The sequence below is a fragment of the Centipeda flueggei ATCC 43531 genome (genome assembly GCF_000160695.1).
GTDB lineage: Bacteria > Bacillota > Negativicutes > Selenomonadales > Selenomonadaceae > Centipeda > Centipeda flueggei.
Window position 1 is genome coordinate 381277 of record NZ_GG694006.1, and the last position, 44959, is coordinate 426235.

Consider the following 44959-nt stretch of genomic DNA (forward strand, 5'->3'; position numbering starts at 1 on the left):
GCGCCCCTCCACAAGACGGTGCACATCATAGCCGATGCCGACTCTGGTCATACGCCATCCCCCTTGCGCCGGCGGACAACACCGCCGAGCAGCCGCTTTGCCTCATGCACAGCGGTCTTCATCAGTTCCCCCGCACCCATATCATTGCGCAGGATCGCCTCTGCGACCACCATGTCCTCAGGTGTTGTCACCTTGATGTTGCTGTATTCACCTTGAACGATGTGAACAGGAACGCCGATGCGCTCGACAAGGCTCGCATCATCCGTCCCGAGAAAACCGTCCGCATCGGCACGCCGATTGGCTTCAAGCAGGATCTCCTTGTGAAATCCCTGTGGTGTCTGCACCTGCCAGAGCGCTCTTCGCGGCGGCGTCGCAGAGACAGTGCCATCCTCAGCAGCAATCTTGATCGTATTCTTCTCTGGAACAGCAACAATCGCTGCTCCCTCTGCACGTACGACACGGATCAGCTTCTCGATGGTCTCGCGGCGGATGAGCGGTCGTGCTGCATCGTGGACGAGAACAAGATCCGCTTCCTCCGAGACAACCGCAAGTCCGTTGCGGATAGAGTATTGACGCTCCGTGCCGCCCTCGACGACACGCCAGGGAGCAAGTCCCTTGACGTGACTGAGAAGCCCTTTGACCGCCTCTACCTCATCGGCACCGACGGCAATAATCAGTTCACCGACAGCCGGAACCTTGGAAAAAGTCAGCAGCGTCCGCAGCAGCATCGGCTTTCCCGCAAGGGTTAAAAATACCTTGTTGAGACCGACCTGCATCCGATGCGCTTGCCCTGCCGCCGGAAAAACTACACTTACCATACATGCCTCCCAAGGTGCATCCATCACCGCACCATTTTTGCAAAAATCATTCGCCCGGCTGCGGTTTGAAGCGCCGATGTCACCTCGACAGGGACCACTTCATTCATACAGCGGAAGCCGCCGTCCACAACGATCATCGTACCGTCGTCCAGATAAGCGAGTCCCTGCCCATGTTCCTTGCCCGGTCGGACAATCTGCACGGACATCAGATCACCGGGAATTGCCACGGGCTTGACTGCGTTCGACAGTGCATTGATGTTAAGCACAGAGACGCCGCGCAGCTGTGCCACTTTGTTGAGGTTAAAGTCGTTCGTGATGATCTTCCCGCTTACCTCCTGTGCAAGCTGAAGGAGCTTGGAGTCCACCTCTGCGATGTCCTCAAAGTCCACCTCAGTGATCTCCACCTTCATGCGCGACTCCTTGCGGATCTTCTGAAGGATGTCCAGACCGCGCCGTCCGCGTACGCGTTTCAGCGAATCCGGCGAGTCGGCAATATGCTGCAGCTCTTCAAGCACAAAGACCGGAATGAGCAGCGTTCCTTCAAGAAACCCCGTCTCGCAGATGTCAGCGATACGCCCATCGATGATGACGCTCGTATCGAGCAGCTTGTACTGCCGGCTCTCCTGCCCATCCCGTACCACCAAAGGAACGGGGGAGCGCCCCTCCGGGCGCATACGGATCACCTCCCGCAGGAAACGCGGAACAAAGTCAAAGACCTCGGCCAGATCCTGCTGCTTCTGCACCATAATATGAACGCCAAGATACCCGAGCACTATGCTGAACACGATAGGAATGTAATCGCCGACGATGGGAATCGTAGAAAATGCATCACCCAAGAGGCGTGCAATGATAAGTCCGATAAAAAGCCCAATCGCCCCAGCAATCACGTCGCGTGTCGGCATCTTCGCGAGCTGTCCCTCGACCCAAATCGAAAGACTTCTCAGCCGCTCCGTAAAAAATGGTGCGAGCGGATAACCGATCAAGCCGCCGAGCATTGTACCGCACAGGATGCAGAGCAGTCCTGCAAGTGAAAGATCAAAGATGCCGAGATCCATCCGCCACAATGGCGCAGAAAAGTAGGAATTTGCCGTTGGAACAGCCAGCTCAAACAAGGTTGCACCAACGACTGCTGTGATGAGCACGATGAAGAACCGTAAAATTCGTTCAAATAACAAAAATTCACCTCCCTTCTCAGCCAAAAGGTCAAGAATCGGGCTTGAATACACCCCTTCTCAACATATCCAGTATAATAAAAAAAAATACCATTGTCAAAACAGACATGACAAGATAAAAGTGAATTTTCCTATTGACATATACATTTTTATCCGTATAATGATAATCTTATTCAAAAAAGACAAGAAGGAGAAATAAGCAAACAGTGGCTTTTCACGGCAAACTACGCCATACAGGATATGCAGCGGCAGCAGTGACAATACTGACCTGTCTGTACTCCTCCATCGCATACGCTTCGGAGGACGTTGCCGAAACATCGAGGGAATCCACCGATGACATTTACGTGACTGCGAATGTCGATAAGGAAATGCTCAAGGAAGAACCAGAGGCGAAGACCATCATCTCCCGTGCCGATCTCGACCGCAAGGGGGCACGAACCCTCTCCGATGCACTTGCAGCAGAACAGGACATCCAAATGGCACGGACAATATGGGACGCAAGACCGTCAGCATCCGCGGCGCCGACCCGCGCCACACGCTCATCCTCGTCGACGGGCGCAGGCTCGCAGGTGGTCTCAGCAAGTTCTACGGCGCGACGGACGAGGTAAACCGCCTTGGTCTCGATGACGTAGATCATATTGAGGTCATACGCGGCGCGGGCACGACACTCTATGGATCGGATGCCATCGGCGGTGTCATCAATATCGTCACGAAAATCTCACATAAGAAGCGCATCCGTCTGACGACTGAAGGCTCCTTAATTGAGGCAGGCGGGAGTCAGTACAACCACAGTATCGGCTACTCCACAGGTAACCTTGGCAATGGTACATACGTAGACTTTTCTTACGGATGGAGCAGAACCGCGCCCTTTCTCTATGACAGCGACGGCACATCTATGCAGTATTACGGCAAGCGTAATCCGATGAGCCTGCGTGCTGAATTTACACTGGGCAAAGACAAAACGCTCACACTCTCAGATGCTGCTCTCGCTGATTACCATCGCAATTGCGGTGGAACGGTTCTACTACTACCGCATCAACCGTAAGGGCTCGCGGGTATTCTTCCAGGGAGTTTATCACGCCGCCATGCAAAAGGACTGGAGCACCATCACCAAGCTCGTCCAGGAGTTCCCCTCCGCCATCAGCCGTATCGTCGAGAGCGGCATGGAGAATGCAGGAACGGAGGCATCAATGAAGGGTGCATTCGCTGACCGCATGTCCATGGAGGCGATCAACTTCCGCCGCTATCTCGACTATCTGAGTGCGATTGTTACGATTGCCCCGCTGCTCGGCCTCCTCGGCACGGTCACAGGAATGATTCAGACGTTCAGCGTTCTGGATGCGGGCGGCGGTGCGGCTGCCATTACGGGCGGTGTCGGGGAGGCACTGGTCGCGACAGCAACCGGTCTTTGCGTGGCGATCATCGCCTTCTGCGTCTACACCTATTTCAGCCATCAGCTCGATGCGATTGTCACGGACACGGAGCGTCTCTGCACCACGATTGTCACGGCGAAGAAAGAAAGTTGGGCGGCACAATGAATTTCAACAATTATCGGCTCAAAAAGAAGCCTGAGTTCATGATCATCCCGATGATTGACATCATCTTCTTCCTGCTCGTCTTCTTCATGATGAACAGTCTGCAGACGGTCGCCCAGAAGGCACTTGCTGTGCAGCTCCCGCAGGCGCAGACGGCGACGGCACCGGCACAGCTTCCCATCATCATGACGATCGACGAAGAGGGACATATTACCGTTGACAATCATCCCGTAAGCATCACAGAGTCCGCAGCCATCATGAAGCAGCACATGGAGGAAAACCCGAATGCGGCGGTCGTCCTTCAGGCGGACAAGCGCACGGCACACGGTCAGGTGGTCGCTGTAATGGATATGCTCAAAGGGGCAGGCGTAAAACGTCTCTCGATCGCCGCACAGCAGAAGGGATAGGTCTATGGAGCAGCATCTCTCATGGAGAAGAGCCTATATTACCTCTGCCGTCATCCACTTCGTCATCTTCCTCCTGCTTGCCATTGGTCTTGGTGCCGTTGTCGCGAAACAGGAACAGCAGGTCTATGAGATCGATCTGCAGGCCTCGGATTTCAGCCAGGGCAGCGGGCATGAGGGCGGCGGCAGTGCAGAAAGTCTCTTCCCCGAGCCACTAAAAGCAGAGGAGGTTGCAAAACGCGTCGAGACGGTACAGCAGATGCCGGTGCCCATAACGCCGTCCACAGCTGCCGTCCCATCCCCGGATGCAGTGACCATACCGGATGCGGCATCACCTGCTGCATCAGCGACAGATTCCTCCGCTGCATCATCCTCCCCAAGCGGTTCTGTCTCAGGCACCAGCGGCGGCGGAGAAAGCGGCACAGGTGCGGGGTTAGGAAACGGCAGCGGCAACAGCACGGGTGATGGACAAGGCGCCGGTGCCGGAGCGGGGGCAAGTCAGGGATCAGGGGACAGTACGGCACCTGGTACAGGCACCGCACCATTTGATGTGGCAGGATTCCGTGCAGCGGTCGATGCGAACAAGCAATATCCCTACATGGCAATGAAACGTCACCTTGAGGGCACGACAGGGATCACCACAACGATCAGTGCCTCAGGGGCAATTACGAGTGTCGTCGTCAGCTCCTCCTCCGGACACAGCGAACTGGACGAGGCGGCAGTCGCAGCAGCGTATGCCGTCGGCAGCTATCCGAATCCCACTGGCGCGACAAAGATCATAGACAGCAACGTCAGGTTTTATCTTCAATAAAGAAAGATGAGCTATGGGAAACCATTCCCCATAGCTCGTCTTTTTTTATTTTTCTTCCAGAAGCTGCACGAGCTCATCGTAGTCGCGCCGCAGCTGCTCATGCTCGTCCAACAGCTGCAGGACGGTGAGTACAGCAATGCGCTGGACGTCGAAGCTGCGTGCTTTTTTAGCCATCTCCTTGATGCGTCGGTCACATTCTGCCGCGAGATGCTTTAGGCGGTCGGGTTCGTCGGTCTTGAGCTGATAGGTCTGCCCGAACATCTCAACGACGACCCTTTGTGTCGTCTTTTTTTCCTCTGTCATGGCCCTTCACCGCCTTTATCCACGAAGCTGTGCATGAAGCTGTTCCTCAACCGCCTGCAGGATCGCGGCGAATGCAGCATCCACTTCCTCATCGGTCAACGTCTTGTCATCGGACTGGAAGTGCAGATGGAACGCCATGCTCTTCTTACCTTCCCCGACCTGTTTCCCTGCGTAGATATCAAAGAGTGTTGCATGACGGAAGTACTTTCCGCCCTTCTTCGCAATGACGCGCTCGATCTCTGCCGTCGTAAGATCAGCATCCACGATAATGGCAAGATCACGTGCCGATGCCGGATACTTCGGCAGTGGCTTGATCGTGCTCTTTTTCCTGCGATAGCGCAGCAGTGTCTCCGCATCCATCTCAAAGACATAAACGTTCTGTCCAATACCGAAGTTTGCTGCGACCGTCGGATGAATTTCACCAAGAACCGCAATCACGTCGCGCCCCTTCTTGAAAAAAGCGGTCTTGCCGGGGTGCATGGCAAAATGCTCACCGCGTTCCACAGTATATTTCTGTACACCGATGACGGTAAGGAAGCGTTCCAGGACTCCCTTGGCATCGTAGAAATCTACCACAGTATTATCTGTATCCCATGCAATGGGACTGCGCCGCCCCGTGAGAAGACCTGCCGCCTTCAGCTTTTCCTCCGCGAGTTCCGTCAGGGGCAATGCCTTTGGGAAGAAGACAGGGGCAATGTCAAAGAGGCGCAAATCAAGATTCTTTCGGGCAACGTTGCGTGCCGCATTTTCAAGAATGCTCGTCAGGAGTGTTGTACGGACAAGCGGATACTCATCGGTCAGCGGGTTCATGATAGGAATTGCCCGACGAAGAGGGCTGTCCATCGGTACGCAGAGTTTATCCAGAGCCGTTTCACTCGTAAAGCTGAACGAAAGTTCCTCGGTCATGCCGAGGGAGGCAAAGGTCTCGCGCATGGTATCGACAAACGCCTGCATCTCACTGACCGATCCCTGCAGAACTGCCCCCGACGGCATCTTCGATGCGATGTTGTCAAAGCCGTAGAGCCGCGCAACCTCCTCCGAGATGTCCTCCATCAGCGTCACGTCTCCGCGCCATGAGGGAACGACGACGCGATAGGTCTCACCCCCCTGCTCCTCGATGGTAAAACCGAGGGAGCGCAGTGCCGATGCCATCCACTCGCCCGGGATGTGCGCGCCGATGCGCTCCGCGACGGCGCGCACACTGAACGTGAGCACGGTCGGGACGCGCGGTGCCGGATATATGTCAATCGTCCCCTCTGCTGCTGTACACGCCCCCATCTCTGCGAGGAGCTGTGCGGCACGCGTCACAGCACGAATGGTCTCCGTCTCATCTACGCCGCGCTCAAAGCGTCCAGAAGCCTCAGAGTGCAGCCCAATGCGCCGCGCCGTACGTCGAATGGTCGCTCCATGAAAGGACGCCGCCTCGAGGACGACAGCCGTGGTGGCATCTGTGACCTCGGAAATGAGTCCGCCCATGATGCCGGCGAGCCCTGTGGGCTTCTCACTGTCGGCAATGACGAGCTCATCCCCGACGGCGATGCGGTTTGAATCATCCAGCGTATGGAGCTGCTCCCCTGCGTGTGCGCGCCGCGCCGTCAGCGTATGTCCTGCGATACGGTCGTAGTCGTACGCGTGGAGGGGCTGTCCCAGCTCCAGCATGACAAAGTTCGTCACGTCGACGACATTGTTGATCGAGCGGATGCCCGCACCGCGCAGACGATCCACCATCCATGCGGGCGTGGGTGCGACCTTCACATCGCGCAGGACACGCGCGGAGAAACGGCGGCACAGCTCCTTGTCGTCGATGTGAATGGAGACGAGATCCGCAGCGCGTACGCCCGCCGATTCCTGCACCTCAATCGACGGCATACGCAGCTTCCTGCCAGTCAGCGCGGCGACTTCCCGTGCAATGCCGATCACACTGAAGCAGTCCGCACGGTTGGCCGTCAGCTCAAACTCGAGCACCACATCGTCAAGGCCGAGCACCTGCGCCGCAGGAATCCCCACAGGCGTATCGGGCGGCAGAATGTAGATGCCGTGCACCTGTTCATCAGGCAGTCCCTCGATATCCATCGCGAGCTCCCCCGCAGAGCACATCATTCCGTTGGATACGACACCGCGAAGCTTCCCCTTTGAGATCTTCTTCCCGTCGGGAAGGACAGCACCGACCATGGCAACGGGAACCACATTTCCCTCACGCACATTCTGTGCACCTGTTACAATCTGGAGGAGGGCATCGCCCCCCATGTTCAGCTGGCAGACGAGCAGATGATCCGAGTCAGGATGCGGCGTAATTTTCTCAATACGCCCCGTAATGACCTTCTCCAGTCCCTTATCCGCACGCACAATATGCTCCACAGGAACACCAGCCATCGTCAGACGGTCAGCGATTTCCTCTGCCGTCTCATCAATATCCACATAGTCCTTCAGCCATTTAATGGAAACCTGCATAGTCCCGCCTCCTTAGAATTGATGTAAGAAACGCACGTCGTTGTCGTAGAACAGACGCAGATCATCCACGCCGTACGCGAGCATTGCGATGCGCTCTACGCCCATGCCAAATGCGAAGCCCGAAACTACATCGGGATCGTAGCCGCTCATGCGCAGGACGTTCGGGTGCACCATGCCCGCGCCGAGGATCTCAAGCCAGCCTGTGCCCTTGCACACGCGGCAGCCCGCACCATGGCAGGCGGAGCAGGATATATCGACCTCGGTGGACGGCTCAGTGAACGGGAAGAAGCTCGGGCGAAAACGCACCTTGGCATCGGCGTCAAAGAGCTCATGCAGGCACAGCTCAAGCGTTCCTTTGAGATCGGCAAAGGAGATTCCCTTGTCGATGACGAGCCCCTCCACCTGCGTGAACATCGGCGAATGCGTCGCATCGTAGGAGTCGCGGCGATAGACGCGTCCAGGTGCAATCATGCGGATTGGCGTATTCGGCTCATTCTTCTGCATCGTACGTGCCTGTACCGGCGATGTCTGCGAACGCAGGAGTATATCTTCGGTGATATAGAATGAGTCCTGCATATCGCGCGCAGGGTGATCTTTCGGCAGATTCAGTGCCTCGAAGTTATAGTAATCCGTCTCGATCTCCGGGCCTTCCTCCACCGTAAAGCCCATTCGCAGGAAGATCTGCTTGATATGGTTCAGCGTAATCGTGAGCGGATGAAGATGCCCGACCTCTCCCGTGCGTCCGGGAAGGGTAACATCAATCTGCTCGGCTGCGATCTTTGCGGCAAGTTCACGGTCTGCCAGCTCAGCGGATTTCTTTGCGAGCAGTTCCTCCAGCTCGGCTCGTGCCTCATTGACGATCTTGCCGATGCGCGGCCGCTCTTCCTGTGCAATCGCCCCCATGCTGCGCATAAGGGTCGTCAGCTCTCCCTTCTTGCCAAGAATTTTGACGCGAATATCGTTGAGCTCGCTCAGCGAGCCCGCCGTCTCTGCAATCGCAGCTCGGGCACGCGCCTTGAGTTCTCTGATCTTTTCGTCCATAACATCCTCCTATATGCACACGAAGTCACGGTCCGAGCCGCTCCGTCGATTCGATGAAAAAACAATTCTCAGTGTACCATATTTAGGTAAAAAAATCCATGAGAGGCGGATAATTTGACATATCTGTGGTGCCCGTGAACAGCACGCCTCACGATCACAAAAATTTTACAGGCAGCAACAGACCAAATGATTGAACAAGCGATTCTTTTATAGTATGCTATAGGAATCGACGGTACATTCAGTCCGTTTTCTCGGTACAGTACTACGGTACAACGACCACGATACATTCCCTCATCCATCAAGGAGGTTCTCATGGACGCACTGATCAGGAGTTCTGCGGAGCTGCTTGCAAAGCCAACCAGTCTCTTTGCGCTGCTGGCTGTTCTGATCTTGATCCTCGGCTATCTGCAGACGCGCCGCATTCACTTCACTACCCATATGCTCATCAACGTCGCGCTCATGTTGGCACTCACAATCGTACTGCATCAGCTGCGCATCTTTCATATGCCGCAGGGCGGGAGCGTCACCATCGGCGGAATGATTCCCCTCCTCTTTCTCACTTACCGCTATGGAGCGGGCATTGGCTGCCTCGCAGGCTTCCTTTACGGGATGATTAACCTCATGCAGGATGCGTTCATCCTGCACCCCCTGCAGGTGCTCTTCGACTATCCGCTGCCCTATATGGCACTCGCGATTGCTGCTGCCCTACCGGGACGGATCTTCGCGGGAGCTGCTCTCGCCTTTGCGGCACGCTTCGCCTGCCACTTTATCTCGGGGGCAGTGTTCTTCGGTTCATACGCGCCGGAGGGAATGTCGCCTTATCTGTATTCCCTCGTGTTCAATGCGACCTACCTCGTCCCCGAGGCGGTGATCTGCTTTATCCTGCTGCGCGTACTCCCCGTGCCGCGCCTCCTCGCCGCCATGGATCGGCAAACACCGCTCTATGGGGCGAAGCTGACGCTGTAATGGCTTAGGGAATGGCTGATATCCGGCAGCCCTCACATTTCAGCAGTGAGTCCTTAGCTGTCCTCGTACGTGCGCACGCGCAGGGTCAGCCCGCGCTTCGCACAGATCTCACGGCAGAGGGCGATCTCCTCCTCGTTCTCCACCTTCTCCACGACCGTAAGAACGACATGGGGAATGTAGGGCTTGCAGTGTTCGGCAAAAGTGAGCATTGCCTCATAGGAGCCGATGCCGAACTTCGAGCGCGTGAGCGCAAGATAGCGTTCGGCATTCGATGCGTTGAGACTGATGGAAATGGTGTCGAGCAGTCCCGCAAAGCGCTGTGCAAAGACCATTCCGTGCTCAAGCTCACCAAGCCCATTCGTGTTGACGCGCGTCGGTATCTGCGGATGATACTTCTTGACATGACGCAGTACATCGAGCACCGTGTCAAGACGCATCAGCGGCTCACCAAAGCCGCAGCATACAACCTCGGATACGTATTCCCACGGCAGGTGATCAAGCTGCTCCGTGATCTCGGCAAGTGTCGGATCGTGGTCGATCCAGAGTGAGGACTCCTTCGCCATTTCTTTCATGCTGCGCAGGCAGAAGACACAATCACAGTTGCAGGAATTGGTGATATTAATATAGACGGCACGCTTACCCTCAGGCTGCTCGCGCAGGCTCGCCTCCATCGGCAGGTAACGTCCGCCCGCATGGGTCGCATAAACAATCATAATATACTCCTAATCATACACAGAAATGAGAAAAGCTGCCAATATGGCAGCTTATTTTTGGTAATCACTCACAGTTTTGTCAGTTCCCCCATAAACTCCTCAAAGGGCAGCCCGTAGTTCCATGGCAAATCCAGTTCTTCCGCAAAGGAAAGACAATGCCCAATAAAGGCAGCAGCACATTTCGCCCCCTCAGAGAGGGAGATGCCGCGCACGAGGGATGCCGCAACAATTGCTGCAAATATATCACCGGAACCGGAGCGGTCACGGCCTATTTTTACGTTATCAAAGGAACTGCCAACACCAGCCTCATAGAGATACGTACGCACACAGTTCCCCGCATGGAGGCCTGTAATGATGACATCCTGCGGTCCCATCGCAGCAAGCCGCTTTGCCATCACCAAGAGTTCGTTCTCTGTCACCTCGCCGTCTGCCGGATACGGCAAATCGAGAAGCTGACACGCCTCCGTAAGGTTCGGCGTCACGACATCGGCGTGCGGCAGGAGCTGACGCATCTTTGCACAAAGTGCGGGTGTATAAGAGGAATAAAGCCTGCCGTTATCCCCCATCACAGGGTCGACGATGATCAGTGTATCCCTGCCTTTGAAACGATGCACCGCATCCAATACTACCTCAATTTGTTCCTCCGAGCCAAGGAACCCCGTAAGGATTGCATCAAAATCGAGACCGTTCTCCGTCCAGTTCTCCATATAGGGGCGCATATGCGCTGTATAGTCATCAAGATAGTGCTTGGGAAAGCCCGTATGTACGGAAAGAATTGCCGTGGGGAGCGGGCATGCCTGGATGCGCATCGCGGAGATCAGCGGAAGCTGCACCGTCACCGAACAGCGTCCAAATCCTGTCACATCATTGATGAGGGCAATCCGTTTCTGCCGCGCCGTCAACGGTTATCCACCCGTTCCGGTACGCAGTCGTGCTGAGAGAGGCGTTCCCATGCGAGTGTTTCGTATTTCGTCCCTGGAATGCCATAGTTCGCGTATGGATCAATCGAAATCCCGCCGCGCGGAAGAAACTTTCCCTGCACCTCGATATATTTCGGCGCCATCAGCTGAATCAAATCTCTCATAATAACATTGACCACATCCTCATGAAAATCCCCATGATTGCGAAAGCTCACAAGATAGAGCTTTAATGACTTGCTCTCGACCATGCGCTCTGCCGGCATATAGGAAATGTAGATTGTCCCATAGTCCGGCTGTCCTGTGATTGGGCAGAGCGTCGTGAACTCAGGGCAGTTAAAGCGCACCCAGTAGTCATGATCTGCATGCTGATTCTGGAAGGTTTCCAATGCCTCGGGTGCGTAATCGTAACCGTAATCCGTCCGCTGCGCCCCAAGGGATGTCAGTCCATCTTGATTTTTTTCTCGTGCCATTACATCCCCAAAAACTTTTTCTCAAATGCCTCCTGCGGCTCGGGACGTCCAAATAAATACCCCTGGATGGTATCCGTCTTGCAGATTCTGACAAGGCAGTCATACTCATCCTGATGTTCCACGCCCTCAATGCAGGTAGTCTTACCGATACTGTGGCAGAGATCCACCGTATACTCGACTAATTTCTGATCGAAATTATTATCCAGAATTCGCATAACAAACGCACGATCGATCTTAATGATGTCACAGTTCAAATTCTTAAGCGAAGACAGCGATGAGTAACCCGTGCCGAAATCATCCATGGCAATTTTGATGCCATGCATCCGGAATGAGTCAAACTGTGCATTCACAAATTTCAGGTCGCTGATAATCTTGCTCTCTGTAAGCTCAAGTACGACTGCATCTGCCGGCATATCGTGCCGCCGCAGACAGTCCTTGACAAACTCCAGGAACGAAAGGTCCTTAATCTGCTCATAACTCATATTGACACTCATGCGGAATTCTGGAATCTTCTTCCGCCACTCTTTACAAACGCGCAGGGCCTGCTCAAAGATCCAGCGTCCGACGGGAACGATCGTCTTGGTCTCCTCGAGAATACGAATGAACTCCATCGGGGCAACCATATTCCCCTTTTCGTTTTTCCAGCGAAGAAGCGTCTCCGCCCCAACGAGATGCTGGTCATCTCCTGCAATCTGCGGCTGAAAGTACAGCTCAAAGTTACGGCATCCCGCCTTGACATCCTCGAGGATCTGTTCCTGTATCGTCAGCGAGCGGAGCCAACGATTGTATACGGCTTTGGAGAACTCACTCAGACGGTTCTTCCCTCCTGATTTTGCCGCATCCAGTGCTGCCTGTGCGTACTTATGCAGGACAAGTGGGTCTCGTGCCGACTGCGGATAGAATACCATTCCTGCCGATACAGTGACAAGATACTGACGCCCGTCATAGACCTGCGGATGGGCAAACTCCCGCTGGACACGAATAAAGAATTCCTGCAGCATCTCCTCATCTGCCCCTGGGTAGATGAGACCGAACTCATCTCCGTCCAGACGATAGAGTGCAAGGCGACGCGGAACATTTTGGAGAATACGCTCTGAGATCTGACGCAGAATAATATCACCGACCTCATGATTGAAGGCTTCATTAACCGTACGGAAGTTATCAATCCCCATGACGAGCAGTCCGCCGCCGCGCCCTGTTTCACGTGCCTCACGCAATGCATTTCCCAGATCCTCAATGAACTGGTAGCGATTGAGCAGCCCCGTCACGACATCGGCCGGATTGCGCCGTGCCAGCTGACTGATCGTCCCAACGAAAAGATTCGGCTGTCCATCCGCAGACACACCAATCTTTCCTTTCAGACGCAGCCATGCATATTCGCCCTTGGCATCACGCATACGAAAGTTGAGCGAACGCTCCCGCTCTTCTGTCGATCCTGCCAAGGATGAAAATATCGCCGTAAACGCCTGTCGATCCTGCGCCTCGACAAGAGGCGAAAGAAGATCTGAAATATGCATCAATGTCTCCGCCGGAAGATCGTAGATACGAACAAATGCCGGCGAAGCAAGGAACACATCCGCAATTGGATCCATCATAAAGAGGTAATCCGGGCTGGTATTCTTCATCAAATCAAATAGGAGCTTGTTTTGTTTGAGTATCGGGCTCAGCGGGATCTTCTTCTTTCCTGCCATATTCCTTGCCTCTTTTCTCTATCCCAGTCACATGCAAAAAGAAATGTCTGTCCCCGTATTATATACTTTTTCCAACATCCATGCAACCAATCCACAGGACAGAAACGCCCCCGCCGCCGACAATCACTCCCCTGTACTTTCTTGCTGACACAGAATAATTCCCGAGATTCTTTTGGCAAATTGACTTGAAAAGTATGTGCTTTTTTATTATGATACATTAAGGCAGTATGAATAAAGTCCATAAAGGAGGTGCAGACCATGGCTGTGCTGGAGTTGACACGGGAAACATTTTACACGGAAGTTCTGCAGGAAAAGCGGCTGGTCATCGTCGATTTTTGGGCCGCCTACTGTACACCATGTCGTATGCTCATCCCAGTGTTGGAAGAGATCGCAGCAGAGCGCAGTGATGTCAAGATCTGTAAGCTCAACGTGGATGAAGCACAGGATATCGCCGAACGATACGGCGTAATGAGTATGCCAATCCTCATTTTCTTCAAGAATGGTGAGCCGATCAACGAGTCCATTGGGCTTATCTCAAAAGAACGTTTGCTGGCAATGCTTCCAAAACAACAATAAAGACAACAGATATAGCATAGACTGCTGCGCAAAGATCACACACTTGTGCAGCAGTTTTTTGGAATCACGGATCCAATGAAATCCCTCAGACGGGCGAAGGTTTTTTGCTCGTCTGAGATGAAAAATCAGGCGCATTGCAGTGTACTTCGGCAGATGTTTCGCCGAAACGCGGACAAAAAATACGTCAAGAGGATGGGTCTGAATTTATCTCCTTAAATCCCTGCATACTTGCGCTGACGTATTGCTTCATAAAGGATGGCTGTGGCAGCAGCAGCGACGTTGAGCGACTCTGCCCGTCCACACATGGGAACATAGAGATGCTGTCCTGCGCGCAGAAGCCGCTCCGACACCCCGTTTGCCTCGTTGCCGAGGACGACGAGCGACGGACGGGACAGCTCCGCCGCAAAATGTGTCACGCCATCCGTATCACAGGCGGCAGCATAGAAACACAGAACATTTTCCTTTGCGAAGCGGACGAGGTCTTCTTCATCCACGCCAGTGACAAAGGGCAAATAAAACAGCGATCCCATCGCCGCACGAACAACTTTGCTGCCATATACATCCGCACAGCCGCGCAGGAGGATCACCCCAGATGCACCTGCCGCATCTGCTGTGCGCAGGATCGTCCCCACATTGCCTGGATCCTGCACCCGATCCAGGGCAAGATAAAGCGGCAGCCCTTCAGTAACTTGTACCATTTCCTCAAGAGGCGTACACGGGAGGCGCTGCAAAAGCAGTATAATCCCCTGCGGGGAATCCGTCTCCGAACAGGCAGAAAACAGCCGCTCTGAGACAGATGCAATTGGTATATTACGTGCGGACAGCTTCGTGAGCAGTAACTGCATCCGCTCCATCTTCATGGCATGTTCCGTCACCACAGCGTGCAAAATCGCCCAATTCGACTGCACAGCCATCTCTGCAAGGCGCAGGCCTTCAACAAAAAAAACATTTTCCTTGACGGCGCGGCGCGGACTGCGTATGAGCATGGCCAGACGTCGAATGAGCGGATTTTCCGCACTCGTGATTATCTCAATCTTTTTCATGATCGTATAAAAAGAGCCTGATGAATCCGCTGACTCATCAGGCTTCTCTCCTTAGTAATTTACTGATTTTCCTTTGCAACGTTCACGAGCTGCGTGAAGGCAGCCGCATCGGCAACGGCGAGATCGGCAAGCATTTTGCGGTTGACCTCGACGCCTGCATTTGTCAGTCCCGCAATAAAGCGGCTGTATGATATATCGTTCGCGCGCGCTGCTGCATTGATGCGGGCGATCCAAAGACGGCGGAACGTCCCCTTCTTCGCACGACGATCACGACGGGCATAGTAGAGCGCCTTCATGACGGTCTCATTTGCCTTTTTGAACTGCTTGCTGCGCGAACCACGATAGCCCTTTGCGAGCTTCAAAATCTTCTTATGACGACGGTGTGCCGTAACACCGCTCTTTACTCTTGGCATGGCAATTCCTCCTGTTTCCTACCCACATATGGGAGATTTCTTCTTTGCCCCGATTATGCGTAGGGGAGCATCTTGCGGATGCGCTTGTAGTCCGAACTGTCGGCAAGCGCCGCCTTGCGCAGGTTGCGCTTGCGCTTCGGCGTCTTCTTCTCCAGAATATGTCTCTTATACGCCTTATTGCGGCGGAACTCTCCGCCTCCGGTTACGGTGAAGCGCTTTGCTGCAGCACGGCGCGTCTTAATTTTCGGCATCGCCATTTCCTCCTTTATCTTCCTGTTTCGCGGGTTTCGCCGTCTTGGCGGGCTTCTGCACCTTTGGGGAAAGAATCATGGTCATGTTCTTTCCCTCAAGCTTTGCACCGCGTTCAATCGACACGAGATCCCCCAAACGCTCGGAGACACGGTCGAGAACCGCACGTCCGAGTTCCGGATGAGAGAGCTCTCTTCCGCGAAACATGATCGTCACTTTGACCTTGTTGCCCTCTTCAGCGAAGCGGAGCGCATTCTTCAGCTTGACATTGAAGTCGTGCTCATCAATGTTTGGACGGAGTTTGACTTCCTTGATGCTGATGGTCTTTTGCTTCTTCTTTGCTTCTTTTTCTCGTTTCTGCTGCTCATAGCGGAACTTCCCAAAGTCCATGATGCGGCAAACAGGCGGCTTCGCCTTCGGTGCCACCTCGACCAGGTCGAGATGCTGCTCCTCCGCCATGCGAAGGGCATCGCGCGTCAGCATAATGCCAAGCTGTTCCCCCTCCGCACTGGTGACACGCACCTCACGGATATGGATTTCCTCATTGATTCGCAAAGATTCCCTGCTTATGGCAAGAACACCTCCTGGTACGGATGCGCAAGATTACGCCATCCGGCAATAGAAAAGGGCGGCATAAAGCCACCCTGATATTCTCTCATAAAACCCATCGGACATCTGTTGTCCGCAGGGGAGAAGCGGTGGCTTCTGCTTTCAACGAAAGTTATATTACCACAGACATTATCCTGTTGTCAATACTCCTGCGCGCGTGTCGCAATCTTTTCCTGCACAAGAGCAATGAAGTCATCAGAAGACATGGTCGTGCTGTTCTTCTCGCCATACTTGCGCATAGCAACGGTGCCGCTCTCCTGCTCCTGATCTCCGACAACAATTGTATACGGAGTCTTCTTGACCTGGCTCTCACGAATCTTATAGCCCGTTTTTTCATTGCGCTCATCAATTTCGACACGGATACCGCAGTCAAACATCTTTTTGTAGAGCTTTTCCGCATACTCTGCATGACGTTCCGTGATTGGCAGAATACGCACCTGCACGGGTGCCATCCATACGGGGAAAGCGCCCGCATAGTTCTCGATCAAAATGCCGATAAAGCGTTCGATGGAACCGTAGACCACACGATGCAGCATGACAGGGCGATGCTTCTCCCCATCCTCGCCGACATAGGTGAGATCAAATTTCTCGGGCAGACTCATATCGAGCTGTATCGTTCCGCACTGCCACGTACGTCCGATGGAGTCGCGCAGGTGGAAGTCGATCTTCGGGCCGTAAAATGCGCCGTCCCCCTCGTTGACGACATAGTCCAGTCCGCGATTGTCGAGCGCCTTCTGCAGGCCGTTCGTCGCGAGTTCCCACATCTCGTCCGTCCCCATCGAGTCCTCGGGGCGCGTCGAGAGCTCCGCCTTGTACGTCAGCCCAAACGTGCGGTAGACCTCATCGAAGAGATCGATCGTATGCTGGATCTCACCCTCAATCTGATCAGGAGTTACAAAGAGATGTGCATCGTCCTGTGTAAAGTTGCGGACACGGAACAATCCGTGCAGTGCACCCGACAGCTCATGGCGATGCACCAATCCAAGTTCTGCGAGCCGCAGGGGAAGATCACGGTAGCTGTGCAGCTGGGAACGGTAAACAAGCATACAGCCGGGACAGTTCATCGGCTTAATGGCATAATCTTCATCATCGATCTCCGTGGTATACATATTCTCACGGTAATGAAACCAATGCCCCGATGTCTCCCACAGTTTGCGGCTGAGAATGACAGGCGTGCTGATCTCCTGATAGCCATAGCGACGATGTACTTCACGCCAATAGTCGAGCAGTGCATTGCGCAGCGCCATGCCGTTCGGATGGAAGAACGGGAACCCCGGGCCCTCCTCATGCAGACTGAAAAGATCGAGTTCTTTGCCCAGTTTTCGATGGTCACGCTTTGCCGCCTCTTCAAGCATGTGCAGATAGGCGTCCAATTCCTCCTGCTTCTCGAATGCCGTGCCATAGATGCGCTGCAGCATCTTGTTTTTCTCACTGCCGCGCCAATAAGCACCTGCCACGCTCTGCAGCTTGAATGCTTTGACCTTCCCCGTCGATGCAACATGAGGGCCAGCACAGAGATCAGTGAACTCCCCCTGTGTGTAGAGGGAAATCACTGCATTCTCCGGCAGATCTTCGATCAGCTCCACCTTGTAGTTCTCCCCCTTCTCACGGAAGAGGGCAATCGCATCTGCACGTGAAATCTCACGACGCACGAGCGGGAAGTTCTCCTTGACGATCTTCTTCATTTCCTTTTCAATTTCATGAAGATCGGCATCCGTCAGCTGATGCTCCATATCAAAATCATAGTAAAAACCGTTCTCGATCGCAGGTCCGATCGCCAGCTGCACATTGCTCTCTGGATACAAGCGCTTTACCGCCTGTGCCATAACGTGCGCGGCCGTATGGCGCAGCGCATGGCGTCCGCCCTCATCCTCAAACGTCAGCACACGCAGTGCTGCATCCTTTGTCACAGGCGTTGTCAGATCGACGACCTCACCATCAAGACTCGCCGCAAGTGCTTTCTTCGCCAGTGAGTTGCTCATCCCCTTAACTACGTCCAGTATTGTCGTCCCTGCCTCTGCCTCACGAACGGATCCATCCGGCAGTGTCAGCTTTACCATAGAACGCTCTCCTTCCCATATCCGGAATCACGGATAAATTCTGCAATTCCTATACAAAAAGCCTTGTCCCTATGGGATAGGAAATCCATCCCATAGGGACAAGGCTGTCTGTTTCCACCCTAAACGGTAACGTCATTATAAGGCGGTCAATTCTCTGTGTCAAGGACTTTGTGCTCTGCCATTGCCTGGAGCTGTTCTCCCGAGGCAAGTATGGGAACACGGAGATGACGCCCCGCATAGACAGCACCATCCGGCGGCAGATCATTCACCTCGATGATCGCCTCCTCGAGATCCTTTGCCGTTGACTCCCTTGCCGCATAGGTCTGTGCAATCGACCAGACACTCTCCCCACTCGATACGGATACCTCGACAAAATCGGCGGAACGAAGATAGGGATTCGTCAAATGCAGCGCGGAGATGCCCATCCAAACAAAGGCAATCATGCCGAGAAGAACGGCAACGTACCTTTTGTTTACTGTTCTGCGGGTTTTTCTGTGTCTCATATCCATGCCTCCGAACCCATCATATCTTATATGTATTCTCAAAACCTTTGTTCGTATATAAGATATCACAGAAAATGTGTTCGGTCAAGTATTTTCGAACATATTTTTGAGAAAAATTTGTTCGCGGAACGTTTTTTCGCAAACAAAAAGAGATGCTGTACACTGTACAACATCTCAATCGGTGTCAAGTTTTCAATGCTGCCCTGCCATCTCACTCTTGGCAGACATCATCTGTGCCGTCTGCGGACGACGTTCCTTTGCCACGGCGAGCATCAGCTTCAGTCGATTGAGCTGGTTGACCTCGCTTGAGCCGGCATCGCAGTCGATCGCCGTGATATTTGCCCCATGATATGCCTTACGCAGGTCGTGCATAACGCCCTTGCCCGTAATATGGTTCGGCAGACAGCCGAACGGCTGCAGGCAGACGACGTTGGGGACGCCCTCCTCGATGAGCTTGACCATCTCACCTGTGAGGAACCATCCCTCCCCCGCCATGTTGCCGAGGCTGACGTGGCGTGCTGCGAGTTCCGCCGTATGGTCGATAGACTGCGGCGGACGGAAGTGACGGCTCTCCTTCAGCGCCTTGCGCATTGGTGCGCGGAAGAACTCGATCACCTTGATAAACATACGTCCATAGAGACGATCCTTATACGAGCCAGCGAGCAGCTTGTGCTGTGCGATCGGGTCGTAGGCGGAGTACAGAAAGAAGTCGACGAAGTCGGGCATCACGACCTCTGCCCCCTCCCCCATCAGTACCTTTTCGATGTCGTTGTTCGCGACGGGGTGGTACTTGACGAGGATTTCGCCGACGATGCCGACCTTTGGTTTCCACAAGGTTTCGTCGATGGGGATATGGTCAAAGTCACGCACAATGTCCTTCACCATGCGGCGGAACTTGAAGACGCTGCCGTGCAGCAGCTCCTCCTTTGCGCGCGCCATCCATTTCTCATATGCCGCCTGCGTACTCCCCTTGACCATTTCGTACGGCATCATGCGGTTGCGCACGTTCATCAGGAGATCGCCGTAGATCGCCGCTTTGATGGCGTCGACCATCATCTCGCGGTTGAATGCAAAGGAATCCGTCTCCTCGGGAAGACCGCGCACGGCAAAGACCGCAACATTCGGGAAACCCGCATCACGCAGCGCCTTGCGCAGGACACCGAGATAGTTGGTCGCACGGCAGGCACCGCAGGTCTGAAAGAGCGCGATACTCGTGTGATCGGGATCGCACAGCCCCGCCTTCAGTGCGGCGAGGAGCTGTCCGATGACGACGATGGCAGGGTAGCACATATCGTTGTGTACGTACCGCAGACCGAGGTCAATGGCCGCCTTGTCCGGCATTGGCGGAATGACGACGTTATAGCCGTGCTTTCTCATCGTCGTGCGGAACAGATCAAAGTGAATCGGCGCCATCTGTGGGGCGAGAATCGTATGCGTCTTCCGGCAGTCCTCGGTAAAACGCGGGCGCTCGATGACAGGCGCGTCATGATAGACGGGCATCTCCCGCCGCGCGAGAGCCGCGATCAGCGAGCGCAGACGAATGCGCGCTGCACCGAGGTTTGACACCTCATCGAGCTTGATCATCGTGTAAATCCGCTCATGCGACTCGAGGATCTCGCGTACCTCTGTCGTCGTGAGTGCATCGAGACCGCAGCCGAAGGAACTCAGCTGAATCAGCGTCACGTTCGGATGCTCCGCAACGAACTGTGCCGCATGATAAAGACGTGCATGATAACTCCACTGATTGACGACCTGCAGACGCCGTTTGCTGACCGGCATGTGGTATACTGCATCCTCGGAGAGAATCGGCAGCTTATAGGACTGGATCATCTCGGGGATGCCGTGATTGATCTCGGGATCAATATGATAGGGACGACCCGCGAGCAGGATGGCGTGCTCGCCCGTCTTTTCAATACGGTCGAGGATCTTCTGCCCATAGTCACGGACATCCTGACGATACTGCTCAATCTCGGCATAGCCGGCATCAACTGCCGCGGTAATCTCCGCCCTGCCGATGCCCTCGGCTTTTCCAAACTCCTCCACCAACCGCTCGATCATGCGCTTGCGGTCGTTGATGGGCAGGAACGGCTGCAGGAAGCGGATGTGCTTCTCACGCAGGACATCCATGTTGATGCGGATGTTCTCCGCATAGGATGCGACAATCGGGCAGTTGTAGTTGTTCGCCGACGAGTCGGTCTTGTCCTCCATGTTGTGCGGTTCGCACGGATAGAAGATCGTATCGACGCCCTTTTCGATGAGGTCGGCAATATGCCCGTGGGCAAGCTTTGCCGGGTAACAGAGGGAATCCGACGGAACGGTCGCCATGCCCTTATAGAACAGCTGAGGAGAGGACTTTCCTGAAAGAACGACGCCGTAACCAAGCCGATCAAAGAAGGTGAACCAGAACGGATAGTCCTCATACATATTGAGCGTGCGCGGGATGCCGATGCGGCCGCGGCGCGGCTCATCCGGCGACTGATAGTGCTTGAAGAGGCGGCGATACTTGAACTTGTAGATGTTCGGCGTCTCATCCGCTGCCTTCTCGCCGCCGATGCCGCGCTCGCAGCGGTTGCCCGTAAAGTAACGCTCTCCATTGGGGAACTGCTGCATCGTGATGAGACATTTGTTGCCGCATTTTCCGCAGCGGTAGGTGCTCGTCTTGGCGGAAAACGCGCCCAACTCCTCCGCGCCCAGCAGAGAGGAGTGCTCCGTCCCCGCCTCCATCGCAAGGATCGCCGCGCCGTATGCGCCCATCAGTCCTGCGATGTCGGGACGGATAACGTGCTTGCCGAGCAGGTTCTCGATGGAGCGCAGGACGGCATCGTTGTAGAACGTCCCGCCCTGCACGACAATGTGGTCGCCGAGGGCATGAACATCCTTCAGCTGCATGACCTTAAAGAGAGCATTCTTTACGACAGAAAGAGCAATGCCCGCCGAAATGTCGGCGACCTCCGCCCCCTCCTTCTGCGCCTGCTTGACCTTGGAATTCATAAAGACGGTACAGCGCGTGCCGAGGTCAACGGGTGCCTTTGCGTCGATCGCCTTGGCGGCGAACTCCGCCGGCGTCATGTGCAGCCCCTCGGCAAAGTTCTGGATGAAGGATCCGCAGCCTGCCGAACACGCCTCATTGAGCGTGATATTGCCAACACTGCCGTTCTGGACGAAGAAGCACTTCATGTCCTGTCCGCCGATATCGAGCACAAAGCTCACCTCAGGGCAGAACTCCTGTGCAGCGCGCAGGTGGGCGAAGGTCTCCACCTCACCGCCGTCCGCATGAAGTGCCGCCTTGACAATCGCCTCGCCGTAGCCTGTCGTCACAGCGCCTGCGATGTGACAGCCCGCGGGCATCACAGCATAGAAGTCCCGCAGTGCCTCGATGACCGAGCGCAGGGGCGAGCCCTGATTGCTGCCGTAATAGGTGTGAAGCAGCTCCTTGTCTTTTCCGACGGCGACGAGCTTCGTCGTCGTCGAGCCGGCATCGATGCCGATCCAGACTGGACCGCGATAGGCCGAAAGGTCACCGCGCCGCACGCGATCCCGATCATGCCGCTCCTTGAACGCGGCATAATCCGCCGCATCCTTAAAGAGCACAAAGTCCGCCGTACGCGTTTCCGCTGCCGCAGCTGCCTCTGCACGCGCAATACACGCCTCCATCTCCCGCATATCAGTTGCCTTGGCATCATCGGAGAGCGCCGCGCCGACCGCGACGAAATAATTCCCGTAATCCACATTGACGACGTGATCCTCGTCAAGCTTCAACGTCTCGATAAAGCGTCTTTTCAGTTCCGGGAGAAAGTGAAGCGGTCCGCCGAGAAAGGCAACCTTGCCCTCAATGGGACGCCCCTGTGCGAGGTTGCCGATCGTCTGATTGACCACCGCCTGAAAGATCGAAAGCGCAATATCTGCCTTCTCCGCACCGTCGTTCATGAGTGCCTGAACATCTGTCTTGGCAAAAACCCCGCAACGCGAGGCGATTGCATAGATGCGCTTTCCCTTTTCGGCAAGGGCATTCAGCCCGATTGGATCCGTTGAGAGCAGGGATGCCATGTGATCGATAAAGGAGCCCGTCCCCCCTGCACAGACACCATTCATACGCTGTTCCGGCGCATCGCCGAAGTACGTGATCTTGGCGTCCTCACCGCCGAGCTCGACGGCTGTCGAAGTTGCAGGAATGAGCCGCCGCACTGCCGAGGCGCACGCAACAACCTCCTGCACAAAAGGCAGGCCAATGCGCTGTGCAATGCCCATGCCTGCTGACCCCGTGAGGGCAAATGTGAACTTCGCCTCGCCGACGACATCGCGCAGCTGGCTCAAATTCTCCTGCAGTGCCTTGCCAATCTCCGAGAAGTGCCGTGCGTAATTTTTATACAGGATTTCGTGCTGCTCCCCCATAACGACCAGTTTGATGGTCGTCGAGCCGACATCCACACCCACACGAAATGGAAATTCCACGATTACACCACCCATCATATCCATAGGAAGCACTGATCCATTCAGCGATTCCCATAGGAAAACGAGGGACATGTCCCTCTCCCCTTCGTCATATTCAAATAAGAAAGTCTTACCAAAGACTTCCCTATTTTAACGTATTTCATAAACGGATGCAAGCACACACATCACAGCTCTTTGCCTTAAGGTCACTGCCGAAAAGGAAAACTCTCCTCATATATTATACGGCGCGATCAGTTTTTTGAAGTAACTGCGTGCCTTCATCAGGGCGCGGACAATCGGCTCCATCAGCTTTGGCTGACGAATGACAGCGCGAATGATCGATTTGCGCAGCAAACGGTACTCTGCATCAAAATCACGCAGCGCATCCTCCATCTCCGCCTCCACGGAAACCGACGGGATATTCGAAGGAATCAGCACGGCACTCCGCCCCTGGATCGTCACGAGATCGCCCAAAAAAGGCACATATACTTCCAGTCCAAGCTCCTCCTGAATGCGTTCCTTCAGCGCTTCCTGTGCCTGTCCCTCGCCATGTACAAGAAACACCTTAGCGGGACGCGGCGAGGTGATCGAACGCATCCACTCCACGGTCTGCTCTGCATCCGCATGAGCAGAAAAGCCATCCAACACCTGGATCTTTGCCTTAACCGCGATTTCCTCGCCGAGAATACGCACGCGCTTGATGCCGTCCACAAGACGCCGCCCGAGGCTGCCCTCCGCCTGATAGCCGACAAAGAGAACTGTGGATTCCGGCCGCCAAAGGTTATGCTTCAGATGATGGAGTACACGCCCTGCATCTGCCATCCCGGACGCTGAGAGGATAATCGCCGAGCCTTCTGCCGAGTTGAGTGCGCGTGATTCTGCCGCCGTCTCAGCGATGCGTACCTGCGGGAATGCCGGAGTCATCCCTTCCGCACCAAAGAATGCGATCGTCTCCTCATCGAAGTCCTCATAGTTTTTGAGGAAAACTCGCGTTGCCTGGATGGCAAGCGGGCTGTCGATGATGATCGGTATGTCGTCGTCCAACCGCCCCTCCTTCCACAGATTGTAAAAGTAATAGAGGAGCGTCTGTGTCCGTCCAACAGCAAAAGACGGGATGATGACATTGCCGCCGCGATCCATCGTATCCCGTATGACCTCGAGCAGAGCCGTCTCCTTATCATAATCACGATGAATGCGGTCACCGTAGGTGGACTCCGCAACGAGAAAATCCGCCCCCGTCATCAGTTCGGGGTCGCGCAGGATCGGCTGATGCGGCTGTCCGAGATCCCCTGAAAAGACAAGCTTTGACTCCTGCATTCCTTCACGCACCACGATCTCGAGGATCGCAGAGCCGAGGATATGCCCCGCATCGTGAAAGGTCACGCTGACATTTCCCTCCTGCACAGTCTCCTGATAGAGCACCGGCATAAAGTGCTCCAGTGCCGCAAAGGCATCTGCCTGCGTATAGAGTGGTGTGATCGGCGCCTCATTGCGGCGCGCATTCTTACGGTTCAGCAGTTCTGCATCGCTCTCCTGGATATGCGCTGAGTCTGGCAGCATAATGCGAACGAGATCGCAGGTCGCGCGCGTGGCATAGATTTTTCCGCTGAACCCCTCACGGACGAGACGCGGAATACGACCGCAGTGATCAATATGCGCATGGGTCAGAAAGACCGCATCGATCTCAGCAGGGTTGAACGGGAATGGCTCATAGTTCATCTCGCGCAGCCGTCGCGTGCCCTGATACATACCGCAGTCCACCAGATACTTATGGTCGCCCGTATGGATCAGAAAACACGAGCCCGTAACGACATGTGCTGCCCCTAAAAATTCCAGTCGCATCCGTCATCCGTCCTTCCTACTGTAATTCAAATCTGAACGTTCCTATTCTTTATGTATAAGATTCGGAATCCATTGAAAAAATCCTGCCATTTCTCTTGATTTTTCGTGCCATCCTGTTAGACTAAAACCGAAGCATCTCAGAGGAATTGGAGGGGAATATCATGAAGAAAATTGGATTCATCGGACTTGGCATCATGGGTGTGTCAATGGCAGGGCATCTCATTGATGCAGGGTACGAGCTCAGCGTCTACAACCGCACGAAGAGCAAGGCAGAACCTCTCACCGCACGCGGCGCCCGCTACTGCGAAAGCCCGGGTGCATGTGCGGCCGGGCAGGATGCCGTCATCACCATCGTCGGCTATCCAAAGGATGTGGAGGAGATCTATCTTGGCGCGGACGGCATTCTCGCAAACCTTTCCGCAGGCACATACACTGCCGATATGACGACCTCCTCCCCATCGCTTGCCGTACGCATCTATGAGGAGGCAAAGAAGCGCAGCATCCACGCGCTGGATGCCCCCGTCACAGGCGGGGACATGGGCGCACGCAAAGCCACGCTGAACATTTTGGTCGGCGGCGATGAAGATGCATTTCATGCCATGCAGCCCGTCTTTGCCGCAATGGGCAAGAATATCGTCTACGAAGGCGGTGCCGGCGCAGGACAAAAAACCAAGGCGGCAAATCAAATTGCCATCGCGGGAGCACTGGCGGGCGCCTGTGAGGCATTCGCCTATGCGCGTGCCGCAGGGCTTGACGCAGAGAAGGTCTTTTCCTCCATCTCAGGAGGGGCAGCAGCGAGCTTCCAGATGAGCAATATGCTCCGCAAAGCACTGGACGGAGACTTTGCACCGGGATTCATGATCAAGCATTTTGTCAAGGATATGACAATCGGTGCCGAAACGGGAAAGGAATACGGCATCGACCTTCCCGTGCTCGAACAGGTACTCTGTGAAGCGCGCTCTCTTGAGGAGAAAGGCGTCGGCACAGAAGGGACACAAAGTCTATTGAAATATTATGAATAAAGGACGACATATCTCATAAAAAATCCCCGCCTGCGGCGGGGATTTTTGCTGTATGCGTATCACAGAGTTTCCTTAGTAGTTCTGCACCAACTGCTGGAAGAACGACTGTGGATGCTCGCAGACCGGGCACTTTGCCGGCGCCTGCGGGCTCTCACAAACATAGCCGCAGTTCAGGCACTGCCAGATGATCTTTTCATCGCGGCGGAACACCTTGCTCTCCTCCACATTCGAGAGAAGGATCTTATAGCGCTCGTCATGCTCTTTCTCGATCTTGCCGACTGCATCGAAGAGACGGGCAATCTTGTCAAACCCCTCCTCGCGTGCCACACGGGCAAACTCAGGATACATGCTCGTCCACTCACCATGCTCGCCGGCAGCAGCATCGGCAAGATTTTCCTTCGTATCGCCGACACCGTGTACCAGCTTGAACCAGATCTTTGCGTGTGCCTTCTCATTGCGTGCCGTCTCGTCAAAGATGTTCGCAATCTGCTGGTAGCCGTCCTTTTTTGCCTGCGAAGCATAGTAGAGATACTTCGTATGTGCCTGCGACTCCCCTGCAAATGCCGCCCAGAGGTTCTTTTCGGTCTGTGATCCCTTTAGTTCCATCATAGTTCTCCTTCCACAAATACAATACACATCTATTCAAAAGTACCTTTCTGCGCCCTGCTCATAGGCATAGCATGTCAGGTACGATTGACCAATACATCAGCGATCTCATCAATATTTTTCCTGCCGAAATACAGATCTTCCCCAACAATCATACAGGGAACACTCATAACATTGTACCTCTTCTTCAGGTCAGGAAAATAGCGAATATCGTAAATATCTGCACGCACACCCATATGCTCTGCTGCGATCCTCTGCACGGCTGACACTACATCGGGACACATCGTGCAGGAAAGAGACATGAGTACCTTGACATCGGCAGATGTGGAGATCTGCGCGATCTTCTCACGTGTCTCAGGACGAAGTTCCTGCCCCGGCCCTGCCACATTATAAAGAGCAAGAACAAACGAATTAAACTCATGCCCCCCCGGAACAGCATGAAAAACAATGCCGCTCGAAGTGCCATCAGCATGGAGAATCTCTATGCCAGGTTCCTCTGTCGGCGTCTCAGCTTCTTTGCAGTCTACCTTATCGGTAAGACCGGCAAACTCCTCCATAAAGCCGCGCAGTTCAGAGGAAAATTCGCTGTGATCAAAGTGTCCAAGCAGGCAGATTGATGTCTCGAATTTCGCAAAAACGGATGCCAGCTGTTCACGAATCTCCGGCGATATAAAGCCATCGTCATCGCGCGCCGCCGACTTCTGTTCAATCGATGTCTTGCGCTGTTCGAAGCGCTTTGGATCTACATCAGGGCGTGGGAACGAGGGGAGTTTCAGCCGATCGCGCGTCGCTGCTGCGTGGCGCTCGGCAGAGACAGCACTGACTGCACCGTCGGAGACTGCCGTCACCACCTGGCGAAGGGACTTGATACAGACATCACCGGCAGCAAACACTCCCTTGATATTTGTCTCCTTATCCTCATTCGTAATGATGTAGTTCTTCTCATTCAGGGCAATCTGATCATGAAAAAGCGATGTGTTCGGGACGTAGCCGGCAAAGACGAAAACACCAAACGTCTCTCCTTCCTTTGCCATGTGGTGCTCGACTGCTCCAGTCACCTCATCTCGAAAATCGGCGTAAGAGATCAGCTCCTCTCCGCCGACACGCTCCACTACGGTATTGAACCGCACGCTGATGTTCGGATACCCCGCAAGCGCATCCACTGCCGTCTGCGGTGCACGGAACCTGTCACCGCGCACAATAATCGTAACGGAACGGCCATAGCGCGAGAGGAAGATACTTTCCTCCACCGCTGCAAGCCCTCCGCCGACGACAAAAATATCCATTCCTGTGAAGAACTCTGCATCGCAGGTCGCACAATAGGCAACGCCGCGTCCACGGAACTGCTCCTCACCGACAAACCCGACGGTACGCGGATTTGCTCCCGTAGCCAAGATCACACTGAGTGCTTGTACCGTTCCTGCCGTTGTCTCCAGTTTCTTAATGTCCTGATTCAGTGTGAGTGCAGTGACCTCGGCACTGATGAATTCCGCCCCAAATCCACGTGCCTGCGCCTCCATCTGAGCCGCAAGCTCGGTGCCGCTCACTTTTCCCGTCCCAGGATAGTTCACGACATCAGCGGTAATGGTAATCTGTCCGCCGATCTTATCTTTTTCAATGACAAGCACCTTGCACTTGGCACGCGCCAAATAGATGGCGGCGGAAAGTCCTGCCGGTCCCCCGCCGACGATCACGGCATCATACATTTTATCCACGAAACCACCTCTTTGTCCGATTCACAGGAAAAAGCACTCCGCGAGCGCTTTCGCGAAGTGCCCTTACGATACAGGCTTAAAGCTTACCGACGAGATCAAAGCTTGGCTTCAGTGTCTTTTCGCCCGGCTTCCAACGTGCGGGACAAACTTCATCGCCATGTGCCGCGACGAACTGCAGTGCCTGTACCTTGCGCAGGAGCTCCTTCGCGTTGCGGCCGACGTTGCCCGCGCTCACCTCATAGGAGACGATCCTGCCCTCGGGATTCACGACAAACGTGCCGCGCTCAGCGCGCCCGTCCTCCTCGATGTAGACGTCAAAATCACGTGCAAGCTTCGCTGTCGGGTCAGCGAGCATCGGATAGGCAATCTTGCCGACGAGCTCGGAGCTCTCATGCCATGCCTTGTGGACGAAGTGGGAGTCGCAGGAGACACCGAAGATCTCGCAGCCGAGCTTCTGGAACTCTGCATACTCGTCCTGCAGATCGGCAAGCTCCGTCGGGCAGACGAACGTAAAGTCTGCCGGATAGAAGAAGAACACGCTCCACTTGCCCTTGAGATCCGCCTTCGTGTACTGCGTGAACTCGCCCTGTGCGCCTGCCTTCTTCTGGAAAGCATCTGCCTTAAAATCGCTAATTTCCTTGTTGATGAGTGACATAAATATCCTCCTTCGATGATGGAAACGGCCGCCCGTCATTCGCACGGCCATCGTTGTTCTCTTGATGGTCACATCATAGCACGGAAGATTTTTCATGTCAATAGAAATTTATACTTTTTAATAATTATTTTTGTTTACATGGATATTGTCAAGGTACTTTGCCTTCTCCCCTACTTCTCCCAACTGGAATCCAGTTTCCAGCTCACAGGATGACAGGCCGTACATTTCTTTGCCGACTGTGGATGATGCATCGAATGGCAGTCCGCACAGTTCTGCGGATTCTCATTGCCCGCCAGATGCACGGGGTCGTGCGGATTTTCCTTGCCATACTGCGCCGTCGCCTGTTTGATCCCCTCAAAGGTGTGGCAGGAGAGACACTGCTCATTCGTATAGCCGTACTTCGGCATGGGGTTCTCATAGTTCCCCGTTACGAAGAGCCAGCCCTCATTCATCTGCTGGAGCAGCGTCGGCTCATGACAGTCGTGACAGGTTACGCCTGCATCTGCGTGCTGCTTTGCGAGCAGATTCCCCTGCGCATAGCTGTCATACTCGGGCCGCATATTGTGACAGCTCACGCAGAACGCAGGGTTTGCACTGACCTGGGAAAGGATAGCGAGTCCGCCGAAGCCGCACGCTGCGAGTACGATCACGAGCACCAATAGGGTACGCGGCTCTTTGAATTTCTGAAACATCTTCATTGTCCCGCCTTTCTCAGAGCTGCGCCGCAACGTTGCCGACAAGCCGCCCATAGACGAGCGCAAAGGCATGGCTGACGCCTGCCGTCACCACAGGGTAATCTCCGACAAAGCGTCCGCCCTGCGTATTTCCGGCCGCATACAGTCCTGGGATGCCGTGGTACTCTGCATCCAGTACGTTGCCGTCCTCGGGGTTCACCGTCAGTCCACCCATATTGACCAAGAGAGCCCCGCCAAGCATCTTGCCCGCATAGAACGGCGGCTTCTCAAGGGGAAAGAGGCGCTTCGCGGCCTTACCGAAATCCCGGTCCTGATGCGCATTGACAAGCTCATTATAGCGTGCGATCTCCGCCAATATCGTACGCTGTACGGCAGGGCGGTCCGGCGCGAGTGCCGCCGCGAGTTCCTCGATGCTGCCCGCCTTGATGAGTCCCGGCGTCTTATCCAGATCCTCGCGCGAGGTATAGGACGTCCGTCCGATCGCCCACTGACAGTCAGGCGGAAGTTTCGGGTTCTCTGCGGCAGGAACACAGTGGTTTACGCTCCCGTGGGAAACCCCCATCGCCCCCAGCTGTTCCGGCCAGTTGTCATCAAAGATCTGCCATGCGTAGCTGCCGCGCTGACGATAAATGGCGCAGGAGAGCTGCTGTCCGCCAATATCCTCGTTGACGAACCGCTGTCCGTCGTCGTTGAGCAGGAGATAGGCATCGACACCGAGCGGACCGCCGAGCGTATGGATCATCGGCGCGTGAGGACCGTCCTCGATCTTGCCGCCGACCCATGCCGCCATGCGATGTCCGTCGCCCGTATTCGTCGGCGTATCCCACGCGTCGCGATTTGGGAAGACGTTCAGATAATCGACTGCCCACGGAACAAAATACGACATCATTTCCTTGTTGTTGCCGTAGTCCCCTGTCGCCAGAATCACGGCTTTGCGTGCCGTACACTGGACAATCTTTCCGTGAATGTCCTCGCCGATCACCGCCGTCACACGCCCGCCGTCCGCCTCACGGACGAGCTTCTTGGCACGCGTTGCATAGATGAACTTGCATCCCTGCGCGAGACATTTTTCATAGACCAGCGTCAGCAGCGGCTCCTGACTCGGCAGGAGCGTCATCACCGTCGGATAGGTCGGGCTGTTCTCCTCGCTGCGATTGTACCCCGACGGGAGCGGATAGTGCATCATCTGCAGGTTGATCTTTGCGCGGTCGAGCTCCGTATCCGTCTCCTTCATCACGTGGACGGCAGGAGCGAGGTCGAGCATCCAGTCAAAATCCTCGCCGCTGTGCTCCGCCCAGTAGTTCCACATGCGCTGATCGGCACGATAGCCCATCTGCTTCATATTTTCGAGGATGGCGGCGTTCTTGTCAAAGCTGATGCCCAGCTCCCGCTGATAGCGATTGCCGATCGTGCCGAACTGTCCGCTGCGGCACTGCCATGTGCTCGCGCGTTCCATAACGAGGACGGATGCTCCGTGCTCCGATGCTGCACGCGCCGCCGTCAGGCCTGCAAGTCCTGCGCCGACGATGACAATATCCACACTGTACGTATCGCTGATTTTTTCCGCCGGGATCTCCGGTGCTGTTCCAAGCCATGCGGGCGGCGGCGGTGCTCCTTCCGGTGCCTTGGGCGGGATGAGGTGATCGTCGGGATTCGCGGCGCAGCCCGTCAGCAGTGTCGGCGCAGCGACGAGTCCTCCCAACGCAAATGCGCTCCCTTTGAGAAAGTTTCTGCGGCTCAGTTCCGCGTTCTCTTTCATACGATCTGCTCCCTTCTATGGGAATATTATAAGGCGGCGCAGAAATAAACACAAGTTAGTTTGTCATAGGCAATATCTATTCAAAAAGAGAGAATCTGCCCTCACAACAGTTCTCCCCTTTGGTCAAAGTCTCATCTTAAAATCATCATAGCCGAATGTGCGTACCGTCTCCCATTCTCCCTGCGGAGAGACGGCAATGATATGCGGCAGCGGCATCCCATTGAACGTATTGTTCTTCACCATCGTATAGATTGCCATATCGCCGAATACAACGCGGTCACCGATGCACAGCGGCGTGTCAAACGAGTAGGTCCCAATCGTGTCGCCCGCCAGACAGGTTGGACCTGCCAGCGTGTACGTATGCGCCCTCTCTCCCGCTTTGCCCGCGCCGACGACAGGCGGGCGGTAGGGCATCTCGATGACATCCGGCATGTGGCAGACGGCGGAAGTATTCAGGATCACGTTCCCGCCCGCCTGTACGTCGAGTACCTCAGAGACGAGAAATCCCGCATTCAGCGCAACCGCCTCGCCCGGTTCGAGATAAACCGCCACATGATATTTTTCCTGTACGCGGCGGATCAGCTTCTTGAGCAGGGAAATATCATAGCCCACACGCGTGATATGGTGACCTCCGCCGAAGTTCAGCCACTTCATCCCATGGAGGTACTTCCCGAACTTTTCCTCTACGGCATCAAGCGTCTCTTCAAGCGCATCCGCTCCCTGCTCACAGAGTGTATGAAAGTGCAGGCCGTCGAGCCCCGCGAGGAGATCCTCGCGAAAGTCCGCAATCTTTACGCCGAGGCGTGACCCCGGTGCACACGGATCGTAGATGGCATGATCCTGCGTCGAACACTCGGGGTTGATGCGCATCCCGCAGGATACACCGTGCAGACGTGCCGCTGTGCCGAACCGTTCCCACTGGGAAAATGAGTTAAAGATGATATGATCGCAGATCGACGCAAGCTGCTCGATCTCCTCATCCTCATAGGCGGGCTTAAAGACGTGGTTTTCTCTGCCCATCTCCTCCTGCGAGAGACGCGCTTCGTAGATGCCGCTCGCTGTCGTCCCTGCCAGATAGCGCCCGATCAGCGGATAGTAGTGATACATGGAGAAGCACTTTTGTGCGAGGAGGATCGCTGCTCCCGTATCTTCTGCGACCTCGGCAAGGACTTTGAGATTCTTCTCCAAAAGCTCCTCATAGACGAGATAGGACGGCGTGGGAACCTCATTCCACTCCGCACGCCATGCATTCGCCGCCATCAATCCACCAGCACGGGGTCATGGCTCTCCTGCCACGGCAGCCCCCACCGATTCAGCGCATCCATGAACGGATCCGGATCGAACTCCTCGACATTAAAGACGCCGGGTTTGCGCCACTTTCCTGTCATGACCATCATTGCACCGATCATCGCAGGTACGCCCGTGGTATAGGCGACCGCCTGCGAGCCGACCTCGGCGTAACATTTCTCATGGTCGCAGACATTGTAAAGATAGTAGTTCTTCTCTGCACCGTCCTTCTTCCCACGGAAGATGCAGCCGATGTTCGTCTTGCCCTTCGTCCGCGGCCCAAGGCTCGCGGGATCTGGCAGCACTGCCTTCAGAAACTGGAGTGGGATGATCTTCTTTCCCTCAAAGTCAATCGGCTCGATCGAGGTCATGCCGACATTCTCGAGGCAGCGCAAATGCGTCAGATAACTCTCGCCGAACGTCATAAAGAAGCGGATGCGCTTGATCCCCTTGATGTTCTTCGCGAGAGACTCCAGCTCCTCGTGGTGAAGGAGGTACATATCCTTTTTGCCGACCTCGGCGAAGTCATAGACACGCTTGATCTCCATCGGCTTCGTTTCGACCCACGCGCCGTCCTCCCAATAGCTGCCGTTTGCCGACACCTCTCGAATGTTGATCTCCGGGTTGAAATTCGTTGCAAAGGGATAGCCATGGTCGCCGCCGTTGCAGTCGAGAATGTCGATGTAGTTGATCTCGTCGAACTCGTGCTTCATTGCATAGGCGCTGAAGACACCCGTCACACCGGGGTCAAACCCCGAGCCGAGGAGAGCCGTCAGCCCTGCCGCACGGAAGCGGTCCGCATACGCCCACTGCCAGCTGTACTCAAACTTCGCCGTATCCTCCGGCTCGTAGTTCGCCGTATCCACATAGTGAACCCCCGCCGCAAGACACGCATCCATGATGTGCAGATCCTGATACGGGAGTGCCAGATTCAGCACGACGTCGGGCTGAAAGTCCTTGATAAGTGCCGTCAGGGCAGGTACATCGTCTGCATCTGCGGCAACGGTGTGAATCTTCGTTTTGCCGCCGTCCAGTTTCGCCTTCAGCGCGTCACATTTTGACTTCGTACGCGAGGCGATGAGGATCTCCTCAAACACCTCGGGATTCTGACAGCATTTATGCACGGCAACGCTCGCCACGCCGCCCGCACCGATAATCATCGTTTTTCCCATGAAAACGCCTCCTTCATCGATGTTTCTATCATACAACAGGAAAAGGGTCACTGCAAGAGCAGCGACCCTCATGGAAACTTTATGTTTTAGGAAGTACAAACCGCTTCATTCTATCCGTGCTTCCTCAGATCTTGAACTTCTTCGTCTCATCCGCAAGCTCGTCTGCAAGCCCTGAGAGGCGACGCGTCGATGCCGCAATCTCCTGCATCGAGGCAGACTGTTCCTCCGTCGCCGCCGATACATTCTGTGCGCCGTCCGCATTCGATGCGCTGACCTTCTGGATCTCCTCGATCTGTGCACGTACCGTCTGTGTCTCATCCTCCATCTTTCGGATGCCTGCAGTGATATCCTTCACGCCGTCGCCGAGCTGCTGAATTGACTCTGCAATCGACTGGAACACCTCATCCGCCGTACGGACTGAATCCAGACCATGCCCGACGTACTCATCTCCGTGCTTTCCTGCCTCGATGGCACGTTCCATATCTGCCTGCACGGACTGCATCGTCTCAGAGATCTTCTTCGAGAATTCACCGGACTCTTCGGCGAGCTTTCTGACCTCTTCGGCAACAACGGCAAATCCGCGTCCGTGCTCACCTGCGCGAGCCGCCTCAATCGCAGCGTTTAAAGCAAGCAGATTTGTCTGCTCGGCAATGCTGCCGATGACCTCGACGCTGTGGCTGATCTCCTCCGAGCTCTTGCCAAGCGCAGAGATTGCGGCATCCACGGTCTCCGAACCAGTCTTGATCTGCTCCATATACTTGACGACCTCGTCGATGGAGCGACGTCCCTCGCGGACGCGTTCTACCGTATTGTTCGTCACCTCCGCGACTGTTCCGACCTGTTTCGACATCTCTTCTGCCTGACCTGAAATGGACGCCGTGGCATTTGCGACAGAGGAGGAAGCCTCCGACTGACGCTCTACGCCTTCTGCGATCTCGGTGGTCGACACGGCAACATGATTGGATGCCTCTGCAGACTGCTGAGAAGCATCGGTAAGCCCCTCTGCCGATGTCGAAAGTTCCGCCGCATTGGACTGAATCCGCTGAATCAGCGTATTGAGTGTATGGCGCATCTTGACCAGGCCGTCCGAGAGCTGCCCCAACTCATCCTGTGAGGTAATTGTCTTTGGCGTTTCGCGCAGATCCCCGCTGTTGATAACCTCGCAGACGTGTACCGCCTTTTTGATGTTGTCTGCAAAGCTATTCGAGATATAGAAGATAACGCCTGAAACAAGGATCACAATGATGAGGGTCAGCCCTGCAAGCACCAGCAGGAGGTCATGGGCATTCGCAAGGATTTCACTGTTCGATGCCTCGGACATGACCACCCAGCGCCGTCCGTCGAGATGAATCGGTACAAGAACGCCCGTCATCTCCTCGCCGGACTCACGCTCATAGTGGACGAGCGTCGGCTGATCCTTGTCGAGCATGGACTTAAAGCCATCCACAAGATCCTTTGAGAGCTTGGCACTCGAATTCTCCTTGCTGAAATCCAGCTTGCCAACCTGTGCCTCCTCGTGAGGATGGATCATCACGATGCCCGACTCATCCATCACAAGCACCTGTCCTGTGCGGTAGGGGCTCATCTTCGCAAGGAGCTCGTCGAAGCGCGACAGAACGACTGTCCCCGCGACCACGCCGACGACCGAGCCGTTCTCCTTTACAGGAACACCGATGACGGCAATCGCCTTCCCTGATGTCGCAATGATCGGCCCCGAGATTGCCGTCTTCTGCGTCTGAACTGCCTGCTTAAAATAGCCGCGATCCGAACGATCGACAGAGCCGCTCTCCGTATCAATTCCGACACCGTTTCGATCGAGGTATGCAACATTCGAGAACACCTCTGTCTGAGACTGCACCGCCTGCAGGGCAGCAAGTTTTTCCTCATCGCTGCCGTGCAGAATCGCATTGTCCTCCGCGAGGATCTCCAAATGCACCACATTCGTCTCAAAGAGACGCTGCACCTCAAGTGCCGCCTGCTTGCCGACCCCTTTGCCAATCGTATCCGCGCTGTCAATGAGCATGTTGCTTGCCATTTTATAGCTGATGCCAAAGAACGCGAGAAATCCGATCAGCATCACCGGCAGCAGCGATGCCAAAAACTTCGTCCGAATGGACCTGAACTGCATGATATCTCCTCCCACGTCGTAATTCCAACGCAGAAATAGTATCATGTATTCTAATTCTTTGCAAATAATTTTTAAAAGGCACAATACGCCGCATGACAATAGGAACGCTTTCTATTCTGTACCTATGACAGAGGGAACGAGTTGTGCTATAATGTCTTCGTGTATTTTTATTATTTTAAGAAGCGATACGACGAAACGAAAGGATTAGCTATATGGCTGTTCACGTCATTAATGAGTCGCGGCGCTGCCTTCAGTGCAAAAAGCCGCTGTGCCGTCTTCAGGGCTGCCCCGTGCAGACAAATGTCCCTGAGATGATCCGCCTCTTCCTCGACGGGAAGATCAACGAGGCGGGTGCGATGCTCTACGACAACAACCCCATGAGTGTGTTCTGCTCACTGGTCTGCGACCATGATGCCCAGTGTGAAGGGCACTGCATTCAGGGGCGGCGCGGCGCGCCCATTCAGATCTCGAGCATCGAGCACTACATTTCGGATACCTACCTGGACAAGCTCGTCCTCGCACGCAAGTCCTACAATGGGCACAATGTCGCCGTCATCGGGGCAGGACCTGCAGGCATTGTCGTCGCGGTCAAGCTGGCACAGGAGGGATACGGTGTCACCATCTTCGAGCGGATGCAGAAAATCGGCGGCATGCTGCGCTACGGCATTCCGGATTTTCGCCTGCCGCCCTCGACGATTGACCGCTATGCCGAGAAGCTCCTGACGCTCGGCATCCACATCCGCCCGAATACAACCATCGGCGGTGCAATCAGCGTGGATGACCTCTTCCGCGACGGCTATGAGGCAATCTTTATGGGCACAGGCGCATGGCGTGCCAAAAGTCTTGGCATCCATGGAGAAACCCTCGGAAACTGCCACTTTGCCGTCAACTATCTCCAGAACCCCGACGTATATCATCTTGGCGACCGCGTCGCGGTCATCGGCTCGGGCAACTCCGCGATGGATGTTGCGCGGACGGCAATCCGCAAGGGTAGCCGCTATGTCACGATCTACGCACGGCGCAACGGCATCTCCGCGAGTGAACGCGAGCTGGAATACGCACTCATGGACGGCTGTGAGATCCAGTATGCAAAGGGCATTCACTCCGTCACCCCCGAGGGTCCCATGATGTACGACCGCGTCTTCGACGAGAACCAGAAGCTCATCAGCGAGGGGGAGCCATATCTCATCCCTGCCGACAGCACGGTCATCGCAGCAAGTCAAGCGGCAAAGGATAAGATCGTGCGCACGACGACGGGCATCCATCTGAACGAGAAGGGGCTGGTCAAGGTTGATGAGAACGGCATGACCGACCGCGACGGCGTATTCTCGGCGGGCGACGTCGTGTTCGGCCCGTGGAATGTCGTGCAGGTCGTCAAGGAGGCGAAACATACCGCCGACGCCATGATCCGATACCTGAAAGCGCGCGAAGCCAACGTGTAACCGCCAAGAACGCCCGTATTTCCCCAAGAAGAAAGGAAGAGTGCCATGAGCATGAACGATCACGAGATCACTGACCTCGTCCGTCAGATGGCAAAGCCCCCCGCGCCCCCCACCTACACCGATGCTGATGTGGAGGAGCTGGTACGGATGCATGCAGGCGGACGCCACAAAATGCGCAGTGAGGCGGAGATCCTCGCACGCTATAATCTCGGCCGCAAGCAGTATAAGCAGCTGAAACACAGCCGCGAGAACAACCGTGAGCAGCAGCAGATGCTCTACGCGGAGCTGAAGGTGCTCGGCTGGATTCTCGGACGTAAGGAGCGCGAGGTCGTCATGGAGATCAATCAATGAAGCTGAGCCACACCAAAGAGGATTTTATCAGAGCGGCAAAAACGGCAAATCTCGTCACCGTCTCCACAGAGCTGACGATGGATCTCGACACGCCCGTCTCCATCTACTATAAGCTGGTCGGCGAAAAAAAAGGCTACATCATGGAGTCCGTCGATACGACACAGCAGCAGTTTGGACGGTACTCCTTTATCGGCGGCGAGCCATTCGTGCGCGTGCAGGTCTTTGCCGACAAGCTGCTCATCAACGAAAACGGCCTGATGAAGAGCATCTCGGGTGCACCGCATGATACGATGAAGGAATATGCGGCGCGCTTTACCCCTGCGGAGAACAAGGAACAACTGCCGCTCGTCCACGGCGGACTGGCAGGCTACTTTTCATACGAAATGGCTGCGACATTTGACCGCGTACGCGGCGTTCATCTCGGCGGTGAGCATCTGCTCGGACAATTCATGATGTGCCGCTATCTCGTCGTCTACGATGCTCTGCGCAACAGTGCACGTCTGCACTACCTTGCCGACATCAAGGAGGGGGATGATGCGGGCGAGCTGTATGACGTGATTGCCGACCGCCTCTCTGCCATGCGCAGCCGTCTTGCCGCCCCCTGTACCCTGCCCACAGCACCGCCGAGCAAACGGTCAGCGCCCATTGACTTTATGTCACGCTATGGGACGGCACCGACGGAGTTTCTGGAGACGGTCAAAGCGGTCAAGGAGCATATCTATGCCGGCGACATCTTTCAGGCAGTGCCCTCCTTCCGCTTCTGCGCCAAGATCACGCGCCCGCCGTTCCTCTTCTATCGACGGCTGCGGCAGGTCAACCCTTCCCCCTATATGTTCTACTACAACTTCGGCGCAGTTAAACTCGTCGGAGCATCCCCTGAGATGCTGATCAAGGTGGCGGGCAGCACTGTCTATACCTACCCCATCGCAGGAACGCGAAAACGCGGTGCAAGCGACGAGGAGGATGCGCGTCTCGCTGCTGATCTGCGTGCAGACGAAAAGGAATGTGCCGAGCACGCCATGCTCGTCGACCTCGCACGCAACGACCTCGGCCGCATCAGCGTCCCGGGCACGGTGCGTGTGCCAAAGCTGATGGCGGTCGAACGGTTCTCCCACGTCTCCCACATGGTGAGCAGTGTCGTCGGTGAAATCGCCCCGCATTACGCACCCATGGACGTCCTGCGTGCCACATTCCCTGCCGGCACGGTCAGTGGTGCGCCGAAGCTGCGCGCCATGGAGATCATCCACGAGCTCGAGCCGCAGGAACGCGGCTTTTACGCGGGAACCGTCGGCTACATGGACTTTCGGGGCAACATGGATATGTGCATCACCCTGCGCACCATGTGCATCGAAAGCGACGACACGGCAATCATCCAGGCGGGAGCGGGCATCGTCAAGGATTCCGTGCCCGAAAAGGAATACCTCGAGATCCTGCAGAAGGCAAAGGCTCTCTTCGAGGTGGTAGAGGAGGTCGAGAACAATGCTGCTTTTGCTTGATAACTACGACTCCTTTACCTATAACATCTATCAGCTGTTCAGCGACATCGGCGCACAGGTCGAGGTCATCCGCAGCGACAAAATTTCCATCGATGAGATTCGCACGAAAGACTACCACGGCGTCATCATATCGCCTGGTCCGGGTATTCCGCAGGACGCGGGCATCTCCGAGGAGGTCATTCGTCAGCTCGGCGGCGAGATTCCGATTCTCGGCATCTGCCTTGGGCATCAGGCCATCGGCGAGGTCTTCGGCGGACGCATCGTCCGTGCGGGAGAAATCGTCCACGGCAAGGCATCCCCCATTTGTCACTGCGGCACAGGGCTCTATCAAGGTATTCCTGAACATACGCAAGCCGCCCGCTACCACTCTCTCATTATCGAGCGTGAAAGCCTGCCCGATGTGCTGGAGGTGACGAGTCAGCTGGATAACGGCACCATCATGGGCGTACGCCACAAAACCTTCCCCATCGAGGGCATCCAGTTCCATCCCGAATCCATTCTTACGCCTGATGGGCGTGCGATGATGAAAAACTATCTAAAAGACATCGGTGCAGTATGAGCGAAAAACGATATGACGACATCCTCCTCATCAGCGACCTTGACGGTACACTGATCCCGCGCCATGAAGCAATCGCCCTCGAAAATCGCACGGCGCTCAACGCATTTACAGCAGCAGGAGGTGCCTTTGCCGCTGCGACAGGACGTACCCCCGAGGCAGCACGCCCCTATTTGGACGGCATTACCGTCAACGCCCCGAGCATCTTTTTCAATGGTGCAATGCTGAAAGATCTGACGAAAAATCATGTACTCGAAGTACGCACCTTGGACGGCGACCTCTGGCGCACGTTCGCCGCGCGCATCCTCTACCAATTTCCGCGTGCCTGCGTCGAAGTCTACACGGAGGGACACTGCCACATCATCAGCCCCGAGGCCAATGATGACCCGCGCCTCACGGATGAGTTCTACAACGTCAACCATACGGAACTCCGTGCCGTGGAAGACGAGGCATGGCTCAAGTTCTTCATCTGCGACGCCCCCATCAATCTCAAATTTGTCGAGCGGCTCGCAAAGGAACTTGGCATCGACAAATGCTCCACATCGTTCTACTCGGAGGCGAACTACCTCGAATTTGTCCCGCCTGGTACGAGTAAAGGCGCGATGGCAGAGGTGCTGCGGACGATGCCGCAGTATGGGGAACGCCGCATCATTGCCTGCGGTGATTACGAAAACGACGTTGAACTTTTACGTATGGCAGACATCGGCATCGCCCCCGAGGATGCTGCAGAAGTAGCAAAGAATGCGGCAGACCGCATCGCTCCTCCCTGCCGCACACCGCTTATCCCATGGATTCTGAGTGAAGTACTGTAAAAAATACAAACGAAAAGAAGTGCCGTGATGCGGCACTTCTTTTCGTTTGTATTCAGTTCCGTATCCAGCCATACTGGGTAAGATTCGATGTATAGTGCAGACGATCAACGAAGTCCTCGTTCGTCGCGCCCGTACGGAAGATCGGTACGCGTTCAAGGGCATAGATGTTGCTGTTGCGGTCCACATTGCTGTACTTGACCGTAAAGCCCGCCTTATACCCCGCCTCCTTCGCGAGTTCTGCAATATGCAGATCATGCGCCCCCGTCGGATAGGCAATGAACTCAACAGGATGTCCAAGCTCACTCTCCGCCTGACGCTTCGACTCCACCAGCTCCTCGCGAATGCGGTCATCCGGCAGCTCCGGAAGAGCAGCATGCGTCACGGTATGCGATTCAATCGTGACGCCGTTCTTCTCCATCTCACGCACCTGGTCCCACGTAAGATATCCTTTTCGCTTACTCAAAAATCCTGTGACAACAAAGACCGTCGCCTTAAGGTGATATTTTTTTAAAATTGGAAATGCCTTCGTATAGTTATCCACATAGCCATCATCAAATGTGATGAGAACAGGGCGCTCAGGAAGCGTCCCGTTCCTCGCGAGATAATCATACAGCTCATTTGGCGTAATCGTATGATAGCCGTGATCAACAAGATACTTCATCTGCCAGTCGAAATCTTCCGGCTCGACCGCAAGTGAAAGAAATCTTGAGTTAACCATGTGATAGTTGAGCACAAGCACCTTTACATCGTCCTCCGGCGGCGGAGATGAGGCGGTGGGAGCAGATTGTTCCTTCGGATGTCCGACAATCAAGAGAATACCAAGTAAGATGGCGAGGCCAGCAATCAATGACCAAAACTGCCGCCCGCCAATCATTTTTTTTACATCCATGTCATCCCCCACGTCCTACGAAGCTGTCACTGTTATCATTGTACTTAGATTCATCCAGGAAATCAAGAATATGTGCGACTGGAAACAAAAAAGACTGTCTCCATCGGGACAGTCTCTTGTGCAGTTGATTAGTTCTTTGCCCAAACCACGGCCATAAGATCATCATAGACCGTTTCAAGCTGCTGGACAATAATCTTCAGGAGGGTCTGGATCATACGGCTGTCAAACGTCTCATCAACGAACGGGATGCAAACATCAAGATAAATGTTTTCGTCGTCACGGAGATAATACTTAAAGATCTTGTACTCTGCATTGAGCGTATTCAGATGATCTTTAATCTCATCGATGTTCTTCTCATTGATCCCCGTCACAACCTGGGTACGGATAATTGTAAAGATGCTGTCATCGATAAAAATCGCCATCGGCATAACGCCGCCCTTTGCCTCGATGCGTGAACGGAAAATCGACGTATGGAGCTCATCAGAGAGATCATTGACCTCGAAGAAATTGATATCATTCTCCTTGAGGAACGTTTTGAACTGATCCGCCTTCGTCGCTCCTTCTGCGGCGACCGCTTGCTTCTTCTCAACCAGTTTCTCTACCTGCTTTTCAACTTTGGGCTCTTTTTCAGTGCTCTTTGCCATGTAAATAGTGCCTCCCTTATTTTATACGAGCGGGTTCCCCCCACTAAACATGCGACTATTGTACCATAGATTCGGATATTTGCAAGAAAAAACCGCTGTGCCGCGGTATTTCCTCTAAAATTTGAGAAAAACACCATGCACAGCGGTACGTCCACTGTATCAGGCAGTTTTCCTGCGCAGGATAAACGCACGTACAAAGAGTGCTGTAAAGAGAACGGCAAAGCCGATTCCTGCCGGATAGGTAATATCTGTCGGCAGCCCGAACCCCTCCGGTGCCTGCAGGAGGTAGGTTGTCGTCACCGCCGACATGAAAATGGCCGGCAGAAGCGCGATCACATAGGCATACGAGCCCGGTTTATGCAGGTAGAGGTACGCCGTACCTGTCCACAGCATAATCATCGCGAGGGTCTGATTCGCCCACGAGAAGTAACGCCAGATGATGGAGAAGTCCATCTGCGAAAGAATCAAACCGATGGCGAGCATCGGCACAGCGATCATGAGACGCTTCGGCGCTTCCTTCTGTGGAATATCCATCCAGTCGGCAAGCGTCAGACGTGCCGAACGGAATGCCGTATCACCCGAGGTAATCGGACAGGCAATGACGCCCAGCATGGCAAGAATGGCCCCGATGCTGACCCCGCCGACACCAATAGCTCCCATGAAGCCGTTGCAGACTTCGTAGACGACACCGCCTGGACCTGCCGCTTTGAGTGCTGCGCCGAGTCCGGGAGTTCCATCGTAGAACGTTGCGCCGGCAGCTGCCCAGCAGAGCGCAATGATGCCCTCAGAGACCATTGCACCGTAAAACACGAGGCGTCCCATCCGCTCGTCCTTCAGACACCGTGACATAATCGGCGACTGCGTTGCATGGAATCCCGAAACTGCACCGCAGGCAACCGTGATAAAGAGCAGCGGCCAGATCGGGAGGTGCTGCGGATGCAGGTTCTCCAGCGTCATCTCAGGCATCGTGTGTCCGCCGACACCAAAGAGCATTCCGCCCATAATGCCGAGTGCCATAACGATAAGGCAGATGCCGAAGAGTGGATAGAACCGCGCGATGATCTTGTCGATGGGGAGCAGCGTCGCCAGTGTATAGTAGATGAAGACGACGGCAAGCCAGAAGAGCACCGCCTGCCCTGTCAGCTTGGAAAGCAGCATCGCAGGCCCCGTCATAAAGACGACACCGACGAGAACAAGGAGGACAATCGAAAAGATACGCATAATCTGGAGCATGATATACCCCAGATTCTTACCGACGATCTCCGAGAGACTTTTCCCGTCCTCACGAAATGAAATCATACCCGATAGATAGTCATGCACACCGCCTGCAAAAATTGTACCAAAGACAATCCAGAGGTAAACGCTGGGTCCCCAAAGCGCTCCCGCAAGTGCACCAAAAATCGGGCCGAGACCTGCGATATTGAGAAGCTGAATGAGAAATACCTTCCACGTTGGCAGAGGGATATAGTCCACACCATCCTCGAGCCGAATCGCAGGTGCCACCTCTCCAGTACGTCCGAATGCACGGTCGACAATGGCCCCATAAACAAGATAGCCGACAATGAGCGTAGCGAGCGCGCCAAGAAATGTAACCATTGCTTGTCACTTCTTCCTAAAACATAGAATCCACACGCCGGTGTATACCGGCCCCCCACTTTCTGTCCTCCTTCCGCACAATGATAAAGAAGCCCCTTAAAATCAGTCCTAAAGAATTATTGGCTTCTTGGCGATTATCATATCATAACTCTCCCCTCTTGTCTAATCCTTTCGATGTGCTATAATCATGAATACATTGCACACACAGATTCCCTTTCCGGCGTGCACATATATATTGGGGGAGGTTTTTCCATGGGGCTTGATATTCTTCTGTTCCTTCTGCTCGGGCTATTTGTCGGCACATTTGGTACACTGGTCGGTATCGGCGGCGGACTGATCTGCGTGCCGATCTTTATCTTCTTTCTGTCGGACGGCGGGATCTATCCATACTTTCACACGGCAGCGCAGATCACGGGTACATCACTCGTTATCGTCTGTGCCAATGCCCTCTCGGGGACATTTGCCTACATCCGTCAAAAACGCGTCTACTTCGCCGCAGCAGTCCCTTTTGCCCTTGCGACACTGCCTGGTGCGTTCCTTGGCTCGTACATCGTCGATGACTTCACGGGGCCGATGCTCTACATATCCTATGGTTCGTTTCTCCTGCTCATGGCTCTTATGATGTACTGGAATGCTACACACAAAAAGCACGCGGATGTGCACACTCTGCCAGCAGACTTCACCTTCAACCGTTCCCTCGGCGTTGGGGCAAGCGCAGGTGTCGGCTTTATCTCGAGTATCTTCGGCATCGGCGGCGGCGTGATTCACGTCCCCCTCATGGTCTACCTGCTTGGCTTCCCCGTACACGTTGCGACAGCAACCTCGCATTTCGTCCTTGCCTGCTCGGCGACCTTCGGCGTCATCAGCCATGTCTGGCTCGGTCATGTCATCTGGACACCCGCCATCTGCATCTCCATCGGTGCTGCCATCGGCGCGCAGATCGGTGCGGCACTCTCACAGAAGACAAAATCCAAGGTTATCCTTGTTCTGCTCGCTCTCGCCATGTTCGGACTCGGACTTCGTCTGATCTGGATGAGCGGAATGCTGTAAGCACGTAAATCAAACCACACGGTAAAAAAGCCACGCAGTACACTGCGTGGCGTTTTTACCGTT

41 protein-coding genes and 1 pseudogene (1 of these 42 cut by a window edge) are annotated in these 44959 nt (G+C 54.8%); 13 read left to right on the top strand and 29 right to left on the bottom strand.

Translation table 11 applies throughout. From position 1 onward, the window contains the following. The 3 genes in view from ispF to HMPREF0908_RS01880 are tightly spaced (at most 23 nt apart) and all read right to left on the bottom strand, a layout consistent with a single transcriptional unit that may run on beyond the window. A protein-coding gene (gene ispF / locus HMPREF0908_RS01870) for a 2-C-methyl-D-erythritol 2,4-cyclodiphosphate synthase (protein WP_006689725.1) crosses the window boundary here: on the bottom strand, nt 1-51 show its beginning. It extends 426 nt beyond the left edge of the window; the window shows 51 of its 477 coding nt (coding positions 1-51); its start codon is at nt 49-51; the stop codon falls past the left edge of the window. Beyond that, entirely contained in the window at nt 48-818 is a 771-nt protein-coding gene (ispD, locus tag HMPREF0908_RS01875; protein ID WP_040572327.1) for a 2-C-methyl-D-erythritol 4-phosphate cytidylyltransferase, read from the bottom strand. The genes ispF and ispD overlap by 4 nt, the downstream gene beginning before the upstream one ends. 23 nt (nt 819-841) lie before the next feature. Continuing rightward, nucleotides 842-1993: a PIN/TRAM domain-containing protein gene (locus HMPREF0908_RS01880; protein WP_040572328.1), complete on the bottom strand. Its 1152-nt coding sequence runs from the start codon at nt 1991-1993 to the stop codon at nt 842-844. 203 nt (nt 1994-2196) lie between these two features. Here HMPREF0908_RS01880 and HMPREF0908_RS10520 point away from each other — a divergent pair. From HMPREF0908_RS10520 to HMPREF0908_RS01900, 4 genes and pseudogenes are all read left to right on the top strand, one after another. After that, nucleotides 2197-2966: pseudogene (locus HMPREF0908_RS10520) on the top strand (TonB-dependent receptor plug domain-containing protein); the annotation flags it as partial. A 1-nt stretch (nt 2967) separates the two neighbouring features. Then, a complete protein-coding gene (locus HMPREF0908_RS01890; RefSeq protein ID WP_083787516.1) occupies nt 2968-3528 on the top strand; it encodes a MotA/TolQ/ExbB proton channel family protein in 561 nt (186 codons plus the stop codon). After that, complete coding sequence (locus HMPREF0908_RS01895) at nt 3525-3932, top strand: ExbD/TolR family protein (protein ID WP_006689731.1); 408 nt, start codon at nt 3525-3527, stop codon at nt 3930-3932. The genes HMPREF0908_RS01890 and HMPREF0908_RS01895 overlap by 4 nt, the downstream gene beginning before the upstream one ends. Nucleotides 3933-3936: 4 nt before the next feature. After that, nucleotides 3937-4740, top strand: a complete 804-nt coding sequence (locus HMPREF0908_RS01900) for a TonB family protein (protein WP_006689732.1) — start codon at nt 3937-3939, stop codon at nt 4738-4740. Nucleotides 4741-4785: 45 nt separating this feature from the next. On the opposite strand, the gene HMPREF0908_RS01905 is transcribed toward HMPREF0908_RS01900, so the two are convergent. The 3 genes from HMPREF0908_RS01905 to pheS are packed head-to-tail and all read right to left on the bottom strand — an operon-like array spanning nt 4786 to nt 8535. Then, the gene (locus HMPREF0908_RS01905; RefSeq protein WP_006689733.1) at nt 4786-5043 is read right to left on the bottom strand and encodes a cell division protein ZapA; all 258 of its coding nucleotides are present in this window, start codon (nt 5041-5043) and stop codon (nt 4786-4788) included. Nucleotides 5044-5058: 15 nt separating this feature from the next. Beyond that, the gene (gene pheT / locus HMPREF0908_RS01910; RefSeq protein ID WP_006689734.1) at nt 5059-7494 is read right to left on the bottom strand and encodes a phenylalanine--tRNA ligase subunit beta; all 2436 of its coding nucleotides are present in this window, start codon (nt 7492-7494) and stop codon (nt 5059-5061) included. 12 nt (nt 7495-7506) lie between these two features. Next, nucleotides 7507-8535, bottom strand: coding sequence for a phenylalanine--tRNA ligase subunit alpha (gene pheS / locus HMPREF0908_RS01915; protein WP_006689735.1), 1029 nt, complete (start codon nt 8533-8535; stop codon nt 7507-7509). Nucleotides 8536-8847: 312 nt separating this feature from the next. On the opposite strand from pheS, the gene thiT reads away from it, so the two are divergent. Next, nucleotides 8848-9501 carry an energy-coupled thiamine transporter ThiT gene (gene thiT / locus HMPREF0908_RS01920; protein ID WP_006689736.1) on the top strand — a complete coding sequence of 218 codons (654 nt, stop codon included), beginning with the start codon at nt 8848-8850 and terminating at the stop codon, nt 9499-9501. Nucleotides 9502-9554: 53 nt separating this feature from the next. On the opposite strand, the gene HMPREF0908_RS01925 is transcribed toward thiT, so the two are convergent. From HMPREF0908_RS01925 to HMPREF0908_RS01940, 4 genes are all read right to left on the bottom strand, one after another. Next, nucleotides 9555-10214, bottom strand: a complete 660-nt coding sequence (locus HMPREF0908_RS01925) for a TatD family nuclease-associated radical SAM protein (RefSeq protein ID WP_006689737.1) — start codon at nt 10212-10214, stop codon at nt 9555-9557. A 68-nt stretch (nt 10215-10282) separates the two neighbouring features. After that, nucleotides 10283-11116: a pyridoxamine kinase gene (locus tag HMPREF0908_RS01930; RefSeq protein ID WP_006689738.1), complete on the bottom strand. Its 834-nt coding sequence runs from the start codon at nt 11114-11116 to the stop codon at nt 10283-10285. Further along, the gene (gene queF, locus HMPREF0908_RS01935) at nt 11113-11604 is read right to left on the bottom strand and encodes a preQ(1) synthase (RefSeq protein WP_006689739.1); all 492 of its coding nucleotides are present in this window, start codon (nt 11602-11604) and stop codon (nt 11113-11115) included. Before queF ends, HMPREF0908_RS01930 begins: the two co-directional genes overlap by 4 nt. Next, nucleotides 11604-13295: a bifunctional diguanylate cyclase/phosphodiesterase gene (locus tag HMPREF0908_RS01940; protein WP_006689740.1), complete on the bottom strand. Its 1692-nt coding sequence runs from the start codon at nt 13293-13295 to the stop codon at nt 11604-11606. Before HMPREF0908_RS01940 ends, queF begins: the two co-directional genes overlap by 1 nt. A 258-nt stretch (nt 13296-13553) precedes the next feature. Between HMPREF0908_RS01940 and trxA the strand changes: the two genes are divergently transcribed. Further along, nucleotides 13554-13871, top strand: coding sequence for a thioredoxin (gene trxA / locus HMPREF0908_RS01945; RefSeq protein WP_006689741.1), 318 nt, complete (start codon nt 13554-13556; stop codon nt 13869-13871). Nucleotides 13872-14083: 212 nt separating this feature from the next. Here trxA and HMPREF0908_RS01950 read toward each other — a convergent pair whose 3' ends face one another. The 8 genes from HMPREF0908_RS01950 to HMPREF0908_RS01985 all read right to left on the bottom strand — a co-directional run bounded on the left by HMPREF0908_RS01950 (nt 14084) and on the right by HMPREF0908_RS01985 (nt 25021). After that, a complete protein-coding gene (locus tag HMPREF0908_RS01950) occupies nt 14084-14914 on the bottom strand; it encodes a TrmH family RNA methyltransferase (RefSeq protein ID WP_006689742.1) in 831 nt (276 codons plus the stop codon). Between the two features lie 59 nt (nt 14915-14973). Beyond that, nucleotides 14974-15327, bottom strand: coding sequence for a 50S ribosomal protein L20 (gene rplT / locus HMPREF0908_RS01955; protein ID WP_006689743.1), 354 nt, complete (start codon nt 15325-15327; stop codon nt 14974-14976). A gap of 53 nt (nt 15328-15380) precedes the next feature. Beyond that, complete coding sequence (rpmI, locus tag HMPREF0908_RS01960) at nt 15381-15578, bottom strand: 50S ribosomal protein L35 (protein WP_040572329.1); 198 nt, start codon at nt 15576-15578, stop codon at nt 15381-15383. Further along, the gene (gene infC, locus HMPREF0908_RS01965; protein ID WP_006689745.1) at nt 15565-16131 is read right to left on the bottom strand and encodes a translation initiation factor IF-3; all 567 of its coding nucleotides are present in this window, start codon (nt 16129-16131) and stop codon (nt 15565-15567) included. Before infC ends, rpmI begins: the two co-directional genes overlap by 14 nt. A 194-nt stretch (nt 16132-16325) precedes the next feature. Next, nucleotides 16326-18245 (bottom strand): threonine--tRNA ligase, encoded by a 1920-nt coding sequence (gene thrS, locus HMPREF0908_RS01970; protein WP_006689746.1) that lies wholly within the window; start codon nt 18243-18245, stop codon nt 16326-16328. Nucleotides 18246-18391: 146 nt separating this feature from the next. After that, nucleotides 18392-18688 carry a LysM peptidoglycan-binding domain-containing protein gene (locus HMPREF0908_RS01975; RefSeq protein WP_040572489.1) on the bottom strand — a complete coding sequence of 99 codons (297 nt, stop codon included), beginning with the start codon at nt 18686-18688 and terminating at the stop codon, nt 18392-18394. Nucleotides 18689-18940: 252 nt separating this feature from the next. Next, complete coding sequence (locus HMPREF0908_RS01980; RefSeq protein WP_040572490.1) at nt 18941-23224, bottom strand: 2-hydroxyacyl-CoA dehydratase; 4284 nt, start codon at nt 23222-23224, stop codon at nt 18941-18943. A gap of 186 nt (nt 23225-23410) precedes the next feature. Continuing rightward, on the bottom strand, nt 23411-25021 hold the full coding sequence (locus HMPREF0908_RS01985; RefSeq protein ID WP_006689750.1) for an MBL fold metallo-hydrolase RNA specificity domain-containing protein: 1611 nt from the start codon (nt 25019-25021) through the stop codon (nt 23411-23413). Between the two features lie 161 nt (nt 25022-25182). Between HMPREF0908_RS01985 and HMPREF0908_RS01990 the strand changes: the two genes are divergently transcribed. Continuing rightward, nucleotides 25183-26043: an NAD(P)-dependent oxidoreductase gene (locus HMPREF0908_RS01990; RefSeq protein ID WP_006689751.1), complete on the top strand. Its 861-nt coding sequence runs from the start codon at nt 25183-25185 to the stop codon at nt 26041-26043. A 72-nt stretch (nt 26044-26115) separates the two neighbouring features. Here HMPREF0908_RS01990 and rbr read toward each other — a convergent pair whose 3' ends face one another. The 8 genes from rbr to HMPREF0908_RS02030 all read right to left on the bottom strand — a co-directional run bounded on the left by rbr (nt 26116) and on the right by HMPREF0908_RS02030 (nt 36060). Further along, nucleotides 26116-26649 (bottom strand): rubrerythrin, encoded by a 534-nt coding sequence (rbr, locus tag HMPREF0908_RS01995; protein ID WP_040572330.1) that lies wholly within the window; start codon nt 26647-26649, stop codon nt 26116-26118. 77 nt (nt 26650-26726) lie between these two features. Then, complete coding sequence (locus HMPREF0908_RS02000; protein WP_006689753.1) at nt 26727-28355, bottom strand: FAD-dependent oxidoreductase; 1629 nt, start codon at nt 28353-28355, stop codon at nt 26727-26729. An 85-nt stretch (nt 28356-28440) separates the two neighbouring features. Next, on the bottom strand, nt 28441-29019 hold the full coding sequence (gene ahpC, locus HMPREF0908_RS02005) for an alkyl hydroperoxide reductase subunit C (RefSeq protein ID WP_040572332.1): 579 nt from the start codon (nt 29017-29019) through the stop codon (nt 28441-28443). Between the two features lie 170 nt (nt 29020-29189). Then, on the bottom strand, nt 29190-29717 hold the full coding sequence (locus HMPREF0908_RS02010; RefSeq protein WP_006689755.1) for a NapC/NirT family cytochrome c: 528 nt from the start codon (nt 29715-29717) through the stop codon (nt 29190-29192). A 13-nt stretch (nt 29718-29730) separates the two neighbouring features. Next, nucleotides 29731-31473: an FAD-dependent oxidoreductase gene (locus HMPREF0908_RS02015; RefSeq protein WP_006689756.1), complete on the bottom strand. Its 1743-nt coding sequence runs from the start codon at nt 31471-31473 to the stop codon at nt 29731-29733. A gap of 123 nt (nt 31474-31596) precedes the next feature. Continuing rightward, complete coding sequence (nspC, locus tag HMPREF0908_RS02020) at nt 31597-32733, bottom strand: carboxynorspermidine decarboxylase (protein WP_006689757.1); 1137 nt, start codon at nt 32731-32733, stop codon at nt 31597-31599. Next, entirely contained in the window at nt 32733-33932 is a 1200-nt protein-coding gene (locus HMPREF0908_RS02025) for a saccharopine dehydrogenase family protein (RefSeq protein ID WP_040572333.1), read from the bottom strand. The genes nspC and HMPREF0908_RS02025 overlap by 1 nt, the downstream gene beginning before the upstream one ends. Before the next feature lie 124 nt (nt 33933-34056). Beyond that, a complete protein-coding gene (locus HMPREF0908_RS02030; protein WP_040572334.1) occupies nt 34057-36060 on the bottom strand; it encodes a methyl-accepting chemotaxis protein in 2004 nt (667 codons plus the stop codon). A gap of 212 nt (nt 36061-36272) precedes the next feature. Between HMPREF0908_RS02030 and HMPREF0908_RS02035 the strand changes: the two genes are divergently transcribed. The 5 genes from HMPREF0908_RS02035 to HMPREF0908_RS02055 are packed head-to-tail and all read left to right on the top strand — an operon-like array spanning nt 36273 to nt 40717. Beyond that, nucleotides 36273-37502, top strand: a complete 1230-nt coding sequence (locus HMPREF0908_RS02035) for an FAD-dependent oxidoreductase (RefSeq protein ID WP_009442636.1) — start codon at nt 36273-36275, stop codon at nt 37500-37502. A 45-nt stretch (nt 37503-37547) separates the two neighbouring features. Next, a complete protein-coding gene (locus tag HMPREF0908_RS02040; protein WP_006689761.1) occupies nt 37548-37853 on the top strand; it encodes a hypothetical protein in 306 nt (101 codons plus the stop codon). Beyond that, nucleotides 37850-39349 carry an anthranilate synthase component I gene (locus tag HMPREF0908_RS02045; RefSeq protein WP_006689762.1) on the top strand — a complete coding sequence of 500 codons (1500 nt, stop codon included), beginning with the start codon at nt 37850-37852 and terminating at the stop codon, nt 39347-39349. Before HMPREF0908_RS02040 ends, HMPREF0908_RS02045 begins: the two co-directional genes overlap by 4 nt. Further along, nucleotides 39333-39908, top strand: coding sequence for an anthranilate synthase component II (locus tag HMPREF0908_RS02050; protein ID WP_006689763.1), 576 nt, complete (start codon nt 39333-39335; stop codon nt 39906-39908). The genes HMPREF0908_RS02045 and HMPREF0908_RS02050 overlap by 17 nt, the downstream gene beginning before the upstream one ends. Next, entirely contained in the window at nt 39905-40717 is an 813-nt protein-coding gene (locus HMPREF0908_RS02055) for an HAD-IIB family hydrolase (RefSeq protein WP_006689764.1), read from the top strand. The genes HMPREF0908_RS02050 and HMPREF0908_RS02055 overlap by 4 nt, the downstream gene beginning before the upstream one ends. A gap of 52 nt (nt 40718-40769) precedes the next feature. Here the strand turns inward: HMPREF0908_RS02055 and HMPREF0908_RS02060 are convergent, their stop codons facing one another. From HMPREF0908_RS02060 to HMPREF0908_RS02070, 3 genes are all read right to left on the bottom strand, one after another. After that, a complete protein-coding gene (locus HMPREF0908_RS02060; protein ID WP_006689765.1) occupies nt 40770-41606 on the bottom strand; it encodes a polysaccharide deacetylase family protein in 837 nt (278 codons plus the stop codon). Between the two features lie 128 nt (nt 41607-41734). Beyond that, complete coding sequence (locus HMPREF0908_RS02065) at nt 41735-42250, bottom strand: type III secretion system chaperone family protein (protein ID WP_006689766.1); 516 nt, start codon at nt 42248-42250, stop codon at nt 41735-41737. A 159-nt stretch (nt 42251-42409) separates the two neighbouring features. Next, entirely contained in the window at nt 42410-43846 is a 1437-nt protein-coding gene (locus tag HMPREF0908_RS02070; protein ID WP_006689767.1) for a carbon starvation CstA family protein, read from the bottom strand. Between the two features lie 252 nt (nt 43847-44098). Between HMPREF0908_RS02070 and HMPREF0908_RS02075 the strand changes: the two genes are divergently transcribed. Beyond that, a complete protein-coding gene (locus tag HMPREF0908_RS02075) occupies nt 44099-44896 on the top strand; it encodes a sulfite exporter TauE/SafE family protein (protein ID WP_006689768.1) in 798 nt (265 codons plus the stop codon). The last annotated feature ends 63 nt before the right edge of the window (nt 44897-44959 follow it).

Coding starts and splice junctions, on each gene's coding strand:
- HMPREF0908_RS02060 (WP_006689765.1), bottom strand. CDS start 41,606: ATGGATGTAAAAAAAATGATTGGCGGGCGGCAGTTTTGGTCATTGATT.
- HMPREF0908_RS01980 (WP_040572490.1), bottom strand. CDS start 23,224: ATGGATATGATGGGTGGTGTAATCGTGGAATTTCCATTTCGTGTGGGT.
- HMPREF0908_RS02010 (WP_006689755.1), bottom strand. CDS start 29,717: ATGAAGATGTTTCAGAAATTCAAAGAGCCGCGTACCCTATTGGTGCTC.
- HMPREF0908_RS02050 (WP_006689763.1), top strand. CDS start 39,333: ATGCTGCTTTTGCTTGATAACTACGACTCCTTTACCTATAACATCTAT.
- HMPREF0908_RS02070 (WP_006689767.1), bottom strand. CDS start 43,846: ATGGTTACATTTCTTGGCGCGCTCGCTACGCTCATTGTCGGCTATCTT.
- HMPREF0908_RS02045 (WP_006689762.1), top strand. CDS start 37,850: ATGAAGCTGAGCCACACCAAAGAGGATTTTATCAGAGCGGCAAAAACG.
- HMPREF0908_RS01905 (WP_006689733.1), bottom strand. CDS start 5,043: ATGACAGAGGAAAAAAAGACGACACAAAGGGTCGTCGTTGAGATGTTC.
- thiT (WP_006689736.1), top strand. CDS start 8,848: ATGGACGCACTGATCAGGAGTTCTGCGGAGCTGCTTGCAAAGCCAACC.
- pheT (WP_006689734.1), bottom strand. CDS start 7,494: ATGCAGGTTTCCATTAAATGGCTGAAGGACTATGTGGATATTGATGAG.
- HMPREF0908_RS01895 (WP_006689731.1), top strand. CDS start 3,525: ATGAATTTCAACAATTATCGGCTCAAAAAGAAGCCTGAGTTCATGATC.
- HMPREF0908_RS01890 (WP_083787516.1), top strand. CDS start 2,968: ATGCTGCTCTCGCTGATTACCATCGCAATTGCGGTGGAACGGTTCTAC.
- HMPREF0908_RS02015 (WP_006689756.1), bottom strand. CDS start 31,473: ATGAAAGAGAACGCGGAACTGAGCCGCAGAAACTTTCTCAAAGGGAGC.
- nspC (WP_006689757.1), bottom strand. CDS start 32,733: ATGGCGGCGAATGCATGGCGTGCGGAGTGGAATGAGGTTCCCACGCCG.
- trxA (WP_006689741.1), top strand. CDS start 13,554: ATGGCTGTGCTGGAGTTGACACGGGAAACATTTTACACGGAAGTTCTG.
- HMPREF0908_RS02025 (WP_040572333.1), bottom strand. CDS start 33,932: ATGGGAAAAACGATGATTATCGGTGCGGGCGGCGTGGCGAGCGTTGCC.
- HMPREF0908_RS02035 (WP_009442636.1), top strand. CDS start 36,273: ATGGCTGTTCACGTCATTAATGAGTCGCGGCGCTGCCTTCAGTGCAAA.
- HMPREF0908_RS01985 (WP_006689750.1), bottom strand. CDS start 25,021: ATGCGACTGGAATTTTTAGGGGCAGCACATGTCGTTACGGGCTCGTGT.
- HMPREF0908_RS02040 (WP_006689761.1), top strand. CDS start 37,548: ATGAGCATGAACGATCACGAGATCACTGACCTCGTCCGTCAGATGGCA.
- HMPREF0908_RS02030 (WP_040572334.1), bottom strand. CDS start 36,060: ATGCAGTTCAGGTCCATTCGGACGAAGTTTTTGGCATCGCTGCTGCCG.
- HMPREF0908_RS01925 (WP_006689737.1), bottom strand. CDS start 10,214: ATGATTGTTTATGCGACCCATGCGGGCGGACGTTACCTGCCGATGGAG.
- HMPREF0908_RS02055 (WP_006689764.1), top strand. CDS start 39,905: ATGAGCGAAAAACGATATGACGACATCCTCCTCATCAGCGACCTTGAC.
- rpmI (WP_040572329.1), bottom strand. CDS start 15,578: ATGCCGAAAATTAAGACGCGCCGTGCTGCAGCAAAGCGCTTCACCGTA.
- thrS (WP_006689746.1), bottom strand. CDS start 18,245: ATGGTAAAGCTGACACTGCCGGATGGATCCGTTCGTGAGGCAGAGGCA.
- HMPREF0908_RS02075 (WP_006689768.1), top strand. CDS start 44,099: ATGGGGCTTGATATTCTTCTGTTCCTTCTGCTCGGGCTATTTGTCGGC.
- HMPREF0908_RS01900 (WP_006689732.1), top strand. CDS start 3,937: ATGGAGCAGCATCTCTCATGGAGAAGAGCCTATATTACCTCTGCCGTC.
- queF (WP_006689739.1), bottom strand. CDS start 11,604: ATGGCACGAGAAAAAAATCAAGATGGACTGACATCCCTTGGGGCGCAG.
- HMPREF0908_RS01975 (WP_040572489.1), bottom strand. CDS start 18,688: ATGATTGCCTTTGTTTGGATGGGCATCTCCGCGCTGCATTTGACGAAT.
- HMPREF0908_RS02000 (WP_006689753.1), bottom strand. CDS start 28,355: ATGTATGATGCCGTGATCGTCGGCGGGGGACCGGCAGGACTTTCCGCC.
- HMPREF0908_RS01950 (WP_006689742.1), bottom strand. CDS start 14,914: ATGAAAAAGATTGAGATAATCACGAGTGCGGAAAATCCGCTCATTCGA.
- HMPREF0908_RS02065 (WP_006689766.1), bottom strand. CDS start 42,250: ATGGCAAAGAGCACTGAAAAAGAGCCCAAAGTTGAAAAGCAGGTAGAG.
- rplT (WP_006689743.1), bottom strand. CDS start 15,327: ATGCCAAGAGTAAAGAGCGGTGTTACGGCACACCGTCGTCATAAGAAG.
- HMPREF0908_RS01990 (WP_006689751.1), top strand. CDS start 25,183: ATGAAGAAAATTGGATTCATCGGACTTGGCATCATGGGTGTGTCAATG.
- ispD (WP_040572327.1), bottom strand. CDS start 818: ATGGTAAGTGTAGTTTTTCCGGCGGCAGGGCAAGCGCATCGGATGCAG.
- rbr (WP_040572330.1), bottom strand. CDS start 26,649: ATGGAACTAAAGGGATCACAGACCGAAAAGAACCTCTGGGCGGCATTT.
- ahpC (WP_040572332.1), bottom strand. CDS start 29,019: ATGTCACTCATCAACAAGGAAATTAGCGATTTTAAGGCAGATGCTTTC.
- HMPREF0908_RS01940 (WP_006689740.1), bottom strand. CDS start 13,295: ATGGCAGGAAAGAAGAAGATCCCGCTGAGCCCGATACTCAAACAAAAC.
- pheS (WP_006689735.1), bottom strand. CDS start 8,535: ATGGACGAAAAGATCAGAGAACTCAAGGCGCGTGCCCGAGCTGCGATT.